This is a genomic window from Pseudomonas sp. IT-P395 (genome assembly GCF_949767675.1).
Lineage (GTDB): Bacteria > Pseudomonadota > Gammaproteobacteria > Pseudomonadales > Pseudomonadaceae > Aquipseudomonas.
In genome coordinates, this window is the sequence record NZ_CATKPW010000004.1 from 56,957 (window position 1) to 112,957 (window position 56,001).

Genomic DNA, 56,001 nt, shown 5'->3' on the forward strand with positions numbered 1-56,001 from the left:
GCTGATCTATCAGGATCTGCCTGACTTGATCGAAGCGGTCGGTGGCGGCAAGATCAAGATCGAGAACTTCGATTGCGCAGTGTTCGACGGCAAGTACGTCACCGGCGACGTCGACGAGGCGTACCTGAACAAGATCGAACAGGCGCGTAACGACTCCTCGAAGATCAAGACCCAGGCGGTCAGTGCGATCATCGATCTGTACAACAACTGAGTTTCTACCGGCCCTGAGGGGCCGGTTTTGTATCTGACTTTCAATTTTCGCGAACAGGGCAAGGAGTGACAGCATGAGTCAGGAATGGGATGCCGGTCGGCTGGACAGCGATCTCGAAGGCGTAGCGTTCGATACCCTGGCCGTACGTGCCGGTCAGCACCGTACGCCGGAAGGCGAGCACGGTGATCCGATGTTCTTCACCTCCAGCTACGTGTTCCGCACCGCCGCCGATGCGGCCGCAAGGTTTGCCGGCGAAGTGCCGGGTAACGTTTACTCGCGTTACACCAACCCTACCGTGCGTGCGTTCGAAGAGCGCATTGCTGCGCTGGAAGGCGCCGAGCAAGCCGTTGCGACCGCCACCGGCATGGCTGCCATCATGGCGGTGGTGATGAGCTTGTGCAGCGCCGGCGATCACGTGCTGGTTTCGCGCAGTGTGTTCGGTTCGACCATCAGTCTGTTCGAGAAGTACTTCAAGCGTTTCGGCGTTGAAGTCGATTACGTACCGTTGGCCGATCTGTCGGCCTGGGATGCGGCGATCAAGTCGAACACCAAACTGCTCTTCGTCGAATCACCATCCAATCCTTTGGCGGAACTGGTCGATATCACCGCACTGGCTGAAATCGCTCACGCCAAAAGCGCGATGCTGGTGGTCGACAACTGCTTCTGCACGCCCGCTTTGCAGCAGCCGCTGAAAATGGGGGCTGACATCGTTGTGCACTCGGCAACCAAGTTCATCGACGGCCAGGGCCGTTGCATGGGCGGCGTGGTTGCCGGTCGCAGCGAGCAGATGAAAGAAGTCGTCGGCTTCCTGCGCACTGCCGGGCCGACCTTGAGCCCGTTCAACGCATGGATCTTCCTCAAAGGTCTGGAAACCCTGAACCTGCGGATGAAGGCGCACTGTGCCAATGCCCAGGAGCTGGCCGAATGGCTGGAGCAGCAGGACGGCATCGAGAAGGTCCATTACGCCGGTCTCAAGAGTCATCCGCAGCACGAGTTGGCCCGGCGTCAGCAGAAGGGCTTCGGTGCGGTGGTGAGTTTTGAGGTCAAGGGCGGCAAAGAGGGCGCGTGGCGCTTTATCGATGCAACCCGCTTGATTTCGATCACGGCCAACCTCGGTGACAGCAAAACCACCATCACGCACCCGAGCACCACGTCTCACGGCCGCCTGGCGCCGCAGGAGCGTGAAGCTGCGGGCATTCGTGACAGCCTGATTCGCATCGCGGTCGGTCTGGAAGACGTAGTCGACCTGCAAGCCGACCTGGCGCGCGGTCTGGCGGCGTTGTGATCGAGTTGTCCACTCCGTCAGCGGGTACCCATGGCCGCGTTGCGCTGGTCACGGGGGCCGCGCGTGGCATCGGTCTGGGGATTGCGGCGTGGTTGATCAGCGAAGGCTGGCAAGTGGTGCTGACGGATCTGGATCGTGCGCGCGGTTCGAAAGTGGCGAAGGTGCTGGGCGAAAATGCCTGGTTCATCGCGATGGACGTTGCTGATGAGGCTCAGGTTGCGCTGGGTGTCGCTGAGGTGTTGGGACAGTTTGGTCGCCTCGATGCACTGGTGTGCAATGCGGCGGTCGCTGACCCGCACAACATCACGCTCGAAAGTCTCGACCTGGCTTACTGGAATCGCGTGCTGGCGGTAAACCTCAGCGGGCCGATGTTGCTGGCCAAGCACTGTGCGCCGTATCTGCGTGCGCACAACGGTTCGATCGTCAATCTGGCCTCTACTCGTGCGCGGCAGTCGGAAGCGGACTCCGAGGCGTATGCGGCGAGCAAGGGCGGTTTGTTGGCGCTGACGCATGCGCTGGCAATCAGTCTGGGGCCGGAGATTCGCGTCAACGCCGTCAGTCCGGGCTGGATCGATGCGCGCGATCCTTCTGCACGTCGAGCGGAGCCTTTGGCGGATGCTGATCATGCTCAGCATCCGGCGGGCAGGGTAGGGACGGTCGAGGACGTGGCGGCCATGGTCGCCTGGTTGCTGTCGAGGAATGCTGGTTTTGTCACCGGGCAGGAGTTCGTCGTCGATGGCGGCATGACGAAAAAGATGATCTACAGCGAGTAGATCGCCTTTTTCTCTGAATTTGCGTTGAATCAACTGACGCCTTCGCGAGCAGGCTCGCTCCCGCATTTGGAATGCAGACCCCCTGTGGGAGCGGGTTCGCTCGCGAAAGCGGTTTTGCAGGATGGAAACAATTTCGTCTTTTTCAGAAAAACTTCAATCCTGCTATTGACTTAGGTCTGCTACCTGCGTAAATTTCGCGGCCTCGGAGATGCAAACGGGTGATTAGCTCAGCTGGGAGAGCGTCTGCCTTACAAGCAGAATGTCGGCGGTTCGATCCCGTCATCACCCACCACTCCCCGAGAAACTTGCGTAAGCAAGAACGTAGGCTGAAAGTGCCTGCACCGACGCGCAGCGGTAGTTCAGTCGGTTAGAATACCGGCCTGTCACGCCGGGGGTCGCGGGTTCGAGTCCCGTCCGCTGCGCCATATTTTACGAGTCAGGCATTGTCTGGTTCGCGATTGCAAGGCACCGAAGCCTGCAGTCAAAACGAGTTACTTGAGCGCAAGCTCAAAGCGATACGCAGCGGTAGTTCAGTCGGTTAGAATACCGGCCTGTCACGCCGGGGGTCGCGGGTTCGAGTCCCGTCCGCTGCGCCATATCTGCTTCAAGGACCACTGAACGCCTTGAAGCACCGAAAGCAACCTTTGGTTGATTCGGAATCGATAGCAAAGACCCTGGTCGAAAGACCGGGGTTTTTTGTGTCTGAAATTTGCCTTCCGCTCCCATCACGCAACCCGGCTCCCTGTAGGAGCTGCGGCACGCTGCGATCTTTTGATCTTGATCGTAAAAAACAGGATCAAAAGATCGCAGCCTCGTTTCACTCGACAGCTCCTGCAAGGGATGCCTGTAAACATCCTGCGGTGCCACGTCGCATTGATTTTTTGATTCTTTAGTCAAATTTTCGTAACTGGTTGTTTGCTGCGAGCGCAGAAACCTTTAAAGTTAACCCTTCGGTCAGCTTTGCACTGTCAACACGCCCTTTGTTTCGCCAGAAAGGGCTTCTGCAAGACTCGAGATTCCCCAGTAGATAACCAGAAGGGCGGACACATAACCGCCCAGAGGATGATCCATGTCCAACCGTGAAATATCCCGGCGCTCGTTCCTCCAGGGCGGGCTGGTGGCGGGTGTGAGCGTCACGCTCACGCCGCTCAGCAGTCAGGCGCTGGCTGCCTTGATGGAAAACAGCGTCACCGTGCCGTCCGAGAAATGGCTCGGCAACAATGGCAAGGCGCGTCAGCGTAACGACGCACTGTCCAAAGTCTGCGGCAGCAAAGTCTTTGCCCGCGACATCCGCTCCAAGGACATGCCGGGCTGGCCCGAGCAGCAAGGCCACGCCATGCTGCTGAAAACCATCAAGGCTGACCGCATCTACGCCGGTTACGACCTGTCGTGGCTCGGCGCCGATTTGCAGCCTGATCGCATCGTCACTGCCGCAGATCTGGACAAGGACGGCATCGTCTTCCCGGAAGAGCACGCCCCGGATCCACTGCTGCCGGAAGGCAAGGTGCCGATGTTCATCGGTCATCCTGTGGCGATCCTGATCTGGAACGACTTCGAGCGTTTCCGTCAGGCCAAGAACAAACTCAAATTCAATGACAAAGCGATTCGTTACGGTGCAAAAGTGCCGTTCTACGAAGGCGATCCGTATGGCAGCTTCCGCTACGTACGTGTGGGCGGCGCGACCTCGGCAGACGAAGACGAATTCGCCAGCCTCAAGGACTCGATCCTGTTCCCGATGCTGAAAAACCGTCGTCCGGTATGGAATTCCCAGCCGAACCTGCACGGCAACCTGACCGAGCGTGGCCTGTTTTACGCCGACCGCATGAAGCAAGAGATCGATACGCCGCCGGACAACTGGCTGGTGTTCGACGAGCGCTACAAAACCCCGTCGATCGAACCGGCCGCCATGGAGCCGGACAACGGCAACGGCTGGTACGATCCGAAAACCAAGACTCTGCACTTCGTGGTAGCCACCCAGTGCCCACTGGAAGCTGCGACCGAGACCGCGAAAATGATCGCGCCGTCGCGTTTCGGCCTCGATAACCTGAACATGCACCCGGGTTACACCGTCGGTTACGGTTCCAAAGACCACAACATCTTCGTCTACTACGCAGCCCTTGCTGCGCTGTACGGCGCCGGTGTGCCAGTGCGTCTGGCCAACGACCGCTACGAGCAATTCCAGAGCGGTATCAAGCGTCACCCGTTCGACATCCGCTACCAATTGGCCGTGGACAAGAACGACTACAGCTTCAAGATTTTCCGCGCCGAAATGAGCGTCGACGGTGGTGGCCGGATCAACTACAGCCCGTCGGTAGCCGCAGTTGGCGCCACGGCGGCGCAGTCGATCTACTACATGCCGCAGAACGACCTGCAAGTTACTGCCTACCACTCGCGTGGTGTTGAGGCCGGTTCGATGCGTGGTTACGGCACCCTGCAAAGCATGGCGGCGACCGAGATGATGGTCGACGAAATCGCCAACCGCCTCGGTGTCGATGCCATCGACTTGCGTCGCAAGAATGCTCTGCGTTCCGGTATGAAAAACACCCAGGGCGCGATCCCGGCCGGTGCCTTGCGTCTGCACGAAATCCTCGACAAGGCCTCGGTGCACGAAGTCTGGAAAAACCGCGACGCGATCAAGAAACAACGCGAAGCCGCAGACCCGGATAACTGGTACGGCGTCGGTTTCGCCATCTGCCAGAAGGACTTCGGCACCGGTTCGGAAGCGCCGATGGCCAGTATCGAATTCACTGCTGACGGTCGCATCACCCTGCGCCATATCGGCATTGAAATCGGTACCGGCATGTCCACCTCGCAAGCCTTGGTCGTAGCTGATTTCCTTGGCAGCCCGGCGCACGAAGTGAAGACTGGCGAAACCGAATGGAAGGAAATGCAGCTAATCACCAGCGGCAACCCTTACATCATGAGCCAGGCCGAACAGGACAATCTGCTGCGCAACCCGCGTTGGGTCGGCAAATTGGCTTCGGCCTCGTCGGCGACCAACTCGGCGTACTACTTCAGTCACGCCACCCGTGAAGCGGCGCGAGTGCTGTTCAACAATGGTTTGTGGCCGGCGGCCATGGAAATCTGGCGTCAGGGTCCTTACGGCGGTCAAGCCAACCCTTACGTTGTGCGTCGCGAAGATGCGCATTGGGTCGACGGCAAACTCACGGCTAACGGCATGCAGCCGCTGAGCTTCGAAGAGCTGGCCAAGCGCGCTCACGAGCGTGGTCTGGTGACTGGCGCCACCGTTCACGCGTTCAACCGCTGGAGCTGGGCCGAGGCCGAATACAGCATCGACGGCGTGCGCGAGCGTCTGCCGCTCGATGGTCTCGCCGTGAAATACGGTGACGGCGCGCCGAAAGCGAAGAAAGCGTTGATGGCCACGTCTGGTTTCCACCTGCTGGATCGCCAGAACATCAATTACCCGGTTGTGCAGTTGAACAACGCTGCCGTGACTTATTACAGCCCGGTCGCCACGCTGGTCGAGCTGAAGGTCAACAAGGGCTCGCTGGATGTAGAGGTGCTCAACCACCATTCGTGGGTCGAGTGCGGTCGTGTGCTGGTCGAAGAACTGGTCAAGGGCCAGCTCGAAGGCGGTATCGCCATGGGCATCGGTCACGCGTTGATGGAGGAGATGCCGCTGTACGAAGGTGGGCCGGGGGAGGGTGACTGGAACTTCAACCGTTACCGTCTGCCGATGGCGCGTCACGTTGCGGTGTGGAAGCAGACCGCGGAGATTCTGCCGCCGCTGTCGCCAAGCGATCCGTCCAAAGGCATCGCCGAAGTGGTGATGATCCCGATCGTCGGTGCCATCGGTAACGCCGTGGCGCACGCCATCGGTAAACGTGTTCGCGATCTGCCAATCACTGCTGCGCGCATCAAGGAGGCCCTCAATGGCTAACCGTCCGTTTCAACTGACCCTCAATGGTCAATCCGTCGGCCCGGTGGACATCCCTGATGACCTGCCGATGATCGACTACCTGCACGAATACAAAAACCTCACCGGTTCGCGTCTGGGCTGCGGCCAAGGCATCTGCCACGCCTGCGTGGTGATCGTCGACAACCCGGACGGCACCAGCGAGGAAGTGCGCACCTGCATCACCGGCGTACATTACTTCGAAGGCAAGAAAGTCCGCACCATCGAATCCCACGCCAAGCGTGACGAGTCGGGCCAGGTCACTGAACTGAACCCGATCCAGCAGCGCTTCGTCGACGAGTTCGCCTTCCAGTGCAGCTACTGCGCGCCGGGCTTCGTCAACGCCGCGACCGTGCTGGTCGAAAAGCTGCAACGCCAGCCGACCGTGCAGAGCAAGCTCGAACAAGTCATCGAGGACAGCCTCGGCCATCACGTCTGCCGTTGCACCGGGTACGTGCGTTATTACAACGCCACCCGCAACGTGCTGACCGATCTCGGCCTGGTCAAGGAGGGTTAAGCATGAAGCTCTTTCTGACCCGCCTGACCCTGGCGGTCGGCCTCGCTGCGCCAGTGTTGTTTGCCCACGCCGATGATCAGGTCAAGCGCGGCGAGTATCTTGCCCGCGCGGCCGACTGCATGGCCTGCCACACGGCAGCGGGCGGCGCACCGTTTGCCGGTGGTCTGCCGATCGTTTCACCGTTCGGCACGATCTACGGCACCAACATCACGCCGAGCAAGGAGCACGGCATTGGTTTGTACAGCGATGACGAGTTCTTCGCCGCGCTGACTGAAGGCAAGCGTCGTGACGGCGCCAACCTCTATCCGGCGATGCCGTACACCTCGTATCACCCGATGCCGCGTGAAGATTCGGACGCGATCCATGCGTACCTGAAAACCATCGAGCCGATCGAGCGCGCAGCACCGGTCACCAGCCTGAGCTTTCCGTTCAACGTGCGTCCGGGCCTGATCGGCTGGAACATGATGTACGGCAAAGCGCTGAAGCTGGAGTCGGCCGAAGGCAAAAGTGAAGCCTGGAAGCGCGGCCAGTACATGGTCGAAGTGCTCGGTCACTGCGGCGAATGCCACACGCCACGCGGCCTGCCGGGCGCGATGCAATTGGATAAACGCCTGACCGGCGGCATCCTCAATGGCTACCTGGCGCCGAGCCTGCTGGCCACTGATCTGGCCGCGCGCGGCTGGAACGAGCAGGATCTCAGCACGTTCCTCAAGCACGGTATGAGTGCGCAAGGGACGATGTTCAACGAGATGTTCCCGGTGTTCCACAACAGCACGCAGGGCCTGAACGATACCGATCTGGCGGCGATGGCGACGTTCCTGCTCGGCGACAAACCGCCGGCAGCCAAAGCGCTGGTTGAAGTGCCGGTAGAGAAACTCAGCGCCAGCGCTCAGCGCGGCCAGCAGGAATACCTGAACGTCTGCGCCGGTTGTCATGCGGTCGGTGGCGAAGGCAAGCCGCACATTGCGGTGGCCATGCGCGGCAACACCACGCTGCGCCTGGAAGACCCACGCAACCTGTTGCGGGTGATCGAGGACGGTATCGGCGAGCAGAAGTTCTCCGGCTTCGAGCACATGCAACCGATGCCGGGTTTCGCCGGCAAGCTAAAGCCTGAACAACTGACCGACCTGCTCAACTACTTGCGTCAAGGTTGGGGCGGTCAGTCGGCTGAACTGGCGGTGAGCGATGTGCAGAAACTGCAGGCCGACGCACCGTCCATCGAGCACAAGGCGCACTGACATGCAGCATCTCGATCTACAAGTAGTGCGGCGAGCGCTGGAGTGGTCGGTGGCAGGGTGGCGCATCTGGCTCTGCACCGTGCTGACCACTTACGGCTCGGCACCGCGCGCGCCGGGTTCGCTGCTGGCGGTGAACGATGGCGGACAGTGGATCGGCTCGCTTTCGGGTGGTTGCGTCGAGGAAGATTTCCTTGAGCGCGTCGCCGAAGGTGCGTTTCTCGATGCAGTCAATGTCGTGCGTTACGGCGAAGGCGACGATCCGCGCTCGCGGGTCAGCCTGCCCTGTGGCGGCATTCTCGATGTGCTGGTAGAGAAATTTGACGCTGGCTGCGAGGTGCAGGCGCATCTGCGCGAATTGGAGTCGGCGTTGCTTGGTCAGCGTCGCTTGATTCGCGAGGTTGATCTGGCCAGTGGTGCGCGCACTTTGTTCGCTGATCGCGAGCAGGGTGCGCGGATCGAGCGCGAGATTGATCGGGTGCGCATTCGTGTCGGCGCGGCCCAGCGTTTGTTGCTCGCTGGGTATTCCAGTGTGGCGCAGGCGTGTGCCGAGTTTGCCGTTGGCCTCGGGTTTGAGGTGATTCTCTGTGATCCGCGCGATGAAGTGCTCGAAGGCGTGGTGCTGGATGGCGTGGAAATTCGTCGGCAATTGCCGTCGGTGTTTATTGCTGATGGTGGCTGTCATCGTGATACGGCGGTGGTGGCGCTGACGCATGACCCGCGCATCGACGATCTGGCGATGATGGAGGCGGTGCGCACCGAAGCGTTCTACATTGGCGTGATGGGTTCGCTGCAGACCTCGCAGAAGCGCTTCGAGCGGTTACGTCGGATTGGCGGTTTGGGCGAGGCTGAGTTGGCGCGGATTCATGCGCCGATTGGTCTGAACCTCGGCAGCAAGACACCGGCGGAAATTGCCTTGGCAGTGTTGGCAGATATCTTGCGGATCCGCAGCGGGATTGCTCGGGATCAGCTCTGAAACCGTTCAGTGTTGAATAAGAAGGGCCGCGATCAGCGGCCCTTTTTTACATCCCGAATTTATCGCGTAGCCCGTAATACCATGCGCCCAGTGCGGCAAACGGCGTGCGCAACAGTTGTCCGCCGGGGAACGGGTAGTGCGGCAAGTCAGCAAATGCATCGAAGCGCTCGGCCTGACCGCGTAATGCTTCGGCGAGGACCTTGCCCGCCAAATGCGTGTAGGTCACGCCATGGCCGCTGCAGCCTTGCGAATAATAGATGTTGTCGCCCAGGCGCCCAACCTGTGGCAAGCGCGACAGAGTCAGCAGGAAATTTCCGGTCCAGGCGTAGTCGATCTTCACATCCTTGAGTTGCGGAAAGGCCTTGAGCATTTTCGGGCGGATGATCGATTCGATGTTGGCGGGATCGCGCGCGCCATACACCACGCCACCGCCGAAGATCAGGCGCTTGTCGCCCGTGAGGCGGTAGTAGTCGAGCAGGTAATTGCAGTCTTCAACGCAGTAGTCCTGCGGCAGCAGCGCTTTCGCCAGCTCGTCACCCAGCGGCTCGGTGGTGATTACTTGCGTGCCGCAAGGCATCGATTTGGCCGCAAGCTCCGGCACCAGATTGCCGAGGTAAGCGTTGCCGGCGACGATAATGAACTTGGCCCTGACCTTGCCCTGCGGCGTGTGCACCACCGGGTTGGCGCCGCGCTCGATGCGTACGGCGGGTGACTGTTCATAGATTGTGCCGCCGAGTGACTCGACCGCCGCTGCTTCGCCGAGCGCAAGGTTCAGCGGATGAATATGGCCGCCACTCATGTCGAGCATGCCGCCAATGTACTGATCGCAGGCAACCACTTCGCGGATGCGGCGTTGATCGAGCAACTCGAGTTGCGTATGGCCGAAACGCTCCCAGAGGCGTTTCTGCGATTCCAGATGGCCCATCTGCTTGGCGGTAAGGGCTGCGAATACGCCGCCGTCCTTCAGGTCGCACTGGATGTTGTACTTGGCCACGCGCTCGCGAATGATCCTGCCGCCTTCGAACGCCATCTGCCCGAGCAGTTGCGCCTGCTTCGGCCCGACGCTGCGTTCGATGACGTCAATGTCACGGCTATAGCTGTTGACGATCTGTCCGCCATTACGCCCGGAGGCGCCGAACCCGACCTTGGCCGCTTCCAGTACGGTGACGCGAAAACCGTTCTCCAGCAGAAACAGGGCAGAAGACAATCCGGTATACCCGGCGCCGATCACACAGACGTCCGTCTCCACATCATCCTGCAAGGCAGGGCGGGGCGGTACGGCGTTGGCCGACGCAGCGTAATAGGACTCTGGGTAAAGGGTGTTCGCCATCCTGCAGCCTCTGTTTAATATATTTTACGAGTGTGTCGATCCTACCCGAGTTGAAAAACCTCCGCCAGCCACCGGAAAATCTTCGTCGGAGCCCCGAAATTAAATATTTTGCATATTCATAGGGTTAGGTGAAAAAAAGGTGTTGACACCCCTCCGGAATTCCGTAGAATGCCGCCTCACAGCAGGCACGTAGCTCAGTTGGTTAGAGCACCACCTTGACATGGTGGGGGTCGTTGGTTCGAGTCCAATCGCGCCTACCAAACAAAATCCGCTCTGCTGGGCGGTCTGGAAGGGCTCACCGAAAGGTGAGCCCTTTTTTGTTGTCTGCGATTTGCAAAACTTTTGCAAAGCCCTCATCAGGGCGCCTGCTCGACTTCGCGTTTAGACGATCTCAGGGCATTCGAATTTCCATAAGTAGACCTTCTCGGTTCTTACTGCTTCGCCAACGGTTCCTACGCCGAGGCAGGTTTTGCTTTTGGTGCAAATGATTCCGTCGGGCGCTTGAAAAATCGCCACTCGTCGCATGCATCCTTTGAAAAAGTGTGGATATTGAACAGCTTACGAGTGTTACTAACCAGCCAGTTATCAAAAAAACGTTGTTACTGTCCGTTGAATTAAGTAACATCCGCCCCGCGTTCACCACCACGGTTTATGCATTTTTAAATCCCAAGCTTCCATCAGCTGCTTGGGATTTTTTTTGCCTGCGATTTACCTCAACTGGCTGAAATCTCCCCTTTCGATCTCTCCTGAAAGCCTGGCGACACCCCGCAGGCAAATCCTTGTTTTTTCAACTACTACTGACTGGCCGATTTTCAACTCTTTCTGATGAGGGTGTATCGATGCTGGTTCATTGGTTTCTTGCAGCTGTTCATCTGCTGGCATTTGCCTTGGGTTTTTGGGCGGTACTGACGCGTGGGACGGCGTTCAGTCGCCTGGCGGCCGGGACGGGGGAGGCCGGTCGGGTTCTGCTGGCTGACAATTTCTGGGGGATTTGCGCGCTGATCTTGTTGATCACGGGCGGGATGCGAGCCTTTGGCGGTTACGAAAAAGGCACTGACTATTATCTTCATCAGCCGCTGTTTCACCTGAAGATGACGCTGTTCGTTCTGATTCTGTTGATGGAGCTTGCGCCGATGATCACGCTGATCAAATGGCGGATCGCCAAGGCGCGGGGGACGGTACTCGATACTGGGAGAGCAAAGTTGTTTGCACGCATCAGTCACGTCGAAGCGCTGCTAATGGTGCTGATGATGGTTGCAGCCACAGGCATGGCACGTGGTGTGACGTTCGGGTAGGAGGGCGAATTCCCTTCGCTCTATCGGAAATGTCCGACAGCCAGCCTTGAGAATGCTCGGTAGTATCGATCAGCAGAAAGGGCGGGAGGATAACGCGGAAGGATCATGTGTCAGGCGCCGTGCCCAAGGAGCTTGGGAAGCGGATGGCAAAACGGCGCGTGAATCTCTAGCCAGTCATTCCACGAGGTAAACGGACTGGCTACTGACTGCGATGCGGCTCAGGGAGTTTGTGGCTTGTCCGGGGCGGTCAGGCCAGCCTGAATGCGCTGGTAAATCTCTTCACGGTGCACGGCAACGTTTTTCGGAGCGTTGATACCAATGCGGACCTGTTGGCCGCTTACGCCCAGAATGGTGATCGTAATGTCATCACCAATGTTTATGCTTTCACCGACTTTGCGGGTGAGTATCAGCATGGTCTTCTCCTTGATTGCTTTGTAGGGCACCTGATTCAGACAGTGCAGAGGTCGGTGGTACGTATAGATTAGTGCGAAGTCTCACGGTTTGGGTGCCTCTTTCTGACGCGCAGAAGCGGCATTAATTCCCAGGGCGTAACTATACAGAGGCTGCAACCATCAATCTCGTTGTTTTGTGCCCATTTTGCGGGCCTCGCGAAGTATTTATGAATGATAAGATCGCGGCTTTGAGAATTTCGAGGAAAGCGTTGTGCGCAAATTGGTTTGGGTAGTCGCGGCACTGGTATTGGCAGGGTGTGGTGAAGGCAAGAGTGTAGACGCACCAAAACCACAATCGGCTGCAGTAACGGCGCCGTCGGCGGCTGTGGCACCACAATGGGATCTCGAAGTGCGCGGCGAAACGCCACAAGCTGTCAGCGACCTGAGTGGCTGGCTGATCGAGCACGCCTTTGTGCCTACGGTGATCAAGGACAGCAGCGGCAAAACGCGAATTCTGATTGGTCCGTTCAACTCTCAGGCTGAAGCTGAGGCGCGTAAGGTGCAGGTGGATGCGGCTTTGGTGAAGGCCAAGAAGCAGAACGTTGAATCGGTGTTGGTCGAGCATCCGCTCGCGCCGTAAACGTGCGCGCGTGTTTCTGCCCGTTCATGCGTCTTCAGCGGGACAAACGATTGAATTGGCTGACGTCGACATAGAAAAGGACATTCTCTGGGAAATCGCCGACACCGCCACTGAAGGCTTTTACGGCTGGATTGCCGGAGAGTCGGCAGCCGTGATGAGCTTGCGCAGATACCAGATCAAAGAGCGCGTTCATACCTCGTGAGACACTTAATCTGATGGGCTACTGGCGGCACAATAAGACGGCCAGCCAAGCACAAAATAAAAAGGCCTCGAACGTTATGTTCGAGGCCTTTTTCGTGCTGCAATCAACCGCAGGCTTTCATGTTCACCGGCCCGACAAATTCGTTGCCGCGCCCCATCACGCACGCCACGCTTTGATTGCGCTGACGCTCCCAGTCCTGCACCGGGTAAGTCTTGTCCCATGCCTCGTACAATTGTCGATCCTGTTTCGACAGGCGCAAGCCGTACTGCTTGCTCATGTAAAAGTACGTACGGGCGATCATGCCGCGAATCGAAGGGCGGGGCATGACCTTCTTCGCCTTGAAGTCGACCTGGGTCAGGCATGAGCCGTACTGCCCGGATTGCACCGGCAACCAACCGTAGCTGAAGTTGCTGCGGTCTCCGTTGACCTCGCCAATGCTCGGTACCAGGTTATGCAAGTCGGCTTCAGCTTTCTGATAGCTTGGGTCGTAACGGGTGCAGTTCTTTCGTCCACCTTCCTGCCAGCACTGACGCTGATGGCCGAACTGCCAGGCCGGCACGATGTGCTCCCATTCGATGCGCGACGCACGCTTGGCGTTCTTGCGCGGTACGTAACCGCAGGCTTTCAGATCAACCTTGTTGCCGGTGTACTTGCACCCGCAATAAAACTCTGTGGACTGTGGCGCGTACAGCTTCCAGGCGACCTTCTTGGCTTCGGTAAATGTGCGGGGTGCACCAGCCTGGGCACCCATGGTGATGAACAAAAAAAGCAAAGCAAAACAACGGACACTCATTGAATCAATCTTCCTTCGGCACAACCCAAAAAATCTGCACGCCACCGTCGTCGCGATAGGCGAGGGTGACGTTGTCGTTCTCGTCGATTTCCTCGAGCAGGCGCTCCCAGTCGTCCATCGGCTCGTCGGGCAAGCGGAAGATCAGTGCGGCTTTGGCTTTTTGAGCGGTGGGCGAATTGATGATTTTTTGAACGCGCATACCCATGCGTTCGTAAGCGTCAGGAGCATCAGGGGAAGTGGCCACGAGGTTATCCTTATTAAGCTGTACGTGCATACAGTATTTAACTGTAAGCATTTTCGCAACTGCTTAAAATTCAAGAAAATCCTCTGACAGCGGTTTTCAGATTTTGGTGTAGGCCGTGTCGATTTTTTTGTGGGAAAAGTGCGAGAGAGTTGTAAGCGATGCACCACCCGCCCATTGGGCGAGTAGTGCGCAGGGTGCCCGATCGAGAATTGATCGGGCGAAGGTCAATCAGTATTCCCAGAACATCCGTTGCAGCTCTTTGCTGTCGTTGGTTTTGGTCAAAGCGACCATTGCCAGGATGCGGGCCTTTTGCGGGTTCAGGTCGTGAGCCACAACCCAGTCGTACTTGTCGTCTGGCTGCTCGGCGTTACGCAGAACGAAGCCGCCAGCGTTGACGTGGGACGAACGAATGATTTGCACGCCATCCTTGCGCAGTGCTTGCAGGGCTGGAACAACGCGGGAGGACACCGAGCCGTTACCGGTACCGGCGTGGATGATCGCCTTGGCACCGGATTGTGCGAGGGCCTTGTAGGCGGTATCGCTGACGTTGCCGTAGGAATAAGCGATTTCTACGTCAGGAAGGCTCTTGATATTTTTGATGTCGAACTCCGAATCCATGGTGTGACGCTTGGCTGGCAAGCGGAACCAGTAGGATTTGCCTTCAACCACCATGCCCAGTGGACCCCAGGCGCTTTTGAAGGCTTCGGTTTTGATGTTGATCATCTTGCTGACGTCGCGACCGGACTGGATTTCATCGTTCATGGTCACCAGTACGCCTTTGCCGTGCGCTTCTTTGCTGCTGGCCACGGCCACGGCGTTGTAGAGGTTGAGCATGCCATCGGCGGACATCGCCGTGCCCGGACGCATCGAGCCGACGACGATGATCGGCTTGTCGGTTTTTTCTACCAGGTTGAGGAAGTAAGCGGTTTCTTCCAGGGTGTCGGTGCCGTGGGTGATGACGATGCCATCGACGTCTTTGCTGTCAGCCAGTTCGGCCACGCGACGACCCAGTTGCAGCAGGTTTTCGTTGGTGATGCTTTCCGAAGCAATCTGCATGACTTGTTCGCCACGCACGTTCGCCAATTTGCTCAGCTCGGGAATGCCGGCGATCAATTGTTCGACGCCAACCTTTGCCGCCTGATAGGTGGCGCTATTGGCGGCGCTCGCGCCGGCACCAGCGATGGTGCCGCCTGTTGCAAGTACCACGACGTTAGCGAGCTTGGTCTGGGTTTCGACTTCTTTCGCCTGAAGGGCGGAAGGCAAGAGCAGAAGCAGGGCCAAAGCGCCCGGAACCAAAGTGTTGAAAGCAGATTTCATTATTTTTCTCTCTAGTAGTGAGACGGTGCTGATGCAGGTTCATCTAGATGCGCCCCAAGCCGATCTGAATGCCTGGGGTGCGGTGAGGGGAGCAGGATCTGTACCAGCCGTACTTTGCGTCAGAGAAATGTTTAACTTGATGATTTACATCAAGATTTTATGGGTTTGAAAATATCGGGGTGAATCGTTTATCCGGTTTTCCGAACGATGGACACTTTCGCGTTCGGCTCTCCGAAAAGGACTACTGCTTTTGTCGAGTATTTCGAGTGGCCGGTTTCGGCTTTTCTGCTAAAGAAACTTTCGCGGGGGCCGATGGTTGTCCAAGGAAACAGAATCTACGGAGTTCACATGTCACTGACGGTCGGTTTATCTAATCCTGCGGCAGTCACCATCGGCGGCAAAACCGCAGCGACTATCAATGCATTGAGCGAGGCGGGAGCGGAGGCTTCCACCGAGGCGCTGGGCACTGAGAAGGAATCGAACAATCAGGTCAGGACCGGTGGCGCCGCCGCGCCAGAAGACAGCAAGGCTGAAAGCGGCGACAACCTGAGCGTCACGGTCAAGATGCTGCTCAAGCGAATGCAGGAACTGCAAAAGCAACTTCAGGAGCAGCAACAACAACTGGCGGCCGCACAAGCCAAGACCTATCCGACGCCTGAGGCCAAATCGCAAGCGGTGATGTCCATTCAGGGGCAAATCGCGCAAACCAGCGCTGCGATGGCAGAAGTGGCCGGTGCACTGGTCAAGGAAATGACGAAGAGTTCCACCAGCGGTAATCTGGTCAGCACCACGGTATAAGCAGTGAAGGGGCGAGTCCGACGATTCGCCCTACAACAAATGACGATTTCTGATTGTTGACAAATGTCGGCGGGATTCGCATAGTTCGGTCTACGCAAACGTTTGCGCGGCTCTCCCGGCATTGTATGGCCCGGAAGAAAGCGAGTTAGCTTACGCCAGCGCAAGCGTTGCTCACAATAATCATAAGATCGGAGTGAACCCATGAAGCTGCCATTCGCTGGACGCCTTCTTGCTGTCGCTATGCTGGCTGCCACAGCCGCCGCACTACCTGTCTCCTCGGCATTCGCCGAATCTGCCGAGAAACCCAAAGTCGCGCTGGTCATGAAGTCACTGGCCAACGAATTCTTCCTGACCATGGAAGATGGCGCCAAGGCCTACCAGAAAGAACACTCCGCCGATTTCGACCTGATCTCTAACGGTATCAAGGACGAAACGGATACTGCCGGCCAGACTCGCATCGTCGAGCAGATGATCCTGGCCAAGGTCAACGCGCTGGTTATCGCCCCATCTGACTCCAAAGCCATGGTGCCGGTGATCAAGAAAGCCGTCGATGCCGGCATCACCGTGATCAACATCGACAACCAGCTCGATCCGGCCATCGTCAAAAGCAAAAACATCAGCGTGCCCTTCGTAGGTCCGGACAACCGCAAAGGTGCGCGTCTGGTCGGTGAATATCTGGCCAAGCAGCTCAAGGCCGGTGACGAAGTCGGCATCATTGAAGGTGTGTCCACGACCACCAACGCCCAGCAGCGCACCGCTGGCTTCAAGGATGCGATGGACGCTGCACAGATCAAGATCGTTTCCCTGCAATCCGGTGATTGGGAAATCGACAAAGGCAACAAGGTTGCCGCTTCGATTCTCAGCGAATACCCGGACGTCAAAGCGCTGCTGGCCGGCAACGACAGCATGGCAGTAGGCGCTGTCTCTGCTGTGCGTGCCGCCGGCAAGGCTGGGCAGGTGAAGGTCGTCGGTTACGACAACATCAATGCCATCAAGCCGATGTTGAAAGATGGCCGCGTGCTGGCCACCGCTGACCAGTTCGCTGCCAAGCAAGCTGTGTTCGGTATCGAAACCGCGTTGAAAATCATCAAGGGCGAGAAAGTCGACAGCGGCGCCAATGGTGTGATCGAAACACCGGTCGAGCTGGTCACCCAGTAAGTCTTCTGGCGACACAACGGCGCTCGTCCGTCCGGGCGAGCGCATGGAGAGTTTTTATGTCAGTTTCCGCCCCGAACGCTGTCCTCTCGGTCAGCGGTATCGGTAAGACCTATGCGCAACCGGTGCTTACCGGCATCGACTTGACGCTGATGCGCGGTGAGGTGCTGGCGCTGACCGGCGAGAATGGCGCCGGCAAAAGTACCCTGTCGAAAATCATTGGCGGACTGGTCACACCGACCACCGGCCAGATGCAATTCCACGGCAAGGACTATCGTCCGGGCAGCCGTACCCAGGCTGAAGAGCTCGGCGTGCGTATGGTCATGCAAGAACTCAATCTGTTGCCGACCCTGTCGGTGGCGGAGAACCTGTTTCTCGACAACCTGCCAAGCAACGGCGGCTGGATCAGCCGCAAGCAGTTGCGCAAAGCCGCGATCGAAGCCATGGCGCAGGTCGGTCTCGACGCGATCGATCCGGATACGCTGGTTGGCGAGTTGGGTATCGGGCATCAGCAGATGGTCGAAATCGCCCGTAACCTGATCGGCGATTGCCACGTGCTGATTCTCGATGAGCCGACCGCGATGCTGACCGCACGTGAAGTCGAAATGCTCTTTGAGCAGATCACCCGCTTGCAGGCACGCGGCGTCTCGATCATCTACATTTCCCACCGTCTCGAAGAACTGGCCCGCGTCGCGCAACGGATTGCCGTGCTGCGTGACGGCAATCTGGTCTGCGTCGAGCCGATGGCCAATTACAACAGCGAGCAACTGGTCACGCTGATGGTCGGTCGCGAACTGGGCGAGCACATCGACATGGGCCCGCGCAAGATCGGTGCTCCGGCGCTGACTGTCACGGGTTTGACTCGCTCTGACAAAGTGCGCGATGTCTCGTTCGAAGTGCGTGCCGGCGAGATCTTCGGGATTTCCGGACTGATCGGGGCAGGGCGCACAGAACTGCTGCGCCTGATTTTTGGTGCGGACGTTGCCGACAGCGGCACCATCGCGCTCGGCTCCCCGGCCAAAGTGGTCAGTGTGCGCTCGCCGGTCGATGCGGTGCGCAACGGTATCGCGTTGATTACCGAAGACCGCAAGGGTGAAGGCCTGCTGCTCAGTCAGTCGATCAGTGCCAACATCGCACTCGGCAACATGCCGGAAATTTCCAGTGGCGGTGTCGTCAACAACGGCGACGAGATCGCTCTGGCGCAGCGTCAGATCGACGCCATGCGCATCCGTAGCTCGAGCCCGACACAATTGGTTTCAGAGTTGTCCGGTGGCAACCAGCAAAAGGTCGTGATCGGCCGCTGGCTGGAGCGCGACTGTTCAGTGCTGCTGTTCGACGAACCGACCCGTGGCATCGACGTCGGCGCCAAGTTTGACATTTACGCCCTGCTCGGCGAACTGACGCGCCAGGGCAAAGCGCTGGTGGTGGTGTCCAGTGACCTGCGTGAGCTGATGCTGATCTGCGACCGGATCGGCGTGCTGTCCGCCGGGCGGCTGATTGACACCTTCGAGCGCGACAGCTGGACCCAGGATGACTTGCTTGCCGCCGCGTTCGCCGGCTACCAAAAACGTGATGCGTTGCTCAACGAAGCGGCGCCTAGGGATCTCCCATGAAAACTGCATCTCCTGCCGGCAAACGTAGTGGCAACTTCTATGGTCTGGGCACTTATCTGGGCCTGGCCGGTGCCTTGCTGGCGATGATTGCGCTGTTCTCGGTCTTGAGCAGCCACTTTTTGTCCTATAACACCTTCAGCACCCTGGCCAACCAGATTCCTGACCTGATGGTGCTGGCGGTCGGCATGACTTTCGTGTTGATCATCGGCGGCATCGACCTGTCGGTGGGCTCGGTGCTCGCATTGGCCGCTTCGACCGTCAGCGTCGCGATTCTCGGCTGGGGCTGGGGCGTTTTGCCGTCGGCATTGCTCGGCATGGCGGTGGCGGCACTGGCCGGTACCGTCACCGGTTCGATTACTGTTGCGTGGCGGATTCCATCGTTCATCGTCTCTCTGGGTGTGCTGGAAATGGCTCGGGGTCTGGCGTATCAGATGACCGGATCGCGCACCGCGTACATCGGTGATTCGTTCGCCTGGCTGTCGAACCCGATCGCGTTCGGCATCTCGCCATCGTTCATCATTGCCTTGCTGGTGATCATCATTGCTCAAGCGGTTTTGACCCGCACCGTATTCGGTCGCTACCTGATCGGCATCGGCACCAACGAAGAGGCGGTGCGTCTGGCGGGGATCAATCCGAAACCCTACAAGATTCTGGTGTTCAGCTTGATGGGCCTGCTGGCCGGTATCGCCGCGCTGTTTCAGATTTCCCGTCTGGAAGCCGCTGACCCGAACGCCGGTTCCGGTCTGGAGCTGCAAGTGATCGCTGCTGTGGTCATTGGCGGTACCAGTTTGATGGGTGGGCGCGGCTCGGTGATCAGCACTTTCTTTGGTGTGTTGATCATCTCCGTGCTGGCGGCGGGTCTGGCGCAGATCGGCGCGACCGAGCCGACCAAACGTATCATCACCGGTGCGGTGATTGTGATCGCGGTGGTGCTCGACACTTATCGCAGTCAGCGCGCCAGTCGCCGGGGCTAAAACATGGCAACGATCAAGGATGTGGCAGCCCTCGCGGGAATTTCCTACACGACGGTGTCGCATGTGGTGAACAACACCCGGCCGGTCAGTCAGGAGGTGCGGCTGAAAGTCGAGGCGGCGATCAAGAGCCTCAACTATGTGCCGAGTGCGGTAGCGCGCTCGCTGAAGGCCAAGACCACTGCAACCATTGGCCTGCTGGTGCCGAACAGTCTCAACCCGTACTTTGCGGAACTGGCGCGGGGTATCGAGGATTACTGCGAGCGTAACGGCTACTGCGTGATCCTCTGTAACTCCGACGACAATCCCGAAAAGCAGCGCAGCTATTTGCGTGTGTTGCTGGAGAAGCGCATCGACGGCTTGATCGTCGCTTCCGCTGGCGGTGACAGCGGACTGGCGCAGGGGCTGGCCGGGGTGAAAACGCCGATGGTCATCGTCGACCGTGGTCTGGACGGTGTCGATGCCGATCTGGTGCGTATCGACCATGAATACGGCGCTTACCTCGCGACCCGGCATTTACTGGAATTGGGGCATCGCGACATCGCCACCATTGGCGGTCCGGCGAGTACCAGTGTGGCGCAGATGCGTCTGGCCGGATATTGCCGAGCACTGAAAGAGGCGGGCATTGAAGTCCGCCCGGAGCGCATGCTGGAAAGTGATTTCACCAGTACGGGTGGATACAGCGCAGCGGCGATTCTGCTTGAGGGTAACCCGCCCAGCGCAATCTTTGCCGGTAACGACATGATCGGTATCGGCGTGCTGCGCGCCGCGGCAGAGCGCAATGTTCGTGTGCCGAGCGAGTTGTCGGTGATCGGTTTCGACGATATCCAGATGAGTCGTTACGTGTATCCGGCACTCACCACTGTGGGGCAATCGATCCTGCAGTTGGGCGAGATGGCGGCCGAAGTACTGCTGCGAAGGATCGCTACGCCGAATCTGGGCACTGATCAGCGGATCGTGACCCCGAGTATTGTTTTGCGCGAATCGACCGCACCGTTGTCCGGCGTGTTCACCGAATATCGCTGAAACCGAATTGACGAGTAATGATGTATGCCAGCAAATGTAGTGGTAATAGGCAGCCTGAACATGGATCTGGTGACCCGGGCGCCGCGGCTGCCCGTCGGCGGTGAAACGCTGATCGGTCATTCGTTTGCCACGGTTTCCGGCGGCAAGGGTGCCAATCAGGCGGTGGCGGCGGCGCGTTTGGGTGCTCAGGTCGCGATGGTCGGTTGCGTTGGCAATGACGACTATGGCGTGCAATTACGCAACGCCTTGTTGGCCGAGCAGATCGATTGTCAGGCCGTCAGCACAGTCGCTGATTCCAGTGGTGTGGCGTTGATCGTGGTCGATGACAACAGTCAGAACGCCATTGTCATTGTCGCCGGCGCCAATGGCGCCATGACGCCCGCAGTGATCGACCGTTTTGATGCGGTGCTGCAGGCCGCCGACGTGATCATCTGCCAGCTCGAAATTCCGGATGCCACAGTGGGGCATGCGCTCAAACGTGCGCGCGCGCTGGGTAAAGTTGTCATCCTTAATCCGGCGCCAGCCAGTCGTCCACTGCCGGCAGACTGGTTTACCGCGATCGACTACCTGATCCCCAACGAGAGCGAAGCGACCGTGTTGAGCGGATTATCGGTGGACTCGCTGGAAAGCGCAGAAAGTGCCGCCAGCCAGTTGATCGCCATGGGGGCGGGCAAAGTCATCATTACGCTCGGTGCTCAAGGTTCGCTGTTTGCCGATGGCCAACGCTTTGAGCATTTCCCGGCACCGAAAGTGAAGGCTGTCGACACCACTGCCGCCGGAGACACTTTTGTCGGTGGTTTTGCGGCGGCGCTGGCTAATGGCAAGTCCGAGGCCGAGGCGATTCGCTACGGACAGATTGCCGCCGCGCTGTCGGTAACCCGCGCCGGTGCGCAACCGTCAATTCCAACCCAGTCCGACGTACAGGCCTTTAAACCCGCATGAAAAAGACTCCTCTGCTCAACGTCGCATTGTCGCGGCTGATTGCTTCTCTGGGCCACGGCGACATGGTGGTCATTGGTGACGCCGGGTTGCCGGTGCCGCCTGGTGTCGAGCTGATTGATCTGGCGCTGACCCATGGCGTACCGGATTTCGTCAGCACCCTGAAAGTCGTGCTCAGCGAGATGCAGGTGGAAAGCCATGCACTGGCCAAGGAAATCTTCGACAAACAGCCGACCGCGTTGAATACGCTGGATGCGTTGAATGAAGAAGGTGCTCTCGGTCGTCGTGATCTGCTCAGTCACGAGCAATTCAAGGTTCTCAGCCGACAGGCTCGGGCGATTGTTCGTACAGGCGAATGCCAGCCGTACTGCAATATCGTGCTGGTCGCCGGAGTTACGTTCTGATTTTTCGATTCCACATGCACAAGGAATGCGCCATGCAACGCTATGCTCAGAAACTGCATCAATTCATCCGGAGCTTTCTGCTTTTGTCCGTAATCACTGCCACCGGCGCCCAGGCGGCGGAGAAAATCGACCTGATTATCGACACCGACCCGGGTGCCGATGATGTGGTTGCCTTGCTGTTCGCCCTGGCCTCGCCGGACGAGCTGAACATTCGCGCGCTGACCACCGTGGCCGGCAATGTGCGCCTCGACAAGACTTCACGTAACGCACGACTCGCTCGCGAGTGGGCAGGGCGCGAAGATGTACCGGTTTATGCCGGTGCGCCGAAGCCGCTGATGCGCACCCCTATCTACGCCGAGAACATCCATGGCAAGGAAGGCCTGTCGGGTGTCACCGTGCACGAACCGAAAAAGGGTCTGGCTGAAGGTAATGCCGTCAACTATCTGATCGATACCCTGAAAAAAGCCAAGCCGCACAGCATCACCATCGCCATGCTCGGGCCGCAGACCAACCTGGCGCTGGCGCTGATCCAGGAGCCTGAAATCGTTCAGGGCATCAAGGAAGTGGTGATCATGGGCGGTGCGCACTTCAACGGAGGCAACATCACCCCAGTGGCCGAGTTCAACCTGTTTGCTGACCCGCAAGCGGCTGAAGTCGTGTTGAAAAGCGGCGTGAAACTGACTTACCTGCCGCTGGACGTGACCCACAAGATCCTCACCAGTGATGCACGCCTGAAACAAATCGCTGCACTGAACAACAACGCGAGCAAGATTGTCGGCGACATTCTCAACGAGTACATCAAAGGCGATATGGAGCACTACGGTATTCCGGGTGGCCCGGTGCATGACGCGACCGTTGTGGCTTATCTGCTCAAGCCGGAACTGTTCACCGGTCGTTCGGTGAATGTTGTGGTGGATAGTCGTGAAGGGCCGACTTTTGGTCAGACCATCGTCGATTGGTACGACGGCCTGAAGGCACCCAAGAACGCCTTTTGGGTTGAAAATGGCGATGCTCAGGGTTTCTTTGACTTGCTGACCGAGCGTCTGAAGCGTCTGAAGTAAATCATTCGCCCGCAGGTGCCAGCCTGCGGGTTTTATCCCTTCTCTGCGTGTTTATGCGCGACCTGTTCGGTCGGGTAACGCTCGAAAATCTGCTTGATGAAGTGCTTGGCCGCTTCAGTGCCCAACTCCTTGACCAATAGATCGATACCAATCAGCGCAAGCTCCTCGGTGGTTCCCGGGCTGTAAGAGCTGTGTCCGTCTGTCCATTTGGCATTAATGGCGGCGTCGATGCTGATGGTGGTCATGAGAGCGCTCGAAAAGTCGGAAGATCATGGATTCGAGTTAACCATTTTGTCGGGCATTTGGCACTGCGACTTAGGCATGAACGGAGCGCTATGCGACACTTGGTATTTCAAGGCTTTCCAAGGACCGTTCTGTGCAGATCGATTTGAATACCCCTGACGGCCTCACGCTCGATGCGGTGCGCCAGTTGCTCGCTTCGGCCAGCGATGACGAACACACGCAACTGCGCGTGACCAAGGGCGGTATCGCTTACATTTCTTCCGGCGTTACCGGTGGGCAGGATATCGACGGTTTGCTGTTTCGCCTGGAAACCTGGGCCAAGGGTTCAGGGTATGTGGGCAATGTCGCGGCCAGTGATGAGGTGTGGGTGATGCAGATTTTCAACGCGCTAAAGGACAACTGGCCGAATCCGCCGTATGACTACATCGACGTCTACTGAGCGCCGTTAATATTCAGTCACGATTGAGTGATGAAGTGACGCATGCCGCTCAGGCACACTCGGCGTTTTTCCAATCGTGGGGCAGGGTGATGGCCTTGGCCGTGAAACCAAACGCCGGAATGGCGGTCGCACGATCTCAGCTTAACCATTTTGAAAACAAGGAGGCTTCATGCCTTTGAAGTTCGCGACACTGGGTGCACTTATGGCCGCCGCCATGTTGGCCGGTTGCAGCACGACCTCCAGCGAGTCGGCAAAGGAATCTGCGGCGACCGAAGCCGGTCACAGCCGCTGTGAAGCCACGGCGGCGGAGTTCGCCATTGGCAAGAAAGCTTCGCCAGAGCTGCTGGAGCAGGCGCGCAACAAAGCCGGGGCGCAGAATGCCCGCTTCCTCAAGCCGAATGACATGATCACGCTCGAGTACCGCTCGGATCGCTTGAATCTGAACACCGACAACAATCTGGTGATCACGCGCGTCAACTGCGGCTGATCAGCGAAGGCTTTTGTTGCAGGCATAAAAAACCCCGTCACATGGACGGGGTTTTTTTAGTGCGCGCAGAAATTACTCTGGGCGAACCTGTGCAGCTTGCATACCCTTTTGGCCTTTCTCAGCCACGAAGGAGACGGTCTGGCCTTCTTTCAGGCTTTTGAAACCGTCGGATTCGATAGCTTTGAAGTGTACGAACAGGTCGTCACCGCCACCTTGAGGAGTGATGAAGCCGAAGCCTTTTTCATCGTTGAACCACTTAACGGTGCCGGTTTGGCGATTAGACATGGTGTATCTCCAAGAAACATATATTTTTCAGTACTGTGCTGCTCAGGCCAACTGGGCACACCCGGGTATCATAGTCGAAATGTTCGCTTTGGTAGCCCCCCGGACGTGCTGTTTGCCAATCAGTCGTGTTTTCTTTACTGCCTGATTCGGCTGAAAGCCCCGGTTTACAAGGCTTTCGGCAGAACGTAAAGACAATAAAAAAACCTGTAAAACCTGCATAAATCGTCTGAAAAGGCTCAAAATCAGCCCGTTTCAGGGGCGCTGAGCCGGGTCAGAAAGGTGTTTTGATCACTTTTTCGCCGGTGTATTTGCCTTGCATTTGGCAATTTGACCCAGTGCTTTTTGCTGCAGTTCTGGGGAGGCCTTATTGTCCATCAGCGCCTGAATGTCGGCGGCAGGATAGGACTTGATGGCATCAGCACCACAAGCACAGTGCGATTTGGCTGCAGCAGCGCCAATTTGCGGAGTTGCCGCTTGGGTGCACTGCGCCATGTACTTCTCACGCTCGCCCTTCGGCCAGTCGGCGTGGGCGCTCAGCGGTAGCAGCATAACGATAGGGGCGACGACGGCGAACAGGGTATTCAGACGCATGCGAGGATGCTCCTTGTGGGTCAATGTCTTGTTATCTGAGGGCTGAAGGGGCCATCAAGTTCATCACTCTGGCATAAAAACGGACGATTTGCCTTCTGGCAAAACAGAGGCATAAGTGACCGCTCATCTGTGCTAGCATGCCGGGCTCAAGCGTTCTCAGGCTCCGGCAGACCTTCAGTCCCGGCAGCGGTCAACGTACGAATATTTCGATTTGAATCCCAGTCACTCTGGTTCGGTTTTCCGGTTGGCCGCAAGGCTCCTGCCGCTGTAAGGCAGGCGTTCGTCATTGAATGGCCTGGATCGGATCTTGTACTGGCTCATCCCAACCCACGTGACCTTTGGTAGGGGTCACCACTAGGAGAGGAGGCGCCATGCCAACTATTACTCTTCCCGACGGCAGTCAACGTTCATTCGATCACCCGGTTTCCGTAGCCGAGGTCGCCGCATCCATTGGTGCCGGTCTGGCCAAAGCCACTCTGGCCGGCAAGGTCAATGGCCAACTGGTCGACGCCAGCGACATCATCAGCAGCGACGCGACCCTGCAAATCATCACGCCAAAGGATGAAGAGGGGCTGGAGATCATTCGTCACTCTTGCGCCCACCTGGTTGGCCACGCGGTCAAGCAGTTGTACCCGACTGCGAAGATGGTCATCGGGCCGGTCATCGACGAAGGCTTCTATTACGATATCGCCTTCGAGCGTCCTTTCACGCCGGACGACATGGCTGCTATCGAGCAGCGCATGCAGCAGCTGATCGAGAAAGATTACGACGTCATCAAGAAAGTCACTCCGCGTGCTGAAGTGATCGAAGTGTTCAAGGCCCGTGGCGAAGACTACAAGTTGCGCCTGGTCGAGGACATGCCGAACGAGCAGGCCATGGGCCTGTACTATCACGAAGAATACGTCGATATGTGCCGCGGTCCGCACGTGCCGAACACCCGCTTCCTGAAATCCTTCAAGCTGACCAAACTGTCCGGTGCCTACTGGCGCGGCGACGCCAAGAACGAGCAATTGCAGCGCGTTTACGGCACCGCTTGGGCAGACAAAAAGCAGCTGGCGGCTTACATCCAGCGCATTGAAGAAGCTGAAAAGCGCGATCACCGCAAGATCGGCAAGCGTCTGGGCCTGTTCCACACCCAGGAAGAATCCCCGGGCATGGTGTTCTGGCACCCGAACGGCTGGACTCTGTACCAGGTGCTCGAGCAATACATGCGCAAGATCCAGCGCGATAACGGCTACCTTGAAATCAAGACTCCTCAAGTCGTTGACCGCAGCCTGTGGGAGAAATCCGGGCACTGGGCCAACTACGCCGACAACATGTTCACCACCCAGTCGGAAAACCGCGACTACGCCATCAAGCCAATGAACTGCCCATGCCACGTGCAGGTGTTCAACCAAGGCCTGAAGAGCTACCGCGAACTGCCGATGCGTCTGGCCGAGTTCGGTGCTTGCCACCGCAACGAGCCGTCGGGTGCGCTGCACGGCATCATGCGCGTACGTGCGTTCACTCAGGACGACGCCCACATCTTCTGCACTGAAGAGCAGATGCAGGCCGAATCCGCAGCGTTCATCAAGCTGACCATGGACGTTTATCGTGACTTCGGCTTTACCGATGTCGAGATGAAACTGTCCACTCGTCCGGAAAAACGCGTCGGTTCCGACGAACTGTGGGATCGCGCTGAAGCCGCACTGGCTGCAGCCCTTGATTCTGCGGGCCTGCCGTACGATCTGCAGCCGGGTGAGGGTGCATTCTACGGTCCGAAGATCGAATTCTCGCTGAAAGACTGCCTCGGCCGCGTCTGGCAATGTGGTACTCTGCAGCTCGATTTTAACCTGCCTGTCCGTTTGGGCGCTGAATACGTCTCTGAAGACAACAGCCGCAAACACCCAGTGATGTTGCACCGTGCGATCCTCGGTTCCTTCGAGCGTTTCGTCGGGATTCTGATCGAGCACTACGAAGGTGCGTTCCCTGCCTGGCTCGCGCCAACGCAGGCGGTGATCATGAATATCACTGATAAACAGGCAGATTTTGTTGCAGAAGTTGAAAAAACTCTCAACGAAAGCGGATTTCGTGCCAAGTCCGACTTGAGAAATGAAAAGATCGGCTTTAAAATCCGCGAGCATACTTTGCTCAAGGTTCCCTATCTTTTGGTTATCGGAGATAAGGAAGTCGAGATGCAGACTGTCGCTGTGCGTACTCGTGAAGGTGCTGACCTGGGCTCGATGCCCGTCGCCCAGTTCGCTGAGTTTCTCGCGCAAGCGGTTTCCCGGCGTGGTCGCCCAGATTCGGAGTAATTATTATTAAGCGTGAAATGAGACAAGATAAACGAGCTGCACCGAAAGCCCCGATCAACGAGAATATCTCGGCACGCGAGGTTCGGTTAATTGGCGCTGATGGCGAGCAGATTGGCATCGTCTCGATTGATGAAGCGCTTCGTATTGCTGAAGAAGCAAAGCTTGATCTGGTGGAAATCTCCGCAGACGCAATCCCACCGGTTTGCCGTGTGATGGATTACGGCAAATCGATCTTCGAAAAGAAGAAGCAGGTTGCCGCGGCGAAGAAGAACCAGAAGCAGATTCAGGTAAAAGAAATCAAGTTTCGTCCAGGGACGGAGGAAGGGGATTACCAGGTAAAACTGCGCAACCTGGTACGTTTCCTGAGTGATGGGGACAGGGCCAAGGTATCCTTGCGATTCCGCGGCCGTGAGATGGCCCACCAGGAGCTGGGGATGGAACTCCTCAAGCGGGTTGAAGCTGACCTGCTCGAGTACGGTTCGGTCGAACAGCATCCTAAGATGGAAGGACGCCAGCTGATCATGGTCATCGCCCCGAAAAAGAAGAAGTAATCAACAGGGCACGGCAGGCCTTCTGATTATGTTTATCAACTGAATGCGGAGTATCCGAACATGCCAAAAATGAAAACCAAAAGTGGTGCTGCTAAGCGGTTTCTGAAAACTGCTAACGGTATCAAGCACAAGCACGCTTTCAAGAGCCACATCCTGACTAAAATGTCGACCAAGCGTAAGCGTCAACTGCGCGGTAGCAGCTTGCTGCATCCGTCTGACGTGGCAAAAGTCGAGCGCATGCTGCGCCTTCGTTAATTTTAGTCAAGAATAGAGGAAGTAACTCATGGCTCGTGTAAAGCGTGGCGTCATTGCCCGTAAGCGTCACAAAAAAATTCTGAAACTTGCTAAAGGCTACTACGGCGCACGCTCCCGCGTATTCCGTGTTGCCAAGCAAGCGGTAATCAAGGCAGGCCAATACGCCTACCGTGACCGTCGTCAGAAAAAACGTCAGTTCCGCGCTCTGTGGATCGCTCGTATCAACGCTGGTGCTCGTGTTAACGGTCTGTCCTACAGCCGTTTCATCGCTGGCCTGAAAAAAGCGTCCATCGAGATCGACCGTAAGGTTCTGGCTGATCTGGCAGTGAACGAAAAAGCGGTGTTTGCTGCGATTGTCGAGAAAGCTAAAGCCACCTTGGCTTAAGTACCCCCGACAATCACCCGGCCTCACTTCCGTGGGGCCAGGTGGTAAACGTCTTAAATAGGGGAAGAGCCTTCAAGCTCTTCCCCTATTTTGTATCTGGAGTCTGTACATGGAAAACCTGGATGCGCTGGTCTCTCAAGCACTAGAGGCTGTGCAAAGCGCTGAAGATATCAATGCCCTGGAGCAAATCCGGGTTCAATACCTTGGCAAAAAGGGTGAATTGACTCAGGTGATGAAGACCCTGGGGAATTTGCCGGCAGAAGAGCGTCCGCAAGTCGGTGCGCTGATCAACGTTGCCAAGGAACGTGTTACAGGCGTTCTCAATGCGCGCATGGCTCTGTTTGAAGAAGCCGAACTGGCTGCCAAACTGTCTGCCGAATCCATTGACGTGACATTGCCGGGCCGTGGCCAGACCTCCGGTGGTCTGCATCCGGTGACCCGGACTCTGGAACGCGTAGAGCAGTTCTTCACCCGTATCGGCTACGGCATTGCCGAAGGCCCTGAGGTCGAAGACGACTATCACAACTTTGAAGCGCTCAACATCCCAGGCCATCACCCGGCCCGGTCGATGCATGACACCTTCTATTTCAATGCCAACATGCTGCTGCGCACCCATACCTCGCCGGTACAGGTCCGCACCATGGAATCGAAGCAGCCGCCGATCCGCATCGTCTGCCCAGGCCGCGTGTATCGCAGTGACTCCGATATCACTCACTCGCCGATGTTCCACCAGGTCGAAGGCCTGCTGGTTGATCGCGACATCAATTTTGCCGATCTCAAAGGCACCATCGAAGAATTCCTGCGGGTGTTCTTCGAGAAAGAGCTGGCCGTACGTTTCCGTCCTTCGTACTTCCCGTTCACCGAGCCATCCGCTGAAGTCGACATGGAATGCGTGATGTGCAGCGGTAAAGGCTGCCGCGTCTGCAAACAGACTGGCTGGCTGGAAGTAATGGGCTGCGGCATGGTGCACCCGAACGTACTGCGCATGTCCGGCATCGATCCGGAAGAGTTCTCCGGTTTTGCCTTCGGCATGGGTGTCGAGCGTCTGGCCATGCTCCGTTACGGCGTGAACGACTTGCGTCTGTTCTTCGACAACGACTTGCGGTTCCTCGCGCAATTTCGCTAGTCGTAACGAATTCTTAGGAGAGCAGGATGAAATTCAGTGAACAATGGCTGCGTGGCTGGGTTAGCCCGCAGGTAAATCGCGACGAGCTGGTTGCTCGTCTGTCGATGGCTGGCCTTGAGGTCGATAGCGTGACCCCGGCCGCCGGTGTTTTCAGCGGCGTGGTCGTGGGCGAGGTGCTGAGCACCGAGCAACACCCTGATGCCGACAAGTTGCGCGTGTGCCAGGTCAGCAATGGCGTGGAAACCTTCCAGGTCGTGTGCGGTGCGCCAAACGTGCGTCCGGGCCTGAAGATTCCGTTCGCCATGATTGGCGCTGAGCTGCCGGGCGACTTCAAGATCAAGAAAGCCAAACTGCGCGGCGTCGAGTCCAACGGCATGCTGTGCTCGCAAGCCGAGTTGCAGGTCGGTGAAGGCAACTACGGTCTGATGGAGCTGCCGGCTGATGCGCCGGTGGGCGAAGACTTCCGTGTGTATCTGGATCTGGAAGACGCCAGCATCGAGGTCGACCTGACCCCGAACCGCGGCGACTGCCTGTCCCTGGCTGGTCTGGCTCGTGAAGTCGGCGCGCTGTACGACGCGCCGGTGACCCGTCCGGTGGTCATGGCCACTCCTGCCGTGCACGACGAAGTGCGTTCGGTAGAAGTGCTGGCGCCTGCCGCGTGCCCACGTTACCTGGGCCGCGTTATCCGCAACGTTGATCTGTCCAGGCCGACGCCGCTGTGGATGGTTGAGCGTCTGCGTCGCGCCGACGTGCGCAGCATCGACGCTGCCGTCGACATCACCAATTACGTGATGCTCGAACTGGGTCAGCCGCTGCACGCCTTCGATCTCGCCGAAATCAATGGCGGCATCCGTGTGCGCATGGCGGAAGAGGGCGAGAAGCTGGTGCTGCTCGACGGTCAGGAAGTCAGCCTGCGTAGCGATACGCTGGTGATCGCTGACCACACTCGCGCGCTGGCGATTGCCGGTGTGATGGGTGGTGAGCACAGTGGTGTTTCCGCGACCACTCGCGACGTATTTCTGGAAAGTGCGTTCTTCGATCAGATCGCAGTGGCGGGCAAGGCCCGTTCCTATGGCCTGCACACCGATGCTTCGCACCGCTACGAGCGTGGCGTCGATTGGCAACTGGCCCGTGAAGCCATGGAGCGCGCCACTGGCCTGCTGCTGGAAATCACTGGCGGTGAAGCCGGCCCGATCATCGAGACCGTCAGTGCGCAGCATCTGCCGTCGATCGCGCCGATCACTCTGCGTTCCCAGCGCATCACTCAGATGCTCGGTATGGAAATGGATTCCGCCCAGGTTGAGCGTTTGCTCGGCGGCCTGGGTCTTGGCATTGCTGCCGACGGTGAAGGCCAGTGGCGAGTAGAAGTGCCAAGCCATCGCTTCGACATCAGCCTGGAAGTCGATCTGATCGAAGAGCTGGCCCGTCTGTACGGCTACAACCGTCTGCCGGTTCGTTACCCGCAAGCGCGCCTGGCGCCGCAAGCCAAGGCTGAAGCGCGTAGCGATCTGCCGGAACTGCGTCGTCTGTTGGTAGCGCGTGGTTATCAGGAAGCGATCACTTACAGCTTCATCGATCCGCGTCAGTTCGAGCTGTTCAACCCGGGCGTCGAGCCGCTGTTGCTGGCCAATCCGATCTCCAATGACATGGCCGCCATGCGTTCGTCGCTGTGGCCGGGTCTGGTCAAAGCGCTGCAGCACAACCTCAACCGCCAGCAAGATCGCGTGCGTCTGTTCGAAAGCGGTCTGCGCTTCGTTGGTCAGCTGGAAGGTCTGAAGCAAGAGCCGATGCTGTCCGGCGTGGTTTGCGGTAGCCGCCTGCCGGAAGGCTGGGCGCAAGGTCGCGACACTGTCGATTTCTTCGACGTCAAAGCTGACGTGGAGGCCGTACTGGGCTTTGCCGGTGCACTGGATTCGTTCACCTTCGCACCGGGCAAACACCCGGCGCTGCACCCGGGTCAAACCGCGCGCATCGAGCGCGAAGGGCGTGAAGTCGGCTTCATCGGTGCCATCCACCCGGAATTGTCGAAAGCCTTGGGTCTGGATCGTCCGGTCTTCGTTTTCGAACTGGTTCTGGCAGAAGTGGCACTCGGTAAAATGCCGAAATTCCATGAGTTGTCGCGCTTTCCTGAAGTGCGTCGTGACCTTGCACTGATTGCGCACAAAGACGTCGCGTCTGCAGCCGTACTGGACGTAATCCGTGAAAATGCAGGCGAATGGCTCACAGATCTCAGGCTGTTTGACGTGTATCAGGGTAAAGGTATTGATCCTGATAGAAAAAGCCTCGCAGTTGGCTTGACCTGGCAGCATCCATCGCGCACTCTTAATGACGATGAGGTGAATTCGACGACGCAAAATATCCTCACCTCGCTCGAACAAAGGTTGAACGCCACGTTAAGGAAGTGACGTATGGGGGCTTTGACGAAAGCTGAGATGGCGGAACGTCTGTATGAAGAGCTGGGCCTGAACAAGCGGGAAGCCAAGGAATTGGTAGAACTGTTTTTCGAGGAAATCAGGCACGCTCTTGAAGACAACGAGCAGGTCAAATTGTCCGGTTTCGGCAATTTCGACCTTCGGGACAAACGCCAGCGGCCTGGCCGCAACCCGAAAACGGGGGAAGAAATCCCGATCACGGCTCGCCGTGTGGTCACCTTTCGTCCAGGGCAGAAGTTGAAGGCCCGAGTTGAGGCTTATGCTGGAACCAAGTCATAACGACGAACTACCCGTAATCCCGGGCAAACGCTACTTCACCATCGGTGAAGTCAGCGAGCTGTGTGCCGTAAAGCCACACGTGCTGCGCTACTGGGAGCAGGAGTTTCCTCAACTCAACCCCGTCAAACGCCGCGGAAACCGCCGGTATTATCAGCGCCAGGACGTGCTGATGATCCGGCAGATCCGCGCGCTTCTTTACGATCAGGGTTTCACCATCGGCGGCGCACGCCTGCGTTTGTCCGGCGATGAAGCCAAAGACGACACGACCCAATACAAGCAGATGATTCGGCAAATGATTGCCGAATTGGAAGATGTACTGGTGGTTCTCAAGAAATAAAAAGCAGCGTTTGAATACTTCCAGTTTTCAAACGCTTGCGCTATATTCTTGAGCGTTCTTCGAGATGAAGAACGAGTTGCAAGGCCAGTCGGGGCGTAGCGCAGTCCGGTAGCGCACTAGCATGGGGTGCTAGGGGTCGAGTGTTCGAATCACTCCGTCCCGACCATATAATTCAATGACTTAGCCCAATCTGAAAAGGTTGGGCTTTTTCATGCGTGGGGAATTTGCGGGGGCATCTCGTTTTCTCCTCAAGATGATCAGAGCCGGTCCTCGCGAACTGATTGACCTCGATGCGGACTCAGCCAAAGGCTGCGACGTCAGGTTGCGTGGGTCATGCGGTCGTATTCGCCACGACTGCACCAATGCATGCTCAGCGAGTAACCTCATCACCAACGCGGACATCCGCAGACTCATTGCGCTTCAGGCAGGCAAGATGTCGATGAAAGCCATTATTTCCGATGTCAGACGACATTACTTCCAGCGTGTCGCGTCTTTTGGGGGTAATCAAGTCTCTTGCTTTAACAACTTAACACTTTCGAAATAGCGCCATAGTGCTGATGTTGCGTTATAGCTCTGGTATATAGAAGTGTATAGGTCGTAAGTTTATTTGACGCCAAAAAATATCGAGCTATAGTTTTTTGCTGCAGGCAGAATTCTATTCTTTGTTGATGAGGTGTTGCTAAATGGAAAGTAAAATTCATGCGAATAAAGGCTGGCAACGTATCGGGAAAATCCCTTCGGCAGGCAATCTTTATGCAGATGGTACATGGTGCTTCAATACTCGCGAGCGAGACGCCAGAACCTGTGATGCTAAAGGATATGGTGTAGGCAAGGGCAACTACTACATTATGAATATTGATAAGGGGGACAAGAAATATCCTTATAGCGGCGAGAAGGCAATAGTGGGGCAGGCAATATTCAGAGTCGGTGAGCATGGATCGCCAGAGGCGCTGGGTCTGCGAGGGGCGTTCAGCGGTGGTGAGGATGTGTGGATGATGATCAATGACACGTTTGACGGTCTTGATGACAATGACGGTTCCCTCCAACTTAGGTTTGTTTCTGCAGGAGGACGGACACTAACACCGACAAATTCTCTTGGTGATCCCATTGGTACTCAATATACAAAGGACAAGTTCACGAACTAAGAGTGGTTCTTGGCGTTTCTATTTGTGCGGGATTATGATGGTCTCATGTTTCGTTCGATTTTAATTTTGGTAGCTGTGCTGTCGGTGGGTTTTTCTGGTACTACAAATCAATAAAGGGTGGGGCTTGGGGCGAGCACAAACAGGAGGTGCCACTGGGCGACTATCAGAGTTACTCTGTCCCGGTCGTATAATTCATTTAAAAAGGCCAATGCATTCAGTATTGGCCTTTTCAGTACGTGTCCCTTTATGCGATGCCAGCGCGGCTAGCGTGTATTCATGGTGCCAGGCTCGCTAGTTGCAATGTTTGGAGCTCACCGCGAGACGGAAAAAGAACGGCTATTGTGCAGGCTTCTTCTTGATGTCATCCGAGTCACTCGAAGTCGCAGCGTCCTTTTCCGTTTCGTGCGATTGCGCGCCTGCGTTGCCGCCTGACGATTCCTCGCCTTTCTTGTTCGCCTTTTCTTCATTGGATTGTTTGCTGCCGGAATTGACTCTTGGCAGGGCGGTCGGCGGGGCAGCAGACCCAGCGTTAGTCTCCTCGGCAGCCAATGTGCAGGCAGGGCCAATGAGCAGCAGACTGGCGAGGGACAGGGCAGCAATATTCTTGTTCATTATCTGTACGCTCCACTGAGGGGTGTTCAGTTTGGAAGTGCTGAGAGGCGAAAGGTGCGGGCCACCGGACGAGTGGCGAGAAGGCAAATTGCTGGCCCCCGGACTTTCGCTTCCCCGGCAAAATCGCCTTTTTTCAAAAGGTTAGGTTGGCTATATGCGGACGATTGTCATAACCGTTGCAACGCTTTCCCTGGCTGTCATCGCCTGTGGGGTTCAGGCGAAAGAGTTGAGCAAGAGTCATCGTTTTGCCTGTGTATGGGGTTCGGACATCGCCGCCGGCGCGCAGCAGTCAAAGCTTGCGGGGATTTCGCTGTATGGCGCGCGCAAACGCCTGCAGGTGCGCAAGTTCCAGCAGCCGTGGATGCGCATGACTGCGATGGGGATCACCGAGCAGACCTACGACAGTCCATCAAAGCTCAAACCCGCAGCGGTCAAGCAGACCTATTATGAACAATGCGTACGCCACGAACTGGCCCAGCGCTGAAGCAAAAAGCCCAACCTGAACCGGTTGGGCTTTTTCATGCCTGGCGAAAAGTTTGTCTCACTTTTCGCTCTCGCAATTGACCATCCACGATACGCCAAAACGATCCACCAGCATGCCGAAGCGCACCGCCCAGAAAGTCGCCTCCAGCGGCATATCGATGCGGCCGTCCTTGGCCAGAGCGTTAAACACCTGCTCAGCTTCAGCGATGCTGTCGACATTCAGCGAAATCGAGCAGCCGCTCATGCCTTGAGTCGGGCGGTCGGGTGTGGTGTCCGAGGCCATGATCATCTGATCACCCACTTTCAGGCAGGTGTGGATGATCAGATTGTGGTGTTCTTTGGGCACATGCTCGGCGGCGGGTGTCTCGCCGAATGACATCATCGCTTCGAGCTTTCCTTGTAAGGCTTGCTGGTAAAAGGTGAAGGCCTCGCGGCAGTCACCGTTGAAGATCAGGTACGGGTCGATTCTCATGTCTCTGCTCCCGGCAGTCAGGCGCGGAGCATGGCGGGTGTTCGCCGGGTTCCGCGTTAGGCGGTTAAAACATAGCAGAGCGTTGGACGCCGGAAAGGCCTGAGTCTTCCAGATGTTTTTGTTCTGAAAAGCGCTTCGACGATAACGCGGTCGTTGTGTGAAATTCAGTCCAAGCGCTGGAGTACCATGACGCACCACCATCGCCCGCAGAGTCCAACGCCCCATGCCTGATCTATCACGCTTCACGTCCTTGTTCGATCAGGCGCAGCGCGCCTTGCGCCTGGTCTGGGAGACATCGCGTGGCTTGTTTCTGGGGCTGGTGCTGGCAACGTTGGTGGCCGGGTTGCTGCCGGCACTGGCGGCATGGTTGGGGCAGCGAATTGTCGATGCCGTGGTCGCAGCGATGCAGCTGCACGCGCAACACGGCAGTGCGCCGCTGTGGCCGGTGTTGTGTTACGTTTTGTTGGAGGCCGGGGTGTTGGCGCTGTTGTCCGGCACGCAACGGGCGCTCTCGGTGCAGCAGTCGCTGTTGCGGGTGCAGTTAGGGCAGAAGGTCAATACGCTGATCCTGGAGAAAGCACAGACCCTGTCACTGGTGCAGTTCGAGAACTCCGAGTTCTACGACAAACTGGTGCGTGTGCGTCGCGAGGCTTCGACCCGGCCATTGGCGCTGGTCATGAAGTCGTTGGGCTTGATTCAAAACCTGATCATGCTGATCAGCTTTGGTGTGCTGCTGGTGCATTTCTCCCCTTGGGCGCTGGTGCTGCTGGTGGTCGGAGCATTGCCGGTGTTCTTTGCCGAGGCGCATTTTTCCGGTGACGCCTTTCGCCTGTTCACCCGCCGCGCGCCGGAGAGTCGGCAGCAGAATTACATCGAAACCTTGCTGTCCCACGAAACCTATATCAAAGAGGTCAAGCTGTTCGGTTTTGCACCACTGTTGCTGCAACGCTACCGCGACACGTTCGCCAGGTTGTATGCCGAAGATCGACGCCTGACGTTGCGGCGCGACGGCTGGGGTTTCGGCCTCGGTCTGCTCGGTACGGCGGCTTTTTACGTGGCCTATGCCTGGGTGGTGATTGATGCTGTGCATGGCCAGATCAGTCTTGGCCAGATGACCATGTATCTGGTGTTGTTCAAGCAAGGCCAAAGCGCGGTGAGCAGCAGCCTGAGTGCAATCAGCGGCCTGTACGAAGACGGCCTCTACCTGACCAGTCTTTATGAATATCTAGCCGAACCGGTTCAGGTCGATAGCGGCCACCTGACGGTCGGTGCCTGCCCGGGCGATGGTTTGCGTTTCGAAAACGTCGGTTTCCGTTATCCGGGTGCCAGTCGACCGGCACTGGAAAATATTGACCTGCAACTGGTGCCAGGCCAGAGCATGGCGTTGGTCGGAGAGAACGGTTCAGGCAAGACCACGCTGATCAAGTTACTGACCCGGCTCTATCGTCCTGATCAAGGGCGCATCCTGCTCGACGGCAGTGATTTGCAGGATTGGCAGGAGACCGCGTTACGTCGACGTATTGGCGTGATTTTTCAGGACTACATCCGCTATCAGTTCAGCGTCGGAGAAAACATCGGCGTCGGCGATACCTTGGCGTTCAACGATTCGCAACGATGGAAAGAGGCGGCTGCCCAAGGGATGGCGGCGCCCTTTATCGAAGGACTGGACAAGGGGTATGCCACGCAATTGGGACGCTGGTTTGCCGGGGGCCAGGAATTGTCTGGCGGGCAGTGGCAGAAGATTGCCTTGTCCCGCGCTTACATGCGCCGTGAGGCCGACATTCTGATCCTCGATGAGCCGACGTCCGCCCTCGATCCGGCGGCCGAAGCGGCGGTGTTCGAGCATTTCAGCCAGCACAGTGAAGGACGCATGACCTTGCTGATTTCCCATCGTTTTTCCAGCGTGCGCAATGCCGACCACATCATCGTCCTGCAACAAGGCCGGATTCTGGAGCAGGGTGGCCACGATCAACTGGTCGCCGCTGCGGGGCATTACGCGCAACTGTTCGATTTGCAGGCGCGCGGTTACCGTTAAGTGTCCCGCCCGCTGCGCACGGTCGCCGGTCCGGCCATCCGCGGCGCTGGTTTGCTCTGCATCAGGCTGTCGAGCGCCTTGCGATAATTCTGCCCGCCGAGTGCCATGCTGTTGTTGTGCGTCGCTCCTGGCACCAGCAACAGGCGCTTGGGCTGTTGCGCGGCGTTGAACAGTTGCTCGCTGAAGCGCGGAGGAACGAAAGCATCAGCCAGACCGTGAACCACCAGCAGCGGCATGTGAATGTCGGCGATCTTGTCGATCGAATCGAATTTTTGCGACAGCAGCCAGCGCACCGGCAATGAAGTGTTGGCCACAGAGGCGGCGACATCTGCCAGCGTGGTAAACGTGGACTCGATCACCAGTCCGCGCACGGGTAGCGCGGAGTGATCGCGGGCGGCGGCCTGCCCAAGTTCCGCTGCCAGATCGATCGCCACGGCGCCGCCCAGGGAATGCCCGTAGATCAGGCGTTTGGCCGGATCCGGTTGCAGCAGTTTGAAGCGCTCCCACGCCACGCGTGCGTCTTCGTAGACACTGCTTTCCGATGGCAGATCACCGTGACTCTTGCCGAAACCGCGATAGTCGATGGCCAACACCGAATAACCCGCCGCGCGCAATTGTTCGATGCGAAACAACTGCCCGGTGAGGTTCCAGCGCACGCCATGCAGATAGAGAATGGCCGGCGCATTGGCCTTTTCCGCCGGCCACCACCAGGCATGAATGTTTTCCCCGGCATTGAAGCTCTTCGGCTGCAGGTCGAGTTCCTGCACGCTGCCGGGCAAGCCGCGATACCAACCGGCGGTGCCCGGTTCGATGCGAAACAGCAGTTTGCGTTCGGTGTGTTCGAGTACGGCACAACTGGTCGGCACGCCGATAATCAGCGCGGCCATGCAGGCAAACGCCAAACGGCGGCGTCGCAGACGCGTCATGAAGGACAGGAACATTAAACGTTTCACCCAGGCGCAGACAAAGAAGGCTTTTTACCAGATGCCTCGGTCTGCGCGTGAGTTTTTCGACCACCGCCCCGGCGCAACGATTACCAAATGCTGCAAAGACTTACACGACCTGCAGCACGATCTTGCCGATATGGTCGCCAGCCTCCATGTGTGCGTGAGCCTGAGCCGCGTCGTTGAGTGAATAAACCTTGTCGATCATCGGCAGGCAGCGCCCGGCAGACAGTGCTGGCCATACGTGCTCGCGCAGTTGATCGGCAATTGCGGCTTTTTCAGCAGCGGTACGGGCACGCAAGAGGGAGCCGGTGATCACCGCGCGTTTGGCCATCATTGCCAGCAGATCAAAGTCGTTGGCCCGTGCGCCGCCGAGGAAACCGAGCATGACCAGACGGCCATCCATCGCCAAAGCGCTGACGTTATCGTTGAGATACGAGCCGCCCATGATGTCGAGGATCACATTGACGCCCTGGCCTGCGGTTTTATCGGCGATGACCTTGGCGAACTCCTCCTCGCGATAGTTGATCGGCAAGCCGCCAAGGTTGCTGATCGCTGCGCATTTGTCCGGGCTGCCGGCGGTGGCAAACGCTTCTATGCCGAATTCTCGGCACAGCATCAGTGCGGTAGTACCGATGCCGCTGGTGCCACCATGAATCAATGCGCGTTGACCACGGCTGGCGCCACCGAGGCCGAACAGGTTGGCCCATACGGTAAAGAAGGTTTCCGGGATCGCGGCGGCGTGCACCCAGTCCAGGCCGTCGGGAATCGGCAGGGTCTGGCCGGCGGGGACGGCGCAGTATTCGGCATAACCGCCGCCATTGGTCAGCGCGCAGACTTTGTCGCCCACGGCGAACTGATTGACACCCGCCCCGAGCGCCACGACTTCACCGGCGACCTCCAGCCCGGGAATCGGGTTCATGCCGGGTTTCATCGGGTATTTGCCGGCGCGCTGCAAGGCGTCCGGCCGGTTGATTCCGGCGGCGTGTACGCGGATCAACACCTCGCCCTCTGCGGCGACTGGCAGCGGTACGCGGCGGGGTTGCAAGACCTCGGGTCCACCGGGCTCGGTGATTTCGATTCGGGTCATTTCGCTGGGCAGGGACATATCGATTCCTCTTGGCTTGAGTTGTGTAAGTGGGAGCGTGCTGCGCAAGCAATGATTCCCTTCAATTTGCACAGCAGCGCCGTTCAACCGGGGCGGGCAGCCATTTCATGGCTTGCTCCAGCAGCAGCGCCACGACGATCGCGCCAGCGGCAATAACGAACAACAACGCGTGATGCCCGCTGCTGGCATTGAACAGCGCCGAATAGGCAAACCCGGCCAGCGCCTGAAACGTGGCGAATGACACCGTGGCACGGCTCCAGGCGATTTGCTGGCGATGGTGCTCCGGCACCAATTCATGCACCCGAGCCAGCGCCAGCGGCACAATGCCCGGCGGAAATGAACCGAGAATCACCGCCAGCAACGCCAGCGCGAGAAACGAGTGGGAGATCGCCAGCAGTCCTAGGGCAATCGCCTGCACCACCAGCACCAGACGAATGCCGGACCGTGCGCCCAGTTGATCGGCGAGAAAGCCATAACTCACCGGGCCGACAATCGCGCCCAAGCCGTACATCACCCAGATCAACGCGCCTATATGCGCCCCGGCACCGAGTCCACGCGCCACGTAATCCACCAGAAACACCATGGCGGGCACCAGGCCGGCTGCCATAAAAGCGTATTGAGCGAACAGCAAGTACACACCACGCGGTGTTGGTTCTACGGGCACTATTTCTTGCGCAACGACCGGGTGCAGGAAATCAGACGGCCAGGCAAACCAGCTCAGCACCGTCAGCAACAAGGCCAAAGCCCCCAGGCCCAGCCACGTTGCCTGCAAGCCAAGGCTCAACAGCGGTGGCACCAGCGTCCCGGAACCGGCAATGCCGAGACCGATACCCAGAAAAATCGCGCCACTGGCCAGCCCTTTACGCGCCGCCGGGACATGCGGCAGTACTGTCGCGGCCACTAGAACCATGATCGCGCCGCCGGCAATCCCGGACAGCAGCCGCCAGCCGAAGAACCAGCTCACCGACAACGGAAACGCGCAGGCAAAAAATGCCGCCGTGACCACCAGCATCATCAGCCGCAAGGCATTTTTATTGCCGAGTTGGCGTGCTGCAGGCCGGCCGAGCAGGGCGCCGATCAGATAACCCACCAGATTGGCGGCTCCGAGGTAGACCACATCATTGGCGCTGAACCACTGCGCCTCAATCAGCGAAGGGATCAACGGGGTGTAAGCGAAACGCGCCAGTCCGATGCTGACCAGGCTGGCGCAGAGGCCAGCGAAGATCGACAGCCAGATGCCGGTGGAGGTTGAAGTGCGCATGATAGCGATCTCGCGGAAGGTTTATGGCGTTCAGCATATCGGCTATCGTTGCTGCGTTAATGCAGCGATTAAGCGGCACGCTGATGCGAATTTGCATCGCCTGGAGACAGCATGAATTGGGATGACGCACGGGTATTTCTTGCCGTTTGCCGCGAATCGACGCTGCGCGGTGCAGCGAGGGTTTTGGCGGTGGATCAGGCAACCGTCGGGCGGCGCATCACGGCACTGGAAAAGTCCCTGAGCGCGACGTTGTTCCTGCGCACCTCTGACGGGTACGCGTTGACGGCGGTCGGCGAAGCAGCGCTTAAAAGCGTGGAGAAAATGGAGCATTCGGCGCTGGAGCTGGAGCGGCAGATTCAAGGCTTGGACGATCGTCTGACTGGCACGGTGCGCGTCAGCACCACGGATTCGCTGGCCATCGATTTTCTGATTCCGGCGATTGCCCGCTTGCACGAGCAGCACCCGCACGTGCGCGTGCAACTGGATGCGTCCACACAGATTCTCAGCCTCGCCAAGCGTGAGGCGGATATCGCCGTGCGCAACACCCGGCCGGACAACCCTGACCTGATTGCCCGGCGCATTGCCCGATGGCCGGTGGGGCTGTTTGCTTCCCAAGCCTATATAGATGCCAATGGAGTGCCGCCGCCGGGCACGGCATTTGAAGGGCATGATCTGGTGGTTTATCAACCGTATCTGCAAGGCAAAAAGGACCTGACGTTGGTATCGGAGCCGTTGAGTCGCGGTCGGATCGTCGCCAGCCTCAGTTCCAGTTTGCTCGTCCGTCGTTCGATTACAGCAGGGTTGGGTGTAGGAGAAATCCCGGTATACATGGGTGAGCGCGATGGCTTGATCAGGCTATGGCCGGAGCGCACTACGCCGCTCCCGTATGAGGTATGGCTGGTAACCCACGCGGACCTGCGCCACACCGCGCGGGTGAGGGCGGTGATTGAGCAGATTGTCGATGTGTTCGCGTCGGAGAATGAATAGGTAGATGCTGTTTTGGCAGGGCTACAACCTCTGACGAAACGGCCTACACCAGAGGCAGAATCGCCCGGCTTGTCAGCATTCTGGATGGGGCCTACCGTTTCATCAGCTCGGTGAGGGGCGTTGGAAACTCACCGACTTAATACCAGGGACGGTATGTAGACCCAGGAAGGTGTCGAATTGAAAACCTCGGAATTCAGTCAAAATCCAATCAGTGATCTATCGAGTAAAACCCGGAATACTCAAGCCATGAACGCAATAAGCCGTGAAGAATTCAATGCCCGGATCGAAACCATTGAGACCAGGATGGACGCTCGGTTCGAGGGTGTGTCGGCAAAAATCGATGCTTATCTTTTGACTCAGGCGGAGAGGGACAAACGATACGATTTGATGTGGGACGGTGTACAACAAATCGCCGAAGATTCAAAAGAAGCCATCAAACAAGCCTCGACAGTGAAGGCGCATTACTGGGCGACGACAGCCGTCCATTTTCTCGGAATGATCACCATCGTCGTGGGGGCGCACTTCGCCAATCAGGCAGCGGTGTTAACCACCTTGCAGACGACACTCGCGGTGATCCAGGTAGGTAAAGATATAGGCGCACCCAGACCTGCTTCGCAACAAGCACCCGAATCAGCACAATAGAAAACGGCCTTCAAAGAAGGCCGTTTTTCGTGAGCATTGAAACACCGCGTCATGGCATCTCTGGCAATTCCTGCGGCCGCAGGTCGAACACCAGCACTTCGGCATCGACACCGTTGCTCAAGGTCAGCAACTGTTCTTCGCGAACCCGCACGCCGTCACCTTCGTGCAATGGCTGGCCATTGAGTTCAACGCTGCCACGCGCGACATGCACATAGGCATAGCGGTTGGCAGCCAGTTCCAGTGTGGCGCTTTCCTTGCCGTCGAACAGCCCGGCGAAGACCCGTGCATCCTGACGCACCTTGAGCGAACCGTGCTTGCCGTCCGGTGAAATGATCAACTGCAGGCGACCGCGTTTTTTCTCGGCGCTGAAATGCTCTTGTTGATAGCGCGGTTTGGCTCCGGCAACCTCCGGCACAATCCAGATCTGCAGGAAGTGCACCGGTTTGATCGCTGAATGGTTGAACTCGCTGTGCGCCACGCCGCTGCCTGCGCTCATTAATTGTACGTCGCCTGGACGAATGACCGAACCGGTGCCCAGTGTGTCCTTGTGTTCTAGCGCACCTTCCAGCACATAGGAAAAGATCTCCATGTCGCGATGCGGGTGCTGGCCGAAGCCTTTGCCCGCGGCAACGCGGTCATCGTTAATCACCAGCAGGTCGGAAAAACCCTGTTCGCGAGGGTTGCGATAGCTGGCGAAGGAAAAGGTGTGAAAGGACTTCAACCAGCCATGATTGGCGAGGCCACGATCGGAGGCTTTGCGAAGAGTCAGCATGATGAAATCTCCTTGCGGGACGTGAATTCGTCCGAGTGAGGAGAAGGTTACTGTTTACTGGATTGCGCAATAAGTAGATGAAAATTGAAAGACTGTCCCTTTCAGGTTGACAGTTTTGCGATAGCCGTCACACAAAACTTTTGCGCTCAAACGGCTACAGTTGGCCATAATGTCTGGCCTGTCTCATGTTTCTTTGATTGAAGTGATGTCCTCCCATGAAAACCGTGGCAATGGTGCTGTTCCCCGACTTTCTCCTGCTCGACATGGCCGGGCCATTGGAGGTTTTTTCGGTTGCCAATCGGTATCTGAAACCCGATGCGCATTATCAATTGATCACGCTTGGCACCGAAGATGGACCGCTGCGGGCCTCCAATGGTGTGATGGTGCAGGCGGACCGGACCATTGGCGGCGACACCGAACGTTATGATTTGCTGCTGGTGCCGGGAGGCCCCGGTGCCTACAACCAGCAGTTTCCGTCGTTGTTTGCCTGGCTCAAAGACGCCGTCCGGCGCGTTGAATATTACGGTTCGATCTGCACCGGCGCGTTTGTGTTGGGGCATGCCGGATTACTTGATGGCTACCGTGTGACCACGCACTGGAACTACACCGAACGTCTGATCAAGGGATTCCCCAAAGCCCATGTCACGACCGATCAGATCTATGTCGAGGATCGCAATCTGATCACCTCGGGTGGCGTCACTGCCGGCATCGATATGGCGCTGGCCGTGATCGCCCGCGATCACGGCAAAAAACTCGCCCAGGATGTCGCCAAAGTCCTGCTGGTGGTGATGAAGCGGCAGGGCGGTCAAGCGCAGTTCAGTCCGCTGATGGCTGCCGTGGCGCCACAGGAAACGCCGATCACCCGCGCACAAAGCTATGTGCTGGAGCATCTCGACGAAGCCTTTACGGTCGAGCGCATGGCCGCCATTGCCAACATGAGTGCGCGGCATTTTGCGCGGGTGTTCACCCGCGACATCCACATGACGCCGATGGAGTTTCTGCAAAGTGCGCGCATCGATTGCGCGCGCAATCTGCTGGAAACCAGTGATCTGCCGCTTAAAACCGTGGCTTACAAAAGTGGTTTCGGCAGTGTGCGGCACATGCGTTCGCTGTTCGCTGAAAAGCTCGGCCTGACTCCCGCGCAATACCGCGAACAGTTCAGCTAGAGCGCTTGTGTCCGTCTGGCGCACTCGGATGTCCGTGCTGCGCCTCGTGTAGCGGTTGTCGCGTCATCTGAGGCTGCCAAGATAGTTGGCATGGATAGCCTCAACGATTTGAACACGGCGTCGGTGCTGCATTTCGGCCCTTACGCCTTCCATCTGCGGCAACGGCTGATACTCGATGGAGATCGGCCCTTGCGCATGGGCGGTCGCGCGCTGGACATTCTGCAAGTGCTGGTCGAGCGTGCCGGTCGAGTGGTCAGAAAGGAGCAGTTGATCGCGCTGGTATGGCCGACGTCGGTGGTCGAGGAGATCAACCTGCGTGTGCACATCGCAGCACTCAGGCGAGCGTTGAGTGACGGCGAAAACGGTCAGCGTTACATCGTCCATGTACCACAATGCGGTTACAGCTTTATCGCCCCGGTCCGCTGCGACAGCGCCGCGCAAGTGGTTTTCGAGGGCTTGCAGACACCCCAGCATAATTTGCCAGCGCGACTGACCTCGGTCACCGGTCGTGACTCGCTGGTTGGTGGGTTGGTGCGACAAATGCCGCTGTGTCGGTTGATGACCATCACCGGAGCGCCGGGCGTAGGTAAGTCCACCGTGGCGCTGCGGGTCGCGGAACTGCTTTTGCAGTACTACAGAGACGGTGTATGGCAAGTAGATCTGAGCTTGATCGACGACCACACGCCGCTGCTCGACCATGTGCTGCGCACCCTGAAGAGCGATTTGACCGGGCTGTCGACTCGCCATGCGTTGCTGCTGCTGGATAACTGTGACCACCGCCGCGATGCTTGCAGATTAGCGGTTGAAACGTTGCTCGACGCCGCGCCTCGACTGTCGATCCTCGCCACCAGTCGTGAAGCCTTACAGGTCAGTCTGGAAACCCTGCAGCGTGTTCCAGCGCTGGCCATTCCGAAGCGCTCGGCAGCCAATTGCATCACTGAAGCCATGGGACATTCCTCGGTGCAGTTGTTCGTCAGCCGTGCGCGGGCGCGACAGCATGATTTCCGCTTGCGCGAGCAGGATGTCAGTGCCGTGCTTGAGATCTGTCGTCAACTCGATGGTTTGCCGCTGGCGATCGAACTGGCGGCGGCGCAGATCGATGCGCTGGCGCTGGTAGGTTTGCAAGCGCAAATGGCCAACGGCCTGCAAGTACTCAGCCATGGCCGGCGCACTGCAGTGGCGCGGCACCAATCCATGCAGGCGGCACTCGACTGGAGCTATCAATGCTTGAGTGAGCAGGAACAACGCGTGCTGCAACGCCTATCGGTGTTCAAACTGGCGTTTACGCTGGAGGCTGCGTTGGCGGTGATCAGTTGCCCGCGACTGGCTGTGTCGGAGTTGGCCGCGATCATCGAAGGCCTGGCGCAGAAGTCTTGGCTGTCACTGGAACGCGGCGCCAGTGCAGGCCGGTACCGGATGCTCAATACCACCCGGTGCTATGCCCGCACGGAACTTGAGCGCAGTGGTGAGGGGATTGATCTTGAACGCCGGCATGCACGTTACATCAAGCGGATTCGCCGGGCTTCAGACGTGCGCGCCCTCGCGTAATTCGTCGATCAGCAAGTGCACCTTGCGCAGGTCCGGGGTCGCGTAGCCCTCGGTGAAACGTTGATAGATCGGACTGAGCAAATCCAGCGCCTCGCGACAGCGTGACTGACGCTGCCAGAGTTGCGCCAATGAAGTGGCGCTGCGCAGTTCCCAGGCGAGCGCGCCTTGAGTACGGGCGATGGTCAGGGATTGTTGCAGGAGTGCTTCGGCTTCCTGAGGGACACCTTCGCGAGCAAGCTCGCTCCCACAGGAATTCTGGATGTACTCGGAACCAGTGTGGGAGCGAGCCTGCTCGCGAAGAGGCCCGCCCAGACAAACCATCCCTCCCTTCAATAACGTATCCGCCCGAGCCCGCAGAATCTCCGCCGTGCTCCACCCCGCATCACCACTCAGCGCCCGCTCAAGCAGCGCGTCGTCGACAAAACGGTCATCCAGAGTCACCATGATTTCCCCGATCAGCCCGCCGCTGCCTGTCGACACAGGCGCACTGACTTGTGGTTCGATCACCTGCGCGTAGTGCCGCGCCCAAGTGTTGAACAGCAGCACCGAATGTTTCTGCGACTGCTCGAGCAGCAACTGCAATAGCGCCCGGGCGTTTTGCTGATCGCCGTTGTAATGAGCGATCAGGCAACTGGCCAGCGCCAGGGTGTAGCAAATCGAAGTGCCATGGTCGATTTGCACGGCAATGTCCAGTGCCTGCCGCGCCGTGCGCCACGCTTGCTCTGGCAGACCCTGCATCCACAACACCCGTGCCAGCACCGTCAGCGACGCGACGCTCTGGTCGTACTGCACGCCAAAGCCATGAGTGAAACGGTTGACATGGCCGCTGTGCGCCATGCGCTGGAGGACCTGTTCGGCGTGGATGCGCGCCTGCAATTGGTCGCCGGCATAATGCAGAGCCAATACGCGCAAGCGGTGGGTACTCAGTGACAACAGCGGGTCGCCGTGCAGGCCGAGGCGGTCGAAGTGCTCGCTCTGTGCCAGCGCCATGCGGTAGTGCCCGCAACTGAGGTTGACCGCCATGTGCCCGGAGACTGCGCGCAATTGTCCGGCAACGTCGTCGTGCTCGTGGGCCAACTGGCGGGCTTCGGCGAAGGCCTGGATGGTTTCCGCCGTGCCACCCCACGTGTGGTAGCAGGCACTGCCAAGGGCCAGTTTGAGGGCGACTTTCAGGCGCGGGCAGGGTTCGTGCAGTTCATCAAACAGGCTCAGCGCCCGGCGCACATAGGCGCCGTACTCCTTGAGCAGCGACAACTCCTGCCACAAGGGTGCCGACGCCGCCGTCAGCCGAATCCCCAAACCACCAGGGCCGACACCGTTCAGGCTCCAGTCCAGTGCTGCGCGCAAATCTTCCAGCCCTCGGGCGTAGCGATCGATCCATAACAAGGTCGGCGTGTTTTCCCAATCGTTCTGCGCCTGCTGCATCAACGCCAGACAGCGTTCGGCATGGCGTTCGCGGGTTTCCTCGCATTCGGCGGCGTGATCGAGTTTTTCCAGCGCGTAACGTCGGGTGGTGTCGAGCAAGCGGTAGAACACGTCCTCGTCACCGACCTCGACGGCGAGCAGGGATTTGGCCACCAGTTGCGTGATCGACACAAACACCATGCCGGGGTCGATCTGCTGACCGACGATAACGGCTGCCGCCGACTCGAGGGTAAAACCACCACGAAACACGCCCAGACGACGCAGGCAGGTTTGTTCGCAGCGATCGAGCAGATTGAAACTCCAGTCCAGCGTTGCGCGCAGAGTGAGATGACGCTCCAGACTGCTTTGATTGCCCGCTGCCAGCGGCGGTAAACGGCCTTGCAGTTGGCTCAGCAGACCATCCAGTCCGAGTTCGGTGACCTGCGCTGCCGCCAGTTCCAATGCCAGTGGAATGCCGTCGAGCCGATGGCAGATCTCGATTGCCTGTGGCAACTGGGCATCGTTCAGTTCGAAGCTTTCCTGCGCGGCCGTCGCTCGTTCGACGAACAACTGCAGCGCCGAAAAATTCAGCGTTAGCTCACGATCCAGCATCGTCGTCATCGGCGGGTATTCGAGGGAGTCCAGACGCTGTACGTACTCGCCTTCGGCCCGCAGACTTTCGCGGCTGGTGGCGAGGATATGCACGTGCGGCGCCCCACGCAGAATGCTTTCACTAAGCGCTGCGACGGCATCGATCAAATGCTCGCAGTTGTCGAGCAACAACAGCATCTGCCGTTGTTGCAGGCCTTTGACCAGTGCTGTCTGCGGGTCGCCTTCGAGAAGTGCCAGATCAAGCAGGGCGGCCAAGTGTGAACAGATCAGCCGGGGATCGCTCAGAGGTGCCAGATCCACCAGACGAATGCCGTCGCGATAGTGCCCGATCAACTGTTCGGCTACCCGCAGGGCCACCGTGGTTTTACCGATCCCGCCGGGGCCGACCAGGGTGATGCAGCGTTGGCGCGGCAGTTGCATCATCAAGCTGTCGACCAGCGGCTGGCGGCCGATCATCCGCGTGCGCCGCAAGGGCAGATTGTGTCGACCGCCAGCATTGCCCACAGGGCGCTCCTCCATGGATTTCAGCAAAACCGGTGCGACGAAACTGTAACCCCGCTGCGCCACGGTGATGATGTAACGCTGGCCGGCCTGACCGTCACCGAGCGCCTTGCGCAGCGCCGCCATGTGCACACGCAAGTTGATGTCTTCAACGACAGTGTCCGGCCAGACCCCTGCCATCAATTGTTGCTTGCTCACCACTTCGCCGGCATGCGCCAGCAGAATCAGGAGGATGTCCATCGCCCGTCGGCCCAGACGCAACGGCTGCTCGCCTTCGAGTACCAAACGTTGCCCGGGATGAATCCGATAAGGGCCAAAACCGAGGGCCTGATTCGGTGAAAGACTCAACAGCTCACTCCTGCGGTGCTGCGGCGGACAGAGCGGAGTAGTGCCGGGCGCGTGCGCAGGCCTTCTAATCCGGGGTGTCCCGGCATAATCCTCAGGTTTGAGCGTCAGTGCAACGGGGGCCGCGATCAAAACACGGCAGGCTGTGCACGGTGAGCTTTGGGTTCACGCATGATCTGGCAGCGCCAGGCAAACGGATTGATGCCTTCGCTGCGGGTGAACATATGGCAGAAATGCGCCTGATCGCAGAAGCCGCATTCCAGGCTGATTTGCGTCAGGCTCAGGTCGGTGTGCTGGATCAACAGCTTGGCCCGCGCCAGGCGCTGGGTGCGAATCCAGTCCTGCGGTGACAGCCCGGTGCTGCACTTGAAGGCGCGGGAAAAATGGCTGCGCGACAGTGAACAGGCGCGAGCCAGTTCGGTGACCTCAAGGCTTTCGCCGAGGCGTTCGAGGATCAGCTGTTTGACCTGTCGTTCACGTTGCGGACTGAGTCCGCCGACGCCGGTCTTGCGTGGTTCGTTGGCAGGGGCGAGGGCGACGCTGTGCTGTAAGTGAGCCATGGCCAAAGTCCGTGTCGATGGGGAATGCACGGTCGGCGCATCCCCTCAGGTCAAAAAAACAACGCTGCGCAGTGGCATTCATTGTTGGCCGAGGGCGGGGGGGTGACGAGTTAATCGTTGTTAATTTCGCTGCGAAACGGCGCTGACAGTCCCGTTGATCGCGTAAAGTGCGTAGCACTGGCGTCTGACTGGCTAAAAGGAATCCGTGCCCATGAACCGTAACGATCTGCGTCGCGTTGACATGAACCTGTTGGTGATTTTCGAAGCGCTGATGTTCGAAAAGAACCTGACCCGCGTCGCTGAAAAACTGTTTATGGGGCAACCGGCCGTCAGCGCCGCGTTGGGGCGTTTGCGCGATCTGTTTGACGACCCTTTGCTGTTGCGCAACGGTCGCGGCATGGAGCCGACCGCGCGGGCACTGGCGATTCTCAAAGAGCTGCAACCGGCGATGGACGTTATCTCCGGAGCGGTCAGCCGGGCCAAGGAGTTCGAGCCGGCGAGCAGTTGTGATGTGTTTCGCATCGGCTTGTCGGACGACGCCGAATTCGGCCTGTTTCCGCCGTTGTTGCGTCAGCTTCAGCAAGAGGCGCCGGGGATTGTCGTGGTGGTGCGCCGCGCCAACTACCTGCTGATGCCGGCACTGTTGGCCTCTGGGGAAATCTCCGTTGGTGTCAGTTACACCACCGATCTGCCGGCCAATGCCAAGCGCAAGACCTTGCGCGACATTCCCTGCAAGGTTCTGCGCGGCGACGACCGACCGGGGCCGCTGACCCTCGACGAATACTGCGAGCGCCCGCACGCGATGGTGTCGTTCTCGGGCGACTTGAGCGGCAATATCGATATGGATCTGGCTAAGGTCGGCCGTACGCGCCGCGTGGTCTTGGGTGTGCCGCAGTTCAGCGGGTTGCGCGCCTTGCTCGCCGGCACCGAGATGATCGCCACTGTGCCGGATTACGCCGCCTGCGCGTTGGTGGAAGGTTGTGCGCTGCGCGCCGAAGATCCACCGTTTCCGATTGATGCGGCGCAATTGTCGATGGCCTGGAGCGGGGTGCATGACAACGATCCGGCGGAGAAATGGCTGCGCTCGCGGATCAGCCAGTTCATGGCGGCGCCGTTGGATATACCGCCACGTTGACCCCTCCGCTCGTCGGAAATTGCTCTGTACCTGTCAGATCTGACAGGTGACGATTTTCTGTTTCTGGCTGTTAATCACTCCGTCGCCTAATCCCCCGGCAGGAGTGTTTTGTCATGCTTTTAAAACTCAAAAAAAAGATCGCAACGCTGGCACTTCCTGAGCCGGATATCACCGGTCGTACGCTTCCCATCCTTCCCTCGGGAGAGTGGGGGATCAATCGGGCTGCGGCGCAAGGGGTCTATCCGGACGAAGGGTTGCAGGTCTACCTCAGCCCATGGACGACCAAGAGTAAAGGCGACCTGGTGGTGCTCAGGAAAGGCTCTGTCGAGGTGGATCGGTACACCATTCGTGATCAATCAGAATCTGATCAGCGTGCGACCCTGTTCGTTGCTCCGCGGCATCTTGCTTCGGGCTCCCATGAAATCGACTATTGGGTAAAGCGATTAGGCCTGGATCCCGCCGAGACGTACACGCCGCCATTGAAAATATTCGTCAAGCTGGAAATTCCCGGCGGACAGGATACGGAGGAGGGGCCGGGGCATTCCAATCTGTACATGTTCATCCCGCCGGAATTTGTCTCTGGTGGAGTGGACAGCGACAACATTCCGGTGGATCCGGATGATGAGGGTAATCCGGATGCGCCGAAAGCGGGTGTGCCTATCGTCATTCGAAACGCATCCGGTAGCGGCGAACCCTATCCTGAGATTGCCGTGGGCGACCAGCCTCAGATCAGTTGGGGCGGCATTTTTATCTGGGGCGACCCGGTGACGGCGGAGCAAATCAGTGATCCGGTGAAGAATCCCATCACGATTTACGTCAAGCGGGCGATTATAGAAAAAGCAGGTGATACCGATGCGGTGGGCCTGGCCGTGAGCTTTCGCGTGCGCGATATCGTCCACAACTATTCGGAGGACTGGTGTAAAGAAACCCGGATCAGGGTTTCGCTCAACACCAATCGGCTGGTTGCCCCTATTGTCAAGGATGCGCTCAACAATGTTCTCGACCTTGACCGGTTGGGTGAAAAAAACGTCGTTGTTCAGGTCTGGGCAACCTCGAGCGAATTCAAACATCAGGACTGGATTGTAGTAAAAGTCAGCGGTACCAGCGCCGACGGTGAAGCCGTCACGTTCACTGCGCCGAGGCAGGAGGTCGACAATCTTCCCCACACCTATGAGTTCGAGTTCGAGAATGCGGATCTGCGCAGGCTTGTCGCAACCCAGGTGATTTTTTCTTATGAGGTCGAGCGCGAGGGAATTGCCGATCCGCTGCAATCCAAAGGTCAGTTCGTGCAAGTCAACGGCGAGGCCACGCGCCTGGATGCCCCTGTTGCTGAAGATGAAAACCAGGGCGCCATTGACCCTGACCTGGCACGTACCCGGATTCTGATTCGCTCTGATTCGCTGTTCAACTATGGCGATGCGTTTGAACTGGTGTGGTTCGGTAAACGTCCGGATGGCAGTGCCTATATCCCGGAATTCGAAAGGTATACACCGAGCCGGGAGGAAATCGACGACCCGATCGGTTTCTTCCTCACTGTCGAAGGCTTGCACTTGAAGACCATTGAGGGCGGAACACTGGTGCTATCCTATGTCCATTTGAGTGTGGATGGGAGCGATGAAATTGTCAGGCGTGTGTCGCGTCCCGCGGCATCGCTGAGCGTGGGCGAGCCAAAATTCGAGTTGGTCAAACCGATCGTGCTGGGCGAAAACAATGGCTCACTGGAGCCTGCTGATTTACCCAACGGCGTTGGTCGGCTGACTGTTCCCAACCCCATCGTCACGCCGACGAAACGCGGTGATAAGGTGGCTTTCGATTGGGACGGGGCAAAAACAGGCAAGACCGGCGACACCATCGACATTACTGTGCTCAACGAGAATATGGACGTGTCATTCCGACTCAGCCAAACGTTCGTAGCCGAGCATATCGAGCCAAATCGCGGGTCCATGATCACGGCCAAGTACAAAATATGGCGCAAGGAGACGGACACATTCAGTTATTCCAACCCCCTCGTGTTCTCCGTCGGCGAATCTCGGCAATTGCTGGACCCGGCCCGCGTGGTGCAGGCGCTGGATGACATTCTCGACCCGGCCAATGTTCCGGACGGAGCAACCGTTGAGATACCGGCCAATGATCCCGAGAATGCCGGAGATCACTTCTACATGACCTGGGCATCATCGGACGGAGTGGTCAATTACACCGATGACAAAGCGGTCAGTGGCAATAACAAGGGCAAACCGATCGAGTTCACTGTTGACCTGTCCGTTGTGCAGGCCAGCCTGAACAAAAAAGTGACTGTCGATTATCGGGTCGAGTTGTTTAACGGCGGCGAGGCGGACGGCAAACCTTATGAGTTTGACGTGCAAGCGCAGGAGTTCCGGCTGCCGGTTGCCACCTTCCGGGAAGCCACGGGCTCGCAAAAGGATCAGTTGAACCCGGACGATGTCTACCCCAACGGCGCAACGGTAGTGATCCCGGCAACTGCTCGGTTGAAGACCGACGATGAAATCACCGTGACCGTGGTTGGCAAAACCACCACTCCTTACCCCCACACGGTTCTGGCAGCAGAGGCCGACAAAGAACTCAGCGTGATCAAGGTGGCCCACACGGTGATCAGCGCCAACCTCGATGACAGCATCTCGTTGCGTTATGAGGTCAAGCGCAAGGCGGGAGGGACCGATGGCCCGTCGGTGCCGACGGTTTACGATGTTCGCCGGGTCATTGGCAGCGGCACCCTGAAGATCATGGGCGCGCGCTATAACCGCAGTACTTATCGCGCGTCCAGTGCCACTCGTGTACTGAGCGCATTCAATGCCACCACCGGGCAGGCGCTGCAAGCGCAGTGGAAGTACGCTTCGGACACAGAGTGGATGACCGCCGCCACCTGGCGCGATACCTCACCGCAGCTGCCGCTGCAAGTGCGCACTGCCGATGATCTGGTCACGCTCAACTCAGCCAACATTATTGGCAACGGGATCGATACCACGGTCACAGGACTCGCGGCTTTCGTCGCTCACCGAGATGTCGGGGATGTCGCCGGTTGGGGCAACGCTGCGTACGGTGCCAATATTCCTCCGACCATCATCACCATGGATGACATCGTTGAGGTGAGCTGCACGCGCAGCGCTTATGCGGCTCGCCGCGCCAATAGTGCAGTTGTCGCCTGGGGAACCGCCGCCGAGGGCGGAAGCATGAGCGGTATGGATCCGCTGGGTTTTGTCGAAGTCATCGGTAATGCGACCGCGTTCACCGGGTTGAAGACGACCGGGCAGGTGGTTGCCTGGGGCACACCTGCCGATGGAGGTAGTGTTCCTGCAGACATCAGCGCACTGACGGATATTGTTCGAGTGGTGGCGGCGGGTCAGGCTTTTGCAGCAAAACGATCCGCCGGGAATGTTGTGGCCTGGGGCCTGGCGGCAAACGGTGGGGTGGTTCCCGGTGATATTGCAGGCTTGACCGATATCGACAATCTGATCGGCAGCTTTGGTGCCTTTGCCGCGCATCGTGGCAATGGGCGGATTGTCGGCTGGGGCCACGCCACCTATGGCGGCGCAGTGCCGGCTGAAATTGCGTCGCTGACCGACATCATCGAATTGAGCTGCGCCAATGCGCAGGCCTTCACTGCAAGGCGTGCCACCGGGCAGGTGGTGGCGTGGGGAACGGCGGCTTACGGCGGGACGATTGACGCGCTGATTGGCGGGCTCACGGACATAGTCGAGGTCAGTTCTACCTGGCGCGCGTTCGCAGCGCGCCGAGGCAACGGTCACGTAGTGGCGTGGGGCACTCCTGCGGAGGGTGGTCTGGTACCTGCCGAAATCGCGGCGCTCGATGACATTGTTCAGGTGTGTGGTTCCTCCATGGCTTTTGCCGCGTTGCGCAAGAACGGCACAGTGGTCGCCTGGGGGAATGCGACTGTAGGTGGCGACACCTCGACGGTCGTCACTGAGTTGACTCAGGTACAAGCGCTATACGACAACACTCATGGGTTTACTGCGCTAACCGCTGACGGCCGCGTCGTGACCTGGGGACATGCCGATGGCGGGGGGGACAGCAGCGCCGTACAGGAGCGGCTGAGGGGCAAGGTGTCTTATCACGCCACTCCGATCTCCAGAGGCCGGGCACTTCTGGCCAGTCGCTGGGCCGAGCTGAATACCGGGCGTTGAACGCTTGCCCTTGAGCCTTGCTTCAAACCCGGAACACGGCGCTCGACCGAGCGCCGTGTGAGGTCTCACCATGCACAAAACAACAAACACCCCGCTCAAACCGTCGGTAGACGAAGCGCCCGGCGATGTACTCGATCCTGCGAATATTCCGGCCAAAGGCGTGACGGTCAGAATCAAACCCTATGACGGCATGGCCTATCGTGATCACGTTTTTCTTAGTGTCGGCGAGTACACCGATGACATCCCGATTGGCCCCACCGCTGTTGGCAAAGACGTCACCTTCACCGTGCTTGGCAGTGAATTGATTGCCGACGCAAACGACATCGTCCCCATTCACTTCGAAGTGCAGTTCTATGGCGGCGATCGTGTGCCGTCGCAAAGACTGGAGCTTCTATTGCAGTCAGGTTTTGACGCGCAGGCGGCCCTCGATCTGAGCGCGCACAACCATGTGGTGTCGGTTGATAAACCGCCGATGAAGTTACCCGAAGCGGCCAGAATGACGCGTCTTGCGCAGTGGGGGAGTGGCCCCTATCAATACACCAGCAGCGATCCGGCCATTGCCAGTGTCGATACGCTGTCGGGCGAAGTCGCTGCGCTTCGCAATGGCGACTGTACGATCAGCGCCACCGACAGCCAGAGCCAGACCCGAACCTACCCGTTGACTGTGAAGGGCATTGTTGAAGTGCACTTCCTTACCCACAGCGCGGATTTTCAAGGGATGCTCACACTGTGCGAAACAGCAAAATTGCAGCCGGTCACGCTGACCCAGATCAAACGCATGTGGACGCTGTACTTCCCCGACGCCGGCCCGGTGGCCGATTACCTTGAGTGGCTGAATTATCCCGTATGGACCGGCGAAGATCTGGGTGGCGGTACCGCGTGGACTTATGACCTTAACGGCGATTCTGTCAATGACAATGCCAGTGCGCACAACAAGGACACGTATTGGCAGGTCCTCGGGGTTAGTGCGACTCAAGCGAAGCGTCAAAAGGGCAGGGGGTAGAAGCCATGCAAGGCGCACGGATGCAGATAACCCGATACCTGCTGGCATTGCTGTTGCTCAGCGGTCCGGTCCTCGCCGCCACCGGCCCGGAAACCGCGCAGTTGCTCAACAGACGTTATCAGAACACCACGGCCGAATGCCCGGGCGCCAACCCAGCGTATTTTTGCAGCGGTGTGCTGGTGCGCGGCAGTGATCCGGCTCTTGAGTTCTGGAAACACGGTGAGGTCGCCACGCAGTTGGGGGCCGAGGCTTTTGTCTATCTGCGCAGCGACCTGGGGACTCGCACCTTGTCATCAGCCAACGGCGTTG

At 58.2% G+C, this 56,001-nt stretch carries 54 protein-coding genes, 5 tRNA genes and 1 pseudogene (2 of these 60 only partly in view); 44 read left to right on the forward strand and 16 right to left on the reverse strand.

What is annotated here, in order from left to right:
- The 10 genes from purF to ACM6IN_RS03665 form a co-directional block, all read left to right on the forward strand.
- Window positions 1–211 carry the 3' portion of an amidophosphoribosyltransferase gene (gene purF, locus ACM6IN_RS03620; protein ID WP_007913462.1) on the forward strand. It extends 1,295 nt beyond the left edge of the window, so the window shows 211 of its 1,506 coding nt (coding positions 1,296–1,506); the start codon falls outside the window, past its left edge; its stop codon occupies window positions 209–211.
- 73 nt (window positions 212–284) lie between these two features.
- Window positions 285–1,496, forward strand: a complete 1,212-nt coding sequence (locus ACM6IN_RS03625; RefSeq protein WP_414894142.1) for an O-succinylhomoserine sulfhydrylase — start codon at window positions 285–287, stop codon at window positions 1,494–1,496.
- The gene (locus ACM6IN_RS03630; RefSeq protein ID WP_007913464.1) at window positions 1,493–2,269 is read left to right on the forward strand and encodes an SDR family oxidoreductase; all 777 of its coding nucleotides are present in this window, start codon (window positions 1,493–1,495) and stop codon (window positions 2,267–2,269) included. The genes ACM6IN_RS03625 and ACM6IN_RS03630 overlap by 4 nt, the downstream gene beginning before the upstream one ends.
- Window positions 2,270–2,485: 216 nt before the next feature.
- Window positions 2,486–2,561, forward strand: a tRNA-Val gene (locus ACM6IN_RS03635).
- Between the two features lie 56 nt (window positions 2,562–2,617).
- A tRNA-Asp gene (locus tag ACM6IN_RS03640) sits at window positions 2,618–2,694 on the forward strand.
- Between the two features lie 94 nt (window positions 2,695–2,788).
- Window positions 2,789–2,865 (forward strand) — tRNA-Asp (locus ACM6IN_RS03645).
- A 473-nt stretch (window positions 2,866–3,338) separates the two neighbouring features.
- Window positions 3,339–6,170 carry a xanthine dehydrogenase family protein molybdopterin-binding subunit gene (locus tag ACM6IN_RS03650; RefSeq protein ID WP_007913465.1) on the forward strand — a complete coding sequence of 944 codons (2,832 nt, stop codon included), beginning with the start codon at window positions 3,339–3,341 and terminating at the stop codon, window positions 6,168–6,170.
- Window positions 6,163–6,702, forward strand: a complete 540-nt coding sequence (locus ACM6IN_RS03655; RefSeq protein ID WP_414915422.1) for a (2Fe-2S)-binding protein — start codon at window positions 6,163–6,165, stop codon at window positions 6,700–6,702. The genes ACM6IN_RS03650 and ACM6IN_RS03655 overlap by 8 nt, the downstream gene beginning before the upstream one ends.
- A 2-nt stretch (window positions 6,703–6,704) precedes the next feature.
- A complete protein-coding gene (locus ACM6IN_RS03660) occupies window positions 6,705–7,940 on the forward strand; it encodes a c-type cytochrome (RefSeq protein ID WP_414915423.1) in 1,236 nt (411 codons plus the stop codon).
- A 1-nt stretch (window position 7,941) separates the two neighbouring features.
- Entirely contained in the window at window positions 7,942–8,913 is a 972-nt protein-coding gene (locus ACM6IN_RS03665) for an XdhC family protein (RefSeq protein ID WP_414915424.1), read from the forward strand.
- A 46-nt stretch (window positions 8,914–8,959) separates the two neighbouring features.
- Here ACM6IN_RS03665 and ACM6IN_RS03670 read toward each other — a convergent pair whose 3' ends face one another.
- The gene (locus ACM6IN_RS03670; RefSeq protein WP_095111744.1) at window positions 8,960–10,243 is read right to left on the reverse strand and encodes an NAD(P)/FAD-dependent oxidoreductase; all 1,284 of its coding nucleotides are present in this window, start codon (window positions 10,241–10,243) and stop codon (window positions 8,960–8,962) included.
- A gap of 183 nt (window positions 10,244–10,426) precedes the next feature.
- Here ACM6IN_RS03670 and ACM6IN_RS03675 point away from each other — a divergent pair.
- Both ACM6IN_RS03675 and ACM6IN_RS03680 read left to right on the forward strand, forming a co-directional pair.
- Window positions 10,427–10,503: transfer RNA gene (locus ACM6IN_RS03675), tRNA-Val, on the forward strand.
- 579 nt (window positions 10,504–11,082) lie between these two features.
- Window positions 11,083–11,538: a DUF2214 family protein gene (locus ACM6IN_RS03680; RefSeq protein WP_007913470.1), complete on the forward strand. Its 456-nt coding sequence runs from the start codon at window positions 11,083–11,085 to the stop codon at window positions 11,536–11,538.
- A 218-nt stretch (window positions 11,539–11,756) separates the two neighbouring features.
- On the opposite strand, the gene csrA is transcribed toward ACM6IN_RS03680, so the two are convergent.
- Complete coding sequence (csrA, locus tag ACM6IN_RS03685) at window positions 11,757–11,951, reverse strand: carbon storage regulator CsrA (protein WP_003179932.1); 195 nt, start codon at window positions 11,949–11,951, stop codon at window positions 11,757–11,759.
- A gap of 250 nt (window positions 11,952–12,201) precedes the next feature.
- On the opposite strand from csrA, the gene ACM6IN_RS03690 reads away from it, so the two are divergent.
- Together ACM6IN_RS03690 and ACM6IN_RS03695 are read left to right on the forward strand one after the other, a co-directional pair.
- A complete protein-coding gene (locus tag ACM6IN_RS03690) occupies window positions 12,202–12,570 on the forward strand; it encodes a hypothetical protein (protein WP_007913471.1) in 369 nt (122 codons plus the stop codon).
- A gap of 16 nt (window positions 12,571–12,586) precedes the next feature.
- Window positions 12,587–12,818 (forward strand): annotated as a pseudogene (locus ACM6IN_RS03695) (SIP domain-containing protein); the annotation flags it as partial.
- A 57-nt stretch (window positions 12,819–12,875) separates the two neighbouring features.
- On the opposite strand, the gene ACM6IN_RS03700 reads toward ACM6IN_RS03695, so the two are convergent.
- From ACM6IN_RS03700 to ACM6IN_RS03710, 3 genes are all read right to left on the reverse strand, one after another.
- Entirely contained in the window at window positions 12,876–13,565 is a 690-nt protein-coding gene (locus tag ACM6IN_RS03700; RefSeq protein ID WP_007913472.1) for an endonuclease, read from the reverse strand.
- A gap of 4 nt (window positions 13,566–13,569) precedes the next feature.
- The gene (locus ACM6IN_RS03705; RefSeq protein ID WP_090282667.1) at window positions 13,570–13,839 is read right to left on the reverse strand and encodes a DUF1654 domain-containing protein; all 270 of its coding nucleotides are present in this window, start codon (window positions 13,837–13,839) and stop codon (window positions 13,570–13,572) included.
- Window positions 13,840–14,037: 198 nt separating this feature from the next.
- Window positions 14,038–15,126 carry an asparaginase gene (locus tag ACM6IN_RS03710; protein WP_095111732.1) on the reverse strand — a complete coding sequence of 363 codons (1,089 nt, stop codon included), beginning with the start codon at window positions 15,124–15,126 and terminating at the stop codon, window positions 14,038–14,040.
- A gap of 348 nt (window positions 15,127–15,474) precedes the next feature.
- On the opposite strand from ACM6IN_RS03710, the gene ACM6IN_RS03715 reads away from it, so the two are divergent.
- The 8 genes from ACM6IN_RS03715 to ACM6IN_RS03750 all read left to right on the forward strand — a co-directional run bounded on the left by ACM6IN_RS03715 (window position 15,475) and on the right by ACM6IN_RS03750 (window position 23,093).
- Window positions 15,475–15,924 carry a hypothetical protein gene (locus ACM6IN_RS03715; RefSeq protein ID WP_414915425.1) on the forward strand — a complete coding sequence of 150 codons (450 nt, stop codon included), beginning with the start codon at window positions 15,475–15,477 and terminating at the stop codon, window positions 15,922–15,924.
- A gap of 201 nt (window positions 15,925–16,125) precedes the next feature.
- The gene (locus tag ACM6IN_RS03720) at window positions 16,126–17,082 is read left to right on the forward strand and encodes a sugar ABC transporter substrate-binding protein (RefSeq protein WP_007913476.1); all 957 of its coding nucleotides are present in this window, start codon (window positions 16,126–16,128) and stop codon (window positions 17,080–17,082) included.
- Window positions 17,083–17,138: 56 nt separating this feature from the next.
- Window positions 17,139–18,692, forward strand: coding sequence for a sugar ABC transporter ATP-binding protein (locus ACM6IN_RS03725; protein ID WP_007913477.1), 1,554 nt, complete (start codon window positions 17,139–17,141; stop codon window positions 18,690–18,692).
- Window positions 18,689–19,666: an ABC transporter permease gene (locus ACM6IN_RS03730; RefSeq protein ID WP_007913478.1), complete on the forward strand. Its 978-nt coding sequence runs from the start codon at window positions 18,689–18,691 to the stop codon at window positions 19,664–19,666. Before ACM6IN_RS03725 ends, ACM6IN_RS03730 begins: the two co-directional genes overlap by 4 nt.
- A 3-nt stretch (window positions 19,667–19,669) precedes the next feature.
- A complete protein-coding gene (locus tag ACM6IN_RS03735) occupies window positions 19,670–20,689 on the forward strand; it encodes a LacI family DNA-binding transcriptional regulator (protein ID WP_414915426.1) in 1,020 nt (339 codons plus the stop codon).
- Window positions 20,690–20,713: 24 nt separating this feature from the next.
- Window positions 20,714–21,631 carry a ribokinase gene (gene rbsK, locus ACM6IN_RS03740; RefSeq protein ID WP_414894136.1) on the forward strand — a complete coding sequence of 306 codons (918 nt, stop codon included), beginning with the start codon at window positions 20,714–20,716 and terminating at the stop codon, window positions 21,629–21,631.
- Window positions 21,628–22,032 carry a D-ribose pyranase gene (gene rbsD / locus ACM6IN_RS03745; RefSeq protein ID WP_007913481.1) on the forward strand — a complete coding sequence of 135 codons (405 nt, stop codon included), beginning with the start codon at window positions 21,628–21,630 and terminating at the stop codon, window positions 22,030–22,032. Before rbsK ends, rbsD begins: the two co-directional genes overlap by 4 nt.
- 32 nt (window positions 22,033–22,064) lie before the next feature.
- Window positions 22,065–23,093 carry a nucleoside hydrolase gene (locus ACM6IN_RS03750; protein ID WP_007949847.1) on the forward strand — a complete coding sequence of 343 codons (1,029 nt, stop codon included), beginning with the start codon at window positions 22,065–22,067 and terminating at the stop codon, window positions 23,091–23,093.
- A gap of 32 nt (window positions 23,094–23,125) precedes the next feature.
- On the opposite strand, the gene ACM6IN_RS03755 is transcribed toward ACM6IN_RS03750, so the two are convergent.
- A complete protein-coding gene (locus ACM6IN_RS03755; protein WP_007913484.1) occupies window positions 23,126–23,338 on the reverse strand; it encodes a hypothetical protein in 213 nt (70 codons plus the stop codon).
- 131 nt (window positions 23,339–23,469) lie between these two features.
- Between ACM6IN_RS03755 and ACM6IN_RS03760 the strand changes: the two genes are divergently transcribed.
- Window positions 23,470–23,775, forward strand: a complete 306-nt coding sequence (locus tag ACM6IN_RS03760) for a hypothetical protein (RefSeq protein WP_007913485.1) — start codon at window positions 23,470–23,472, stop codon at window positions 23,773–23,775.
- Between the two features lie 169 nt (window positions 23,776–23,944).
- On the forward strand, window positions 23,945–24,262 hold the full coding sequence (locus ACM6IN_RS03765) for an I78 family peptidase inhibitor (RefSeq protein ID WP_007913486.1): 318 nt from the start codon (window positions 23,945–23,947) through the stop codon (window positions 24,260–24,262).
- A 72-nt stretch (window positions 24,263–24,334) separates the two neighbouring features.
- Here the strand turns inward: ACM6IN_RS03765 and ACM6IN_RS03770 are convergent, their stop codons facing one another.
- Window positions 24,335–24,547 carry a cold-shock protein gene (locus ACM6IN_RS03770; protein ID WP_003179963.1) on the reverse strand — a complete coding sequence of 71 codons (213 nt, stop codon included), beginning with the start codon at window positions 24,545–24,547 and terminating at the stop codon, window positions 24,335–24,337.
- A 288-nt stretch (window positions 24,548–24,835) separates the two neighbouring features.
- Window positions 24,836–25,138 carry a hypothetical protein gene (locus tag ACM6IN_RS03775; RefSeq protein ID WP_095111728.1) on the reverse strand — a complete coding sequence of 101 codons (303 nt, stop codon included), beginning with the start codon at window positions 25,136–25,138 and terminating at the stop codon, window positions 24,836–24,838.
- A gap of 371 nt (window positions 25,139–25,509) precedes the next feature.
- On the opposite strand from ACM6IN_RS03775, the gene thrS reads away from it, so the two are divergent.
- The 10 genes from thrS to ACM6IN_RS03825 all read left to right on the forward strand — a co-directional run bounded on the left by thrS (window position 25,510) and on the right by ACM6IN_RS03825 (window position 33,942).
- Window positions 25,510–27,432 carry a threonine--tRNA ligase gene (gene thrS, locus ACM6IN_RS03780; RefSeq protein WP_007913488.1) on the forward strand — a complete coding sequence of 641 codons (1,923 nt, stop codon included), beginning with the start codon at window positions 25,510–25,512 and terminating at the stop codon, window positions 27,430–27,432.
- Entirely contained in the window at window positions 27,432–27,983 is a 552-nt protein-coding gene (infC, locus tag ACM6IN_RS03785; protein ID WP_171057393.1) for a translation initiation factor IF-3, read from the forward strand. The genes thrS and infC overlap by 1 nt, the downstream gene beginning before the upstream one ends.
- Window positions 27,984–28,043: 60 nt before the next feature.
- Window positions 28,044–28,238 carry a 50S ribosomal protein L35 gene (gene rpmI, locus ACM6IN_RS03790; RefSeq protein ID WP_002553160.1) on the forward strand — a complete coding sequence of 65 codons (195 nt, stop codon included), beginning with the start codon at window positions 28,044–28,046 and terminating at the stop codon, window positions 28,236–28,238.
- 28 nt (window positions 28,239–28,266) lie between these two features.
- On the forward strand, window positions 28,267–28,623 hold the full coding sequence (gene rplT / locus ACM6IN_RS03795) for a 50S ribosomal protein L20 (RefSeq protein WP_007913489.1): 357 nt from the start codon (window positions 28,267–28,269) through the stop codon (window positions 28,621–28,623).
- 109 nt (window positions 28,624–28,732) lie between these two features.
- On the forward strand, window positions 28,733–29,749 hold the full coding sequence (pheS, locus tag ACM6IN_RS03800; protein WP_003226365.1) for a phenylalanine--tRNA ligase subunit alpha: 1,017 nt from the start codon (window positions 28,733–28,735) through the stop codon (window positions 29,747–29,749).
- Window positions 29,750–29,775: 26 nt separating this feature from the next.
- Entirely contained in the window at window positions 29,776–32,154 is a 2,379-nt protein-coding gene (gene pheT / locus ACM6IN_RS03805; protein ID WP_414915427.1) for a phenylalanine--tRNA ligase subunit beta, read from the forward strand.
- Window positions 32,155–32,157: 3 nt separating this feature from the next.
- The gene (gene ihfA / locus ACM6IN_RS03810) at window positions 32,158–32,460 is read left to right on the forward strand and encodes an integration host factor subunit alpha (RefSeq protein WP_002553164.1); all 303 of its coding nucleotides are present in this window, start codon (window positions 32,158–32,160) and stop codon (window positions 32,458–32,460) included.
- Window positions 32,441–32,797, forward strand: coding sequence for a MerR family transcriptional regulator (locus ACM6IN_RS03815; RefSeq protein ID WP_003179985.1), 357 nt, complete (start codon window positions 32,441–32,443; stop codon window positions 32,795–32,797). Before ihfA ends, ACM6IN_RS03815 begins: the two co-directional genes overlap by 20 nt.
- A gap of 89 nt (window positions 32,798–32,886) precedes the next feature.
- Window positions 32,887–32,963, forward strand: a tRNA-Pro gene (locus tag ACM6IN_RS03820).
- A gap of 517 nt (window positions 32,964–33,480) precedes the next feature.
- Window positions 33,481–33,942 (forward strand): hypothetical protein, encoded by a 462-nt coding sequence (locus tag ACM6IN_RS03825; protein ID WP_007913491.1) that lies wholly within the window; start codon window positions 33,481–33,483, stop codon window positions 33,940–33,942.
- Between the two features lie 336 nt (window positions 33,943–34,278).
- Here the strand turns inward: ACM6IN_RS03825 and ACM6IN_RS03830 are convergent, their stop codons facing one another.
- Window positions 34,279–34,554, reverse strand: a complete 276-nt coding sequence (locus tag ACM6IN_RS03830; protein WP_414915428.1) for a hypothetical protein — start codon at window positions 34,552–34,554, stop codon at window positions 34,279–34,281.
- Between the two features lie 154 nt (window positions 34,555–34,708).
- Here ACM6IN_RS03830 and ACM6IN_RS03835 point away from each other — a divergent pair, with 154 nt between their 5' ends.
- Complete coding sequence (locus ACM6IN_RS03835) at window positions 34,709–35,038, forward strand: hypothetical protein (RefSeq protein WP_007913493.1); 330 nt, start codon at window positions 34,709–34,711, stop codon at window positions 35,036–35,038.
- A 57-nt stretch (window positions 35,039–35,095) separates the two neighbouring features.
- Here the strand turns inward: ACM6IN_RS03835 and ACM6IN_RS03840 are convergent, their stop codons facing one another.
- Window positions 35,096–35,509, reverse strand: a complete 414-nt coding sequence (locus ACM6IN_RS03840) for a VOC family protein (RefSeq protein WP_123374823.1) — start codon at window positions 35,507–35,509, stop codon at window positions 35,096–35,098.
- A gap of 223 nt (window positions 35,510–35,732) precedes the next feature.
- Here ACM6IN_RS03840 and ACM6IN_RS03845 point away from each other — a divergent pair, with 223 nt between their 5' ends.
- On the forward strand, window positions 35,733–37,544 hold the full coding sequence (locus tag ACM6IN_RS03845) for an ABC transporter ATP-binding protein (RefSeq protein WP_414915429.1): 1,812 nt from the start codon (window positions 35,733–35,735) through the stop codon (window positions 37,542–37,544).
- On the opposite strand, the gene ACM6IN_RS03850 is transcribed toward ACM6IN_RS03845, so the two are convergent.
- From ACM6IN_RS03850 to ACM6IN_RS03860, 3 genes are all read right to left on the reverse strand, one after another.
- Entirely contained in the window at window positions 37,541–38,485 is a 945-nt protein-coding gene (locus ACM6IN_RS03850) for an alpha/beta hydrolase (protein ID WP_414915430.1), read from the reverse strand. The genes ACM6IN_RS03845 and ACM6IN_RS03850 overlap by 4 nt on opposite strands.
- A gap of 112 nt (window positions 38,486–38,597) precedes the next feature.
- Window positions 38,598–39,596 carry an NAD(P)H-quinone oxidoreductase gene (locus ACM6IN_RS03855; protein WP_095111659.1) on the reverse strand — a complete coding sequence of 333 codons (999 nt, stop codon included), beginning with the start codon at window positions 39,594–39,596 and terminating at the stop codon, window positions 38,598–38,600.
- A gap of 61 nt (window positions 39,597–39,657) precedes the next feature.
- Entirely contained in the window at window positions 39,658–40,857 is a 1,200-nt protein-coding gene (locus ACM6IN_RS03860; RefSeq protein WP_007913505.1) for a YbfB/YjiJ family MFS transporter, read from the reverse strand.
- A gap of 111 nt (window positions 40,858–40,968) precedes the next feature.
- Here ACM6IN_RS03860 and ACM6IN_RS03865 point away from each other — a divergent pair, with 111 nt between their 5' ends.
- Together ACM6IN_RS03865 and ACM6IN_RS03870 are read left to right on the forward strand one after the other, a co-directional pair.
- Window positions 40,969–41,844 (forward strand): LysR family transcriptional regulator, encoded by an 876-nt coding sequence (locus tag ACM6IN_RS03865; RefSeq protein WP_414915431.1) that lies wholly within the window; start codon window positions 40,969–40,971, stop codon window positions 41,842–41,844.
- A gap of 177 nt (window positions 41,845–42,021) precedes the next feature.
- Window positions 42,022–42,486, forward strand: a complete 465-nt coding sequence (locus ACM6IN_RS03870) for a hypothetical protein (protein WP_414915432.1) — start codon at window positions 42,022–42,024, stop codon at window positions 42,484–42,486.
- Between the two features lie 49 nt (window positions 42,487–42,535).
- On the opposite strand, the gene ACM6IN_RS03875 is transcribed toward ACM6IN_RS03870, so the two are convergent.
- Complete coding sequence (locus ACM6IN_RS03875) at window positions 42,536–43,258, reverse strand: pirin family protein (protein ID WP_007913508.1); 723 nt, start codon at window positions 43,256–43,258, stop codon at window positions 42,536–42,538.
- 215 nt (window positions 43,259–43,473) lie between these two features.
- Here ACM6IN_RS03875 and ACM6IN_RS03880 point away from each other — a divergent pair, with 215 nt between their 5' ends.
- Both ACM6IN_RS03880 and ACM6IN_RS03885 read left to right on the forward strand, forming a co-directional pair.
- A complete protein-coding gene (locus ACM6IN_RS03880) occupies window positions 43,474–44,424 on the forward strand; it encodes a GlxA family transcriptional regulator (protein ID WP_007913509.1) in 951 nt (316 codons plus the stop codon).
- Window positions 44,425–44,514: 90 nt separating this feature from the next.
- Complete coding sequence (locus ACM6IN_RS03885; RefSeq protein WP_414915433.1) at window positions 44,515–45,972, forward strand: ATP-binding protein; 1,458 nt, start codon at window positions 44,515–44,517, stop codon at window positions 45,970–45,972.
- Here ACM6IN_RS03885 and ACM6IN_RS03890 read toward each other — a convergent pair.
- The gene (locus tag ACM6IN_RS03890) at window positions 45,949–48,837 is read right to left on the reverse strand and encodes an ATP-binding protein (protein WP_414915434.1); all 2,889 of its coding nucleotides are present in this window, start codon (window positions 48,835–48,837) and stop codon (window positions 45,949–45,951) included. The genes ACM6IN_RS03885 and ACM6IN_RS03890 overlap by 24 nt on opposite strands.
- A gap of 125 nt (window positions 48,838–48,962) precedes the next feature.
- The gene (locus tag ACM6IN_RS03895; protein ID WP_007913516.1) at window positions 48,963–49,394 is read right to left on the reverse strand and encodes a helix-turn-helix domain-containing protein; all 432 of its coding nucleotides are present in this window, start codon (window positions 49,392–49,394) and stop codon (window positions 48,963–48,965) included.
- 211 nt (window positions 49,395–49,605) lie between these two features.
- On the opposite strand from ACM6IN_RS03895, the gene ACM6IN_RS03900 reads away from it, so the two are divergent.
- The 4 genes from ACM6IN_RS03900 to ACM6IN_RS03915 form a co-directional block, all read left to right on the forward strand.
- Entirely contained in the window at window positions 49,606–50,529 is a 924-nt protein-coding gene (locus ACM6IN_RS03900; RefSeq protein ID WP_007913518.1) for a LysR family transcriptional regulator, read from the forward strand.
- A gap of 113 nt (window positions 50,530–50,642) precedes the next feature.
- On the forward strand, window positions 50,643–54,689 hold the full coding sequence (locus ACM6IN_RS03905) for a hypothetical protein (protein ID WP_414915435.1): 4,047 nt from the start codon (window positions 50,643–50,645) through the stop codon (window positions 54,687–54,689).
- A 70-nt stretch (window positions 54,690–54,759) separates the two neighbouring features.
- Window positions 54,760–55,692 carry an Ig-like domain-containing protein gene (locus tag ACM6IN_RS03910; protein WP_414915436.1) on the forward strand — a complete coding sequence of 311 codons (933 nt, stop codon included), beginning with the start codon at window positions 54,760–54,762 and terminating at the stop codon, window positions 55,690–55,692.
- 20 nt (window positions 55,693–55,712) lie between these two features.
- Window positions 55,713–56,001, forward strand: the 5' end (the start) of a protein-coding gene (locus ACM6IN_RS03915) for a hypothetical protein (protein ID WP_414915437.1). The gene runs 1,313 nt beyond the window's last position; only the first 289 of its 1,602 coding nucleotides appear in the window; it begins with the start codon at window positions 55,713–55,715; its stop codon lies beyond the right edge, outside the window.

Coding starts and splice junctions, on each gene's coding strand:
- csrA (WP_003179932.1), bottom strand. CDS start 11,951: ATGCTGATACTCACCCGCAAAGTCGGTGAAAGCATAAACATTGGTGAT.
- ACM6IN_RS03840 (WP_123374823.1), bottom strand. CDS start 35,509: ATGAGAATCGACCCGTACCTGATCTTCAACGGTGACTGCCGCGAGGCC.
- ACM6IN_RS03910 (WP_414915436.1), top strand. CDS start 54,760: ATGCACAAAACAACAAACACCCCGCTCAAACCGTCGGTAGACGAAGCG.
- ACM6IN_RS03845 (WP_414915429.1), top strand. CDS start 35,733: ATGCCTGATCTATCACGCTTCACGTCCTTGTTCGATCAGGCGCAGCGC.
- ACM6IN_RS03625 (WP_414894142.1), top strand. CDS start 285: ATGAGTCAGGAATGGGATGCCGGTCGGCTGGACAGCGATCTCGAAGGC.
- ACM6IN_RS03720 (WP_007913476.1), top strand. CDS start 16,126: ATGAAGCTGCCATTCGCTGGACGCCTTCTTGCTGTCGCTATGCTGGCT.
- ACM6IN_RS03765 (WP_007913486.1), top strand. CDS start 23,945: ATGCCTTTGAAGTTCGCGACACTGGGTGCACTTATGGCCGCCGCCATG.
- ACM6IN_RS03710 (WP_095111732.1), bottom strand. CDS start 15,126: ATGAAATCTGCTTTCAACACTTTGGTTCCGGGCGCTTTGGCCCTGCTT.
- ACM6IN_RS03750 (WP_007949847.1), top strand. CDS start 22,065: ATGCAACGCTATGCTCAGAAACTGCATCAATTCATCCGGAGCTTTCTG.
- ACM6IN_RS03855 (WP_095111659.1), bottom strand. CDS start 39,596: ATGTCCCTGCCCAGCGAAATGACCCGAATCGAAATCACCGAGCCCGGT.
- ACM6IN_RS03815 (WP_003179985.1), top strand. CDS start 32,441: ATGCTGGAACCAAGTCATAACGACGAACTACCCGTAATCCCGGGCAAA.
- ACM6IN_RS03700 (WP_007913472.1), bottom strand. CDS start 13,565: ATGAGTGTCCGTTGTTTTGCTTTGCTTTTTTTGTTCATCACCATGGGT.
- ACM6IN_RS03885 (WP_414915433.1), top strand. CDS start 44,515: ATGGATAGCCTCAACGATTTGAACACGGCGTCGGTGCTGCATTTCGGC.
- ACM6IN_RS03650 (WP_007913465.1), top strand. CDS start 3,339: ATGTCCAACCGTGAAATATCCCGGCGCTCGTTCCTCCAGGGCGGGCTG.
- rplT (WP_007913489.1), top strand. CDS start 28,267: ATGGCTCGTGTAAAGCGTGGCGTCATTGCCCGTAAGCGTCACAAAAAA.
- ACM6IN_RS03705 (WP_090282667.1), bottom strand. CDS start 13,839: ATGCACGTACAGCTTAATAAGGATAACCTCGTGGCCACTTCCCCTGAT.
- ACM6IN_RS03900 (WP_007913518.1), top strand. CDS start 49,606: ATGAACCGTAACGATCTGCGTCGCGTTGACATGAACCTGTTGGTGATT.
- rbsK (WP_414894136.1), top strand. CDS start 20,714: ATGCCAGCAAATGTAGTGGTAATAGGCAGCCTGAACATGGATCTGGTG.
- ACM6IN_RS03835 (WP_007913493.1), top strand. CDS start 34,709: ATGCGGACGATTGTCATAACCGTTGCAACGCTTTCCCTGGCTGTCATC.
- ACM6IN_RS03850 (WP_414915430.1), bottom strand. CDS start 38,485: ATGTTCCTGTCCTTCATGACGCGTCTGCGACGCCGCCGTTTGGCGTTT.
- ACM6IN_RS03725 (WP_007913477.1), top strand. CDS start 17,139: ATGTCAGTTTCCGCCCCGAACGCTGTCCTCTCGGTCAGCGGTATCGGT.
- thrS (WP_007913488.1), top strand. CDS start 25,510: ATGCCAACTATTACTCTTCCCGACGGCAGTCAACGTTCATTCGATCAC.
- ihfA (WP_002553164.1), top strand. CDS start 32,158: ATGGGGGCTTTGACGAAAGCTGAGATGGCGGAACGTCTGTATGAAGAG.
- ACM6IN_RS03865 (WP_414915431.1), top strand. CDS start 40,969: ATGAATTGGGATGACGCACGGGTATTTCTTGCCGTTTGCCGCGAATCG.
- ACM6IN_RS03775 (WP_095111728.1), bottom strand. CDS start 25,138: ATGCGTCTGAATACCCTGTTCGCCGTCGTCGCCCCTATCGTTATGCTG.
- ACM6IN_RS03660 (WP_414915423.1), top strand. CDS start 6,705: ATGAAGCTCTTTCTGACCCGCCTGACCCTGGCGGTCGGCCTCGCTGCG.
- ACM6IN_RS03895 (WP_007913516.1), bottom strand. CDS start 49,394: ATGGCTCACTTACAGCACAGCGTCGCCCTCGCCCCTGCCAACGAACCA.
- rbsD (WP_007913481.1), top strand. CDS start 21,628: ATGAAAAAGACTCCTCTGCTCAACGTCGCATTGTCGCGGCTGATTGCT.
- ACM6IN_RS03830 (WP_414915428.1), bottom strand. CDS start 34,554: ATGAACAAGAATATTGCTGCCCTGTCCCTCGCCAGTCTGCTGCTCATT.
- ACM6IN_RS03680 (WP_007913470.1), top strand. CDS start 11,083: ATGCTGGTTCATTGGTTTCTTGCAGCTGTTCATCTGCTGGCATTTGCC.
- rpmI (WP_002553160.1), top strand. CDS start 28,044: ATGCCAAAAATGAAAACCAAAAGTGGTGCTGCTAAGCGGTTTCTGAAA.
- ACM6IN_RS03665 (WP_414915424.1), top strand. CDS start 7,942: ATGCAGCATCTCGATCTACAAGTAGTGCGGCGAGCGCTGGAGTGGTCG.
- ACM6IN_RS03860 (WP_007913505.1), bottom strand. CDS start 40,857: ATGCGCACTTCAACCTCCACCGGCATCTGGCTGTCGATCTTCGCTGGC.
- ACM6IN_RS03655 (WP_414915422.1), top strand. CDS start 6,163: ATGGCTAACCGTCCGTTTCAACTGACCCTCAATGGTCAATCCGTCGGC.
- ACM6IN_RS03715 (WP_414915425.1), top strand. CDS start 15,475: ATGTCACTGACGGTCGGTTTATCTAATCCTGCGGCAGTCACCATCGGC.
- ACM6IN_RS03770 (WP_003179963.1), bottom strand. CDS start 24,547: ATGTCTAATCGCCAAACCGGCACCGTTAAGTGGTTCAACGATGAAAAA.
- ACM6IN_RS03670 (WP_095111744.1), bottom strand. CDS start 10,243: ATGGCGAACACCCTTTACCCAGAGTCCTATTACGCTGCGTCGGCCAAC.
- ACM6IN_RS03755 (WP_007913484.1), bottom strand. CDS start 23,338: ATGACCACCATCAGCATCGACGCCGCCATTAATGCCAAATGGACAGAC.
- ACM6IN_RS03875 (WP_007913508.1), bottom strand. CDS start 43,258: ATGCTGACTCTTCGCAAAGCCTCCGATCGTGGCCTCGCCAATCATGGC.
- ACM6IN_RS03825 (WP_007913491.1), top strand. CDS start 33,481: ATGGAAAGTAAAATTCATGCGAATAAAGGCTGGCAACGTATCGGGAAA.
- ACM6IN_RS03735 (WP_414915426.1), top strand. CDS start 19,670: ATGGCAACGATCAAGGATGTGGCAGCCCTCGCGGGAATTTCCTACACG.
- pheT (WP_414915427.1), top strand. CDS start 29,776: ATGAAATTCAGTGAACAATGGCTGCGTGGCTGGGTTAGCCCGCAGGTA.
- ACM6IN_RS03730 (WP_007913478.1), top strand. CDS start 18,689: ATGAAAACTGCATCTCCTGCCGGCAAACGTAGTGGCAACTTCTATGGT.
- ACM6IN_RS03905 (WP_414915435.1), top strand. CDS start 50,643: ATGCTTTTAAAACTCAAAAAAAAGATCGCAACGCTGGCACTTCCTGAG.
- pheS (WP_003226365.1), top strand. CDS start 28,733: ATGGAAAACCTGGATGCGCTGGTCTCTCAAGCACTAGAGGCTGTGCAA.
- ACM6IN_RS03880 (WP_007913509.1), top strand. CDS start 43,474: ATGAAAACCGTGGCAATGGTGCTGTTCCCCGACTTTCTCCTGCTCGAC.